This is a genomic window from Streptacidiphilus sp. MAP5-3, from assembly GCF_041262505.1.
In the GTDB taxonomy this organism is placed as follows: Bacteria; Actinomycetota; Actinomycetes; order Streptomycetales; family Streptomycetaceae; genus Streptacidiphilus.
This window is the reverse complement of record NZ_JBGCCL010000004.1, coordinates 57,180-112,830: the sequence shown is the minus strand read 5'-3', so window position 1 is coordinate 112,830 and position 55,651 is coordinate 57,180. Positions and strand designations below refer to the sequence as shown.

Genomic DNA, 55,651 nt, shown 5'->3' with positions numbered 1-55,651 from the left:
AAGAGCGAGCCGTTCATCGCGAAGGCCGCGCACAGGCCGCCGACGAAGGTGGGCTTGCGGAACAGGCTCATGTCGAACATCGGGTGGGCGACTCTGAGTTCGGTGAGGACGAAGGCGACCAGCAGCGCACCACCCAGGGCCAGCGCCGTGATCGCCCCGGCGTCGCCCCAACCGGACTCACCGGCCCGGATCAGGCCGTAGACCAGGCCCACCAGGCCCGCCGTCAGCAGGGCGAAACCCGCCAGGTCCAGCCTGCCGGGGTGCGGTGCGCGCGACTCGTCCAGCCGCCACCGGGTCACCGCCCAGGCGGCGACGCCGATGGGGACGTTGACCAGGAAGATCCCGCGCCAGCTGATACCCGTGGTGATCAGGCCGCCGAGGATCGGCCCCAGCGAGACGGCGAGTCCGGTGATCGCGCCCCACACCCCGAACGCGATCCCGCGGTCCCGGCCCCGGAAGCTGTGGCCGAGTAGCGCCAACGAGGTGGCGAACATGATCGCCCCGCCGACGCCCTGCCCGGCACGCGAAAGGATCAGCATCACCGGTGACTGCGCCAGCCCGCACAGCAGCGACCCGGCGGTGAAGATCACCAGCCCGATCCCGAACAGCCGCCTGCGCCCGTAGCGGTCGGCCAGCACCCCGGAGGTCAGCAGGAACGAGGCGAGCGCGAGCGCGTAGGCGTCGACCACCCACTGCACGTCGCTGAAGCCCGCGTGCAGCGCGCGCTGGATGTCGGGCAGCGCGACCACGACGATGGTGACGTCGAGCAGCAGCATGAACGTGCCGACGCAGACCGCCAGCAGGGTCCACCACTTCTTCTCCATACGCTTCGCCTCCCGGCGCCGCTTCCCCGGATCCGACTCCCCTCCAGCGTTGCCCGCAGCGGGGCTTCTGTCGCGTCGGGAGTGTTCGGAGCGTCCGGAAGCCCTATGCGGCCCCGGGGTGGCCGCGGTGGTGGTGCCACTCGGGGGCCAGCACGGCCATGTGGTGGTCGTCGACCCAGGCGTCGCCGAAGCGCAGCGCCTGGCGTGAGGTGCCCTCCAGGACGAAGCCGACCTTCTCGTAGGCGCGGCGTGCCCTCGGGTTGTGGTCGAAGACGGACAGCGAGATGCGGTGGAGGCGCAGCCGCTCGAAGCCGTGACCGACGATCAGCCGGGTGGCCTCGGTGCCGAGGCCGCGGTCGCGGCCCCTGGAGCCCAGCAGGATGCGGAAGTTGCAGCTCTGGTTGGCGGGATCCCATTCGTTGAGCACGACCTCGCCGACGCAGCGGCCGCCGGCCCGGTCGACCACGGCCAGGTCGAGCCGGTCGGTCTGCTCGTGCCGGGTGCCGTACCAGGCACGCATGCCCTGCTCCGACTCCTCGCTCCAGGGTCGGCGCTCGGTCTCCGGCAGGCCGTCGGTGAAGCGGATCACCTCCGGGTCGGAGAGGAAGTCGCGGATCACATCGGCGTCCTCGTCGAGCCGGAACGGCCGGAGCACGACCCTGTCGCCGGTGAGGACGGGCTTGTGGGAGAAGTCGGCGTGTGCGTCGTCGCTCATGCCGGGAGTGTGGAGGGCGCGGCGCGGGGTGGGCAAGGCGATATCGGCCGGTGCCGGTCAGCCGTTTCGGTCACCGCTGCCGGTCACGGCTCCGGGCAGAACCACTGGGAGGGGTGCCACCCCGGCCCTTTCCCTGGCCTGACCTGCGGCTATATGGTTCTCAGGCTGGTCTTGAGCGGCTGGCTAGCCCCGGCATGTTCCCCCCGTGCATGCCGGGGCTTCTGCGCGCCGCCATTCCTTCCGCGCCGCCATTCCTCGGTGCCGTCAGTCCTCGGCGTCGCGCGCGGAGCCGTAGCGGTGGGCCAGGCGCGGGTCGGTCTCCCACCACGGGCGTGAGGTCTCCGGCAGCTCCGGGACCTGTGTGGCTGCGACCTTGTCGGCTGCGGACGCGACCGCGGCCGCGGTCCCGACGGGGGGCGCCGACGCGGACGCCGACGCGGCCTCCTGCTCGATCCGGTCGAGTTCCTCGTCCACGACCCGGGTGCGGAGGCGTTCCTCCTTCACCACGCGGATGATCAGGGCGACCATGAACGGCACGCCCGCGATGTCGCCGAGCCCCCACAGCACCGCGCCGCCCCACTTCTGGTCCTGCAGCGGGGACCAGCCCCACGGGCGGTGCAGGGAGTCCCAGTAGTGGGAGGCCACCAGGTGCCCGCCGAAGACCAGGACGAAGCCGAGCGCGGCGTCGAAGATGACCTCCGCGATCGTGATCAGCACGCCCAGCAGCGGGTGGTAGTGGTGCGGCACGGGGTCGATCTGCAGCCGCGGCCAGAAGTACGCGAGCCCGAACGCGACGAAGCCGAGATGGAACGCGGTGTTCCAGACCGACGAGGTCAGCGAGTTCTCGTACCAGGACGTGAAGTAGAACAGCCACGGTGGCACGATCAGCAGCACGGTCGACACCAGCGGGAACATCAGCACCCGCGACACCCGACCGGCCAGCGCCGCCTCCAGGTGGGCTCGCAGCCGCTCGGGCGCCGCCTGGACCAGCAGGCTGACCGGCGCGCCGAGCGCCAGCAGCAGCGGGACGACCATGAGCAGCAGCACCGCCTGCAGCGCCCGGTCGGTGAACAGGAACCGCTCGTAGACGCCCAGGCCGGAGCAGCAGACGACGATCCACAGCGCCAGCCCGCCGAAGAACGCGGCGATGCGCTGCAGCGGCCAGAGCCCGCCGCCGCTACGGCGGACACGAATGACGCCGACGAGGTACCCGACGGCGGCCACCAGGGTGATGGCCACGACCGTGGGTTCGAGCTGCCAGCTGCCGACGACCCGGGACAGGGTCCAGGCGGGCGGGCCGGCATAGCCGAGGGCGACGTTCATGTCGCCTCCGTTCGAGGGAGGTGGGCGGGCAGTGCTTCGTTCCGGGCGGTGCTTTGGTTCCGTGCAGTACTTCGGTACGTTCAGGCAGTCTGCCGGAACGGCGCCTCGGCGGTGGTCAGGTCGGGGGTCCGGTCGGCGAAGTCGCGGATCCTGACGACCCGGCCGTCCCTGCGCCGGAAAGCCGGAAAAGCCGGTGGAGCAGGTCAGGACGGACCGCGTCGACGGTCTCCGGCGGTTCGGGCCGGGTGGCCCGAAGGCCGAGGACCACGCTATCCGGGTGGGTGAACAGCTCGTCGACCAGGGTGCGGAAGCCGCGTGCGCGGCGGTCGGAGTACCACGCCGGGGCCGGGGCGGAGCCGGTGATCGTGGCCACGGCGCGCCGCCGCGTCCAGCAGACGGCCTCGGCCTGACTGCCTCGACCTGACGCAGCCCGCATACTCCGGCGCGCGCCCGGGCAGCCTGACGTTCGGAGGCGAACTGTCGGTCGACTGGGGGCAGGGGTGGCGAGCACGCCGGGGTTGGCGGCCCACGCGGTAATCACGGACGACGCGGGGCGCGTGCTGTTGATCCAGCGGGTTGACCCCGCCGGCGGCGAGGCGGCCTGGGACCTGCCCGGCGGGATGCTGGGCGACGAGGGGCCGGTGGACGGGCTACTGCGCTGCCTGCGCGAGGAGTCGGGTCTGCGGGACGTCGAGGTCGGCCGCCTGCTCGCGGTCGACACCGTCCCGGCGTCGGTGCACGGCCGGACCGTGGTCGACCACGTCCACGCCGGGTACGTCCAGGCCGTGCACATCCAAGCCGCTCACCCGGTGGATCCGGGCGCGACGGCGGGCTACTTCGCGCCCGAGAAGGCAGCGGAGCTGGTCCCCGGGCGACTCGCCCGCCGCCTCCTGGCAGCGTTGGCCGCGCAGCGGGGCGCGCACACCGCCGTGCTGGAGGACGGCGTCCCGCGACCGTTGGGCCAGGGCGACTACTACGCGACGCTGCCCGCGCCGATGATGGCTGCGACGGTCGTGGTCACCCGCACCGATGGGCGCGTGCTGATTCTGCAGCCGAGTTACAAGCAGCACGCCGAACTGCCGGGCGGGATGGTCGAGGCGCACGAGTCGCCCGCTGACGGCGCGGCCCGTGAGCTGTGGGAGGAGCTGGGCCTGGAGTGGGAGGTCGGCCGGGTGCTGGCCGTCGACACCTCCTCGGCCCGGCAGTCCAAGCACGGGCGCGCGCTGTCCACGTTCGTCTTCGCGCTCAAGCCGCTCACGCCCGAGCAGTCCGAGGCCATGGTCCTGGGGGACGAGGTCAGTTCGGTGCGCTGGCTCACCCGCGAGCAGGCGCGCGAGGCGTTGCCCTGGCGACTGGCCGCCCGGATGGACGCGGCGCTCGACGCGCGGGCGTCCGGCGCGACGGTCCATCTCAGCCGCGGACGCCCGGACCTGCCCGCGCCGACGGGACCCGAGGCCGATCAGGGCAGGGCCTAACCCGCGGCGGACGCCAGGCCGATGCGGTTCCACGCGTTGGTCGCGGCGATCGTCCAGACCAGGCGGGCCAGCACCGACGGGTCGAAGTGCCGTGCGGCGTCGGCGCGGAGCGCGTCCGGGATCGGGCCGCTGTCCTCGCGGGTGAGGTGGTCCGCGACGGCGAGTGCGGCGCGCTCCTTGGCGGAGAAATGCGTGGCGTCCGACCAGCGGAGGAGGGCGTCGAGCTTGTCCGGGTCCTGCCCGGCGGCCAGCGCCGCGTCGCGGTGGAGCGTGGTGCAGTAGCCGCAGCCGTTCCGCTGCGAGACGTGCAGCCTGAGGAGTTCGGCCAGCGCGACCGTCTCCCTGGGCAGACCGGTGTCGGCCAGCTCGGTGAGGGAGACCATCGCCTGGGCCAGGTCCGGCGCGGAACCGACGGGGTCGAGAACGGGCATGGTGCGCTCCGGTGTTGAGGGGACGAGGGAAGGAGCGGCCAACGGCTTGAAGCTGACCGGCAGTTCGGGCGTGAGGCCGAGGTCCGCGCCGGTGAGCGGCACGGGCGCGTGGATCAGGATGTTGTAGTGGTTGGGGAAGTGGCAGGCGTCAAAACCCAGCACCGTGCCGACGGTCCGCCCGCCGATCCGGACGGTGTCGCCGCGGTCGATGACGCCCGCGTTGTCCAGCTCCACGAACCCGAGGAACCCGACGCGGTCGATCCGGGCCCCGGGTCCGGTCTCCTGGTGGTCGGTGGTGACCAACTCGTGGACCTCGCCCGCGCGGACGCAGCGTGCGGCGTGCGGCTCCAGGGCCATGCCGCGGTCGTCCCTGCGGTGCAGCAGCACCTTCACCAGCCGCCCGTGGACGGCGCGCTTGGGCCCGTTCTCCCGCTGCGACGCCGACGCGGATGCGGACAGGGCCGGTGCTTCGAGGACGGTCATCGTGCGCCCACCGCCTCGCCCGTCCACCCCGCGAGGGCGGGCGCGCGGTCGGGCGCGCCGTCGAGGGCCCGGTCGGACACCCGGTCGGACGCCCGGTAGGCGGCCTCGACCAGGCGCAGCGCCGCCGGACCGCCGTCGTCCACGCGGAACGGCGACCGCAGCCGGGCGAGGAATTCGGCCAGGATCGCCTCGTACTCGTGCCAGAGGGAGGCCTTGAAGCCGTGGTGACCGGCCAGCATGTCGGCGTGGCGGACCGTGCCGTCGGTGAGGGTGACCGTGATGTCCTTGACCTCGCCGGGGTAGGACCAGTCGAGCTCGACCCGGGCGCTCGAACGTTCTCGGGCGCCGCCTGACGCGGTCGACAGCTCGACGACGGCCCGGCGGTCGACGCCGATCGCGTCGTAGCCGACGGTCGCGCTGCTGACGGCCAGTCGGGCCGGCGCGCCGGGCGAGGAGGGCTCGGCGGAGTCGCCGAGCAGCAGGCGGACCAGGTCGAACGCGTTCGGCCCGTTGTCGGCGACACAGCCGCCGCCGCAGCGGGCCGGGTCCAGGTACCAACTGTCGTTGCCCGTGTGCTCCTCGATCTGCTCGAAGTAGCGCACCACCACCGAGGCGATCTCGTCCCGGCACGGCTCCAACTGCCGGGCCAGCTGGCGGACGCGGGCGTTGTAGCGCCGGTGGAAGGCGGTGAACAGCGGCACCCGGGCCGCCTCGGCCGCGGCCGTCAGCCCGGCCGCCTCGGCGGAGGTGAGCGCGAGCGGCTTCTCCACACAGACCGGAACCCCGGCGCGCAGCGCGTCGCCGCAGACGGCGGTGTGGGCGTCGTTGGGGACGGTGACGATCACGCCGTCGAGCCGCTCGTGCGCCAGCAGCTCCCGATGGTCGGTGTAGCAGGGGACCCGGCCCTGCCAGGGTGCGAGGGCGGCGGGGTTGCGGTCGCAGACCGCGACCAGCCCGGCGGCGGGTGAGCGTTCCAGCGCCGCGAGGTAGAACTTCGAGATCACGCCGAGGCCGACGACGGCAAAGGACTGACTCTCCATCAGTTCGCCTCCCTCCTGCGCACCACTGGTGCCTTCACGTCGAACCGCTGTGCCACATCCTGGAGTTCACCGAGCAGCGCTGCCGAGACCGGGACGCCGTCGGCGCGGTGACGCTGCGCGCGCTCGGCCTCCGTCCATCCCGGGTAGCGGACCGGCGCGGCCGGATCCGCCGGAGGGCAGTCGAGCACGGTGCCGAACAGGCTTGCGGCATCGGCGGCCACGTCACCCGCCGGACGGAGCACGCCGGGGGCGACGGCCGCGACGAAGAAGCCGATGTCGTCGTCCCGGCCGGACGGCCTGCCGTCGGCCTCCAGCGCCTCCGGCTCCGGGCCGCGACCGGAGCCGCTGACCAGGGCGGCCAGCACCTCCACGGCCAGACCCAGCCCGAAGCCCTTGTAGCCGCCCGTCTCCGTATCGCCACCCAGCCAGCGCAGATGCGCCTCGCCCCGGTCGAAGGCGGCAGCGTCGGTGACAGTCCGTCCGTTGTCGTCGGCCAGCCAGCCCGCCGGGACCGGCTGCCCTGCCCTGGCCGCGACGCGGACCCGGCTGGTCGGGGCGACCGTGGTGCTCATGTCGAGGACGAACGGGTGGTGCTCGCCCGCAGGCGCGGCGATGCTGAGCGGGTTGGTGCCCAGCAGCGTGCGCAGTCCGCCCGGCGGGCGCGCGATGCGCTGACGCCCGCAGTTGGAGGCGACGATGCCGACCATGCCACGGTGCGCGGCGCGGGCCGCGTGGTAGCCCGCGCAGCCGAGGTGGGTGGCCCCGTGGACCGAGACCAGCCCGATCCCGAACCGCGCGGCCCGCTCGACGGCGAGGTCCATCGCGGCGGCGGCCGACCACAGCCCGAGCGCGCCCCGCGCGTCCTGGCGGACGGCCGCGCCCGCGTCGGTGGTGACGAGCGGCTCGGCGGAGGCGTCGACGCGGCCCTGCTCGAAGAGCGGCAGGTAGAGCCGGGTGAGATTGGTCAGCCCGTGCGAGGACATGCCGGTGAGGTCGCCGTAGCAGAGTGCCTCGGCTGCGGTGGCGGCTCGGTCCCGGGCCACTCCGCAGCGGCGGAAGACGTCGGTGGTGAACCGCAGCAGGTCGTCATGGTCGACGAGCGGACTGTCCTGACGCTGAGTCAGTTGATGGGGGAGGGGCGAGCTCGACAGCGGCATGCGGGATGGTGCTCCTTGCGGATGGTGCAGGCGGTGCCTGATCGGTGAACGGCTTGGCGGTGAACTGCTCTGCGGTGAATTGCTCTGCGGTGAACTGCTCTGCGGCGCGGAAGTGCGTGAGCAGGCGGGCGACGGTGTCGGCGAAGCCGTCCAGGTCGGACAGGTCGGCGAACTCGCCGTCGGCGTGGGCGTGGTTGGCATCGAGGCTGCCGGGGCCGAGCACCACGGTGTGGGCGTCGGGCAGGCCCGCCGTCCAGATCGCGTCGCAGGTGAAGGCCGGTTCCTCGGCGGGCCAGAGCGGCACGTCGGCGCGGGCCAGCAGCGGGAGGAGCCACGCCGGAGCGCCGTGCGCGCCGTGCTCGCCGTACGTGCTGTCCAGTGCGGGCAGGCCGCGCTTGAGCCAGGTGACGCGGGTGACGGTCGGCGCGTCGGCGGCGGTCCGGGCCAGGCGGCTGCTGTCCCGGTGCGCGTCGGTGAAGGCCCGCAGCCCGCTCCGGACCGCGTCCAGGAACCGGCGCTCCAGACGACGCCCGACGGCCGCGCTGCGGTAGGAGAGGTTGACCAGCAGACTGCCGCGCCCGTAGACGCGGTTGTGCAGGGTGCCCGTGTGCAGCCCGGCCACGCAGATCTGGCCGTCGGCCGGGTCGAGCGCGGCGTCGAGGGTGACGGCCAGATGGTGCGCCAGAAAGCCCAGCAGGACCGTCGCGTTGTGGCCCGAGCCCGGACGGTCGTCGACGGCGTCCTCACCGGTGACCTCGATCCGAGCGGTCATCGACGCGGTGCTGCGCAGCAGCGCCCGGCCGCCGGTCGGCTCGCAGAACAGGTTGAGCCGGCCGTAGTGCCCGGCCTCGACCAGCGGACGGGTGCCGAACGTGCCGAGCGCGCCGCCCTCCTCGCCGGATACCGCCTGGATCAGGATCCGGGTGTCACGCGGCAGGTCCGGCTGCGCCGCCACGGCCGCGCGCACCCCCGCGAGCAGCGCGACGGCCGGGCCCTTGGCGTCGATCGCGCCGCGCCCGTGGAAGCGGTGCCCGTCGAAGGAGACAGGCTGCTGCCCGGCGACCGTGTCCAGATGGACGTTGGCCATCACGGTCCGCTCGCGCGCAGCGTCGTCGGGGCCGAGAGAGAGAACCAGGCTCGGTTGGACCGTGAGGAATTCGGGCTGCTCGGCAGCTGCCTGACAGACCGTCAATGGGGTGTCGAGACGCTGTAGGCACCGCGCGTCAGGCGCCGCGTGGTGCACCACCGTGAAGCCGAGCTCGGCCGCCGCTGCGGCATAACGGTGTTGGGCGAACCACAGCTCGGGCGGTGGTGCGTCCGGCCCCTGCTCCAGCGGGCCGACCGTCGGGAGGGAGAGCAGGTCGAGCAGCAGCGTGTGGTCGTCGGGAGTGAGGCGCGGCGTCGCCTGGCGACCGGTCATCGCGCGGCCTCGGCGGGGCGCTGCCCGACCGGACGCGGCAGCACGGAGTCGTCGAGAAGCCGCCGCAGCGCCAGACCGCAGCGGACGAAGGCTGCGTGGCACTCCTCCGGCGCGTCCCGGTGGTTCTCGTGCGGGCGGACGGCCACGTGCGGTTCGAGGGAGAAGGCGCCCGTGTACCCGTGGTCGAGCAGCAGCCGCAGCCCCTCGGCCACGCGCAACTCGCCTGCGCCCGGCTCGCGGTAGGCAGGACGACCGTCCACGCCCAGCACCGCGTCCTTGACGTGCACGTGGTGGATGTTCCGCGTCCACGGGAGGATGCGGCGGAGCAGGGCGTGGTTGTCGTAGCCGTAGGCCGGGCCGTTGCCGGTGTCGAGGAGGAGCCCGAAGCCCGTGCCGCCGGTGACGTCGAGCAGCCGGACCATGCGTTCCGCGTCGGTCCCGGCCCAGCCGGAGCAGTTCTCGTGGAGCAACACCAACCCGGCGTCGGCGGCGCGGTGGGCCAGCACGGCCATGCGGCCCAGGACTTCCGCCTCCCAGGCGGACGGGTTCAGCGGGGCGCGGGAGTCGTTCGGGTAGGACATGACGCGCACGTAACGGGTGCCGAGCCGGGCACAGCGGCGAGCGAGGACGTCGAGCTCGTCCAGGTCGGCCGTGAAGTCGCCGGTCACCGGGCGGGCCCAGCCGCCGATCCGGGCGTCCACCGCGACCACGTCGACGCCCGCGTCAGCGAGCGCGCAGGCCGCGCGGTCGAAGGCGGCTTCGGGCAGGTCGGCCAGCGGGATGCCGTCGACGGTGCGCAGCTCCAGCGTGCGCCAGCCGAGTTCGGCGATCGCGGCGAGCTGGCCGTCGATGCCGAGGGCGGCCTCGTCACCGATCCCGGTCAGCGTCGGGCCTGCTGACCGACAGTCACTTCGCATCCGTCAGCACCTCTTCGATGAGCCGGAGTTCGGCGGTCAGGCCGTTGTCGCAGCGGCGCTTGGCGTCGGCGAGCAGTTCCACCGCGCGAACCTGGCGGGTGAAAGCCTCGGCGGGCGGGCCCTCGCCGTCGAAGTCGGCGTACGCGCGCAGCAGGAAGGCGGTGAGCGCGTCGTCGCGGAAGATCTGCTTGGGTGGGCTCACCGATCCCGGTGTGACCAGCCGGAGTTGGGCGTGGTCGTCGGCGGAGTCGGCCGGGTAGTGGCCGATGACGGTGCCGTGGTCGAACTGCAGCGTAATCCGCCGCTCGCGGACCGGAGAGGTCAGGTCGGAGCGGATCTCGCTGCGCACACCGCCGTGGTGGTGCAGCTGCACCGACCCGCTGCCCAGACGCGGCAGGCGGCGACCGTGCAACACCAGATCGGTGCAGGAGGCGGAGGCGACCTTGGCGTCCCCCGCCAGGTGCAGCAGCACGCCCAGGCCGTGCGGGATCTCGACGTCGAAGGCGGTCGGATGGCCGAGCGTGGTGAGCGAGCGGTGGAACCGCGGCTTGTTCTGCACCACCGAGATCTGCCGCAGCGTGCCCAACTTCGCATCGGTGACCAGGCGGGCCAGACGTTCCGTCAGGGTGCTGGCCGACCACGGTTCGACCACCGCGACCTGCACTCCGGCGCGGCCCACCAGGCGTACCAGCTCGGCGAGTTCGTCCGTGCCCGTGGCGGCTGGCTTCTCCAGCAGCAGCTTGCGGAAGCCGAGTCCGAGCAGGTCGCGGACCACCTCCGGCCGCCCGAGCGGCGGGGTGCAGACATGGACCACCGTGTTGTCGGGCGCCACCAACCGCCGTGCCGCGTTCAGCGACTCGGCCACGCGCAGCGCGCCGTCGAGGGAGGTCTCGCTGTCACCGTCGGGCGGGACGGACGGATCGACGCCGATGACCGGGCCGGGGGCGAAGAGGTGCGGCTGCTGTGCCCGGGCCTTGGCCAGGACGGGGAGATGCAGACCCGCGCCGGCTCGGCCCAGTCCCACGACCAGTGTTCGGAGCATGTGCCTGAGCCTGGTGGGGAAAACGGCCCAAGTCAAAGATTCATTGGCGTGGTGTACCTGATCGGGTGAATCGGCCCAGTGCGACCCAGGTTTCCCTCAGTTCGTGAACGGATGTGGTTTAGCTTCGGGATGTTTTCCGCAGCCGGTGACACGGTAAGGCAATCGTGAAAGGCGGACATGGACCCTCTCAGCTGCTCCGATCGGCGCGAACCCCCGCCCGGCGTACCGTTCTTCACCCAGGCGGAGACCTTCGCCGGACTGCGCGAGGTCATCGACGGGCATCTCGCCGAGCTGCTGGCCCAAGGAAAGTTCTCACACGGCGCCAAGGTAGGTGAGTTCGAGCACGCACTGGCGGCCTACACCGGTGCCCGCCATGTGATCGGCGTCAACAGCGGTACCGACGCGCTGGTGTTGCTGCTGCGCGCGGCCGGGCTGCGACCGGGGGAGGGCGAGGAGGTGGTCGTCCCCGCCTTCAGCTTCGTCGCCTCGGCCTCCTCCGTGGTACTGGCCGGCGGGCGGCCGGTCTTCGCCGACATCGACCCGGTCAGCTACGCGATGGACCCGGCCTCGGTGGAGCGGGTGCTCACCCCGAGCTGCCGGTTCCTGATGCCGGTCCACCTGTTCTGCCAACTCGCCGACATGGCTCGGCTCGGCGAGTTGGCGCGGCTGAACGACCTGGTCGTCGTCGAGGACAGCGCCGAGGCGATCGGCATGCGCCGCGACGGTGTGCACGCCGGTCTCCTCGGCGCGGGCGGCGTGCTGTCGTTCTTCCCGACCAAGACCCTGGGCGCGATCGGTGACGCCGGAGCGGTGCTGACCGACGACGACGAGATCGCCCGCACCGTCGACGCGCTGCGCCACCACGGCCGGTTCGGCCGCACGCTCGGCGACTTCCGCACCATCAACACCAGCAGCGGCGTGCCCGGTTACAACAGCAAGATGGACGACATCCAGGCGTCCGTGCTGCTGGCCAAGCTGACCCGGCTCGACGCCGACATCGCCCGCCGCGCCGAACTCGCCGCCGCCTACACCGAACGGCTCGACGATACGCCCGGCGTGCTGCGTCTGCCGAAGCCGGTCGGCGCGCGCTGCGGTGCCAAGGCCGACCCGGTCTTCTACGTCTACCTGATCGAGGTGGAGCACCGCGACGAACTGGCCGCCCATCTGGCCGCGCACGGCGTGGAGACCGAGACCTACTACCCGACCCCGCTCCATCTCCAGCCCTGCTTCGCCGAGTTGGGCCACCGTCCCGGCGACTTCCCGCACGCCGAGGCGGCCTGTGCGCGCGCCCTCGCGCTGCCGCTCTACCCGGACCTGACCTTCGACGCCGTCGACCGCGTCTGCGACCTGATCCGCACCTTCCGCCCCAGCACGTCCCGTCCCGCCACGCCCTACTCCGACACGTCCCGTCCCGCCACGCCCTACCCCGGCACTCGCGAGGGAGCCCGCGCATGAGGCTGCACTTCTTCCCTCCGGACCTTTTCGAGTCGGACCGGGAGCACCTGGTCCGCCTGGTCCACGAGATCGGGACCGCCCGCCCGGAGGGCGCGAGCCAGCGCTTCATCCTGGGCGAGCACACCGCACGGTTCGAGGAGGCGCTGCGCGAACAGCTCGGCGCCGCCGACGTGGTCGCCTGCGGCAGCGGCACCAGCGCGCTGACCCTGGTGCTGGCCGCGATGGACGTCGGCCCCGGCGACGAGGTGGTGGTCCCCGCACTGGGCTGCGCGCCACTGGCCAGCTCCGTCGTCGCGCTCGGCGCCGTGCCGGTCTTCGCGGACGTCGACCCGTGGACGATGGTCGTCGACCCCGAGGTCATGGAGCGCCGGATCACCCCGCGCACCAAGGCGCTGATGCCCGCGCACATGTTCTCGGTGATGGCCGACATGCCGCGCTTCGCCGCGCTCGCCGACGCGTACGGCCTGCGGTTGGTGGAGGACTCCGCGGTGGCCCAGGGCGGCGTCCGGCGGGGCGTCCCGGCGGGGCTCGCCGGGGAGGCGGGCGTCTACTCCTTCGTCCAGGTCAAGACCTTCGGCACGGCGGGCGAGGGTGGCGTGGTGGTGACGCGCGACGCCGAACTGGGCCGCACCGTGCGGATGCTGCGCAACCACGGTCAGGACGGCCGGACCCGTTTCCTGCACCACCGGATCGGCTGGAACAGCCGCTTCGACGAGATCCAGGCCGCGTTCCTGCTGCACCGCCTGCCCGGGTTCCCGGCCCGCCTGGAGCGGCGCGCCCGGATCGCCGAGCACTACACCGAGCGGTTCGCCGACCTGGCCGACCACGGTGTGCTGGCCCCGCCCCCCGGCCGGGACGGGCGCTGCTACTACGTCTACACCGTCCAGGCCGAACGCCGCGACGCGCTGGCGGCGCACCTCGCGCAACGCGGCATCGACTCGCACGTCTACTACCCGCGCACGCTGCCCCGCCAGCCCGCCTTCGCCCGTTACGCGGGCGTCGGTGTGGACCCGGCGGCGGAGTGGCCCGCCGCCGAGCGTGCGGGGGACCGGATGCTCTCGCTCCCGGTCCACCCACAGCTTTCCGACGCCGAGGTGGAGTACCTCGCCGACGCGGTCCGCGAGTTCGCCCTGGCGGGATGACCCGCTGCTGAGCGCAGGCACCCCCGCTGCTGAGCGGAGGCGCCCCCGCTACGGGCGGACGGCAGCGGGAGGCGCCGTGCCGCTGGCGTGGTGCGCCGACGCGGACGGTGACGGCGTCGTGCACGCGGCCGGTGTGGCCGGGCTCAGGTGTGATCCGGCCCAGAAGCCGACGACCAGACCCGCGCCCAGCAGCCACTTGTGCCGGGTGCGCTTCCAGTCGGACGGCGCCCCGGCCTTCATCAGCCGGAGCTCGGTCAGCTCGTGCGGGGACGGTCGGGTGTCGGTGAAGAGGCCCATGACGGACTTCCTTCCAGGGGAGTGAGAAGTGGGTCCTTGGAGGTTGGCGCAGCCCACCGACATCGGCAGCCGGGTTTTCGGTTCCCTCGACAGGTCTCGGCCATGAGCACCGCCGTTCACGTCGCTGGTCGTACGGCCCGGAACGGACAAACCGCCCGTCCGTGCCGCCGTTCCGGGTTGGCCGAAACTGATCCCCTCGCCGTCAACTCTTGTCACGGACGGTGAACTTGACGCACGCTGGTCAAATGACGGCCGGAACGGCGGGAATCGCGGGGACGTACCACGAGGTCTTCTGGAGCACGCTCGGCGGCATCGCCGCCGTGGTCGCCGCCGGACAGGTGCTGGGAACGGCCGTCGCCCTGCGGGCCTACTGGACCGCCGTCCGCGGACTGCCCGGGTGGTGGCTCTACCGGGCGCTGACCCGGACGGTCGAGATCGTCGTGCCGCCGCTGGAGAAGTACAGCAGCGAGCTGGCCGAGGCGCACCGCAACTACCCGGGCAACCTGCAGCGGCGGGACTTCCAGCGTGACATCCCCGGGGGCCTGCGGGTCCGCTTCGCGGTGGTCTGGCTGCTGGGCAGCTGCTGGTACGTGGCGCAGGGGCTGGTGATGATCCAGTGCCTCAACTCCCTTGCCGACAAGGCCGACGACCTGTCCCCGCACGTCGCCATCTGGCTGGAGGTCTCGGTCGTGGTGACCGCGCCGGTGGTGCTGAGCCTCACCGACACGGTCGGCGGCCGGCTCAAACAGCTCAGCATGGAGCCACACCGTCCGCCCCAGCGCCTCTCCCGCGCCGTGGCCCAGGCCACCCGCCACGACGGCGCGGCCGCCCACGACCCGTCGCCGCCGCACCGGCCGCCCGTCCCACCGGACTGAACCCGTATTGCGCCGCCTTGCGCGGCGTTGCGTCGCTGTGTCGTTCGGCGGTCGAACGCTGCGCGCACCGTCCCTGCTGACGGAGGATGACCGAGGATCACGGAAGATCATCGAAGATCACCCGTCCGGGAGGAGCACCTGTGCCGACGACGTCCGAGCCGCTGCGGAAGCTGGGCTTCCTGACCATCGGCCTCTTCGACCCGGCCGACCCGGGCCCCGGCCATGCGTCGACCCTGGAACTGATCGAACTCGGCGAGCAGCTGGGCTTCGACACCGCCTGGGTACGGCACCGGCACCTCCAGCACGGGATCTCCTCGCCCGTCGCCGTGCTGGCCGCCGCCACGCAGCGGACCCGCCGGATCGAGCTCGGCACCGCGGTGATCCCGCTCGGCTGGGAGAACCCGCTGCGCCTGGCGGAGGACCTGGCCACCGTCGACATCCTCTCCGGCGGACGGCTCAACCCCGGCGTCAGCGTCGGCCCGCCGATGCACTGGGACGACGTCAAGCAGGCCCTATACCCGGACACCGCCGACGCCGAGGACTTCGGGTACGACCGGGTCCGCCGCCTGCTCGGCTTCGTCCGCGGCGAGGCCGCGACGGACTTCCGCGGCGTCGAGGGCATCGAGGTCTTCTCCGACCGCGTCCAGCCGCAGTCCCCGGGCCTGGGACGGCGGTTGTGGTACGGCGGCGCGAGCCTGCGCTCGGCCCGCTGGGCGGGCGAGCAGGGGATGAACCTGCTCACCAGCAGCGTGGTCAAAGCCGAACCGGCTGAACCGGCCGAACTAGCCGAACAGGCCGAGCAGGAGGACGGCGGGACGGACTTCGCCGCGATCCAGCTCGCCCAGATCCTGGAGTTCCGCGCCCACCACCCCGACCGCGAGCGGGCCCGGGTCTCGCAGGGCTTGGTGGTCATCCCGACCGACAGCGCCTCCGCCGAGCAGCAGGCCAAGTACCGCGCCTACGCGGCGTCCCGCCTGCCGCGCACGACCGCGCCGCAGGGACCCGGCCGCCTGCTGTTCGCCCCGGACCTGGTCGGCACCTCGGCCGAGCTCGCCGAGCGGCTCCACGCCCACGCCGCGTTCCAGCAGGTCGACGAGGTCGCCTTCGCCCTGCCGTTCACCTTCGCTCACGAGGACTACGTGCAGATCCTCACTGACATCGCCACCCGTCTCGGCCCGGCACTCGGTTGGCGGCCTGCCGGCTGAGGCTGCGGGTCCACCGGGCGTGTGTCCGGGGGGTGTACCTGGGGGCTCGCGGGACCTGGGATGATCGATGCATGGTCGATCGAATCATCGCTGCGTGTGACGGTGCCGCCAAGGGAAACCCCGGGCCGGCCGCCTGGGCCTACGTCGTCGCGGACGCGACCGGCGTCCCCCAGCGCTGGCGCGCCGGAGCGCTCGGGCACAGCACCAACAACATCGGCGAGCTCACCGCGCTGGAGCAACTGCTGGAGGCCACCGACCCGGCGGTCCCGCTGGAGGTCCGGCTCGACTCGACCTACACCCGCGACGCGGTCACCAAGTGGCTGAACAACTGGAAGCGCAACGGGTGGAAGACGGCGGGAGGCAAGCCCGTCGCCAACCGCGAGCTGATCCAGCACATCGACGAGCTGCTGACCGGCCGGGACGTCACCTTCGTCTACGTCCCCGCGCACCAGGTCGACGGCGACCCGCTCAACGCCATCGCCGACAAGGCGGCCAGCGACGCCGCCCGCGACCAGCGCGACGCCTCCGGCACGGGCGACGACCTCCCCGTCCCCGCCCCGGTCACCGCCGAGGGCCGCGCCCGCCTCAGCCGCCCGGCACGCGGCGGCGCGAAGTCCGCCTCCACCGACTCCACCGGCGCCCCGGCGAAGTCCTCCACCGGCTCCGGCTCCGCCCGCACCCTCGCCGCCCGCTACCCGGGCACCTGCCCCTGCTCCCGCCCCTACGCCAAGGGCGACAAGATCACCAAGGTCGGCTCCAGCTGGGGCCACCCGGAGTGCGCGGGATCGTTCGCCTGATCCGTCACGCTCCCGGCTCCGGCTCCGGCGCTGCCGACGGCTCCGACGGAGCTCCCAGCTCTTCGAACAGGGTCAGCTGGAGCGAGGCCGGGGCGTTCAGGCGGGAGTTGAGGGAGTGCCACGGGGTGCGGGTGGGCTCGGCGAGGACCTGGGCGCCCGCTTCGGCGAGGCGGGCGGTCATCGCGGGGGCGTCGTCGACCCGGAAGGCGACGCGGATGTGGCCCGCGACGCGGCGGCCGACCTCGACGTCGTCGATGTAGTCGGCGTGGCCCGGGTCGGCGATCTCCAGGGTCGCCCGCCCGGCCTCCAGAATGGTCACCCGGCCGTCGGGGGAGGAGAACGCGCCGCGCTCGGGCAGGCCGAGGACGTCGCGGTAGAAGCGCAGCGCAGCGTCGTAGTCGTCGGCGGTCACCACCAGGCGGAGTTCGCGGACGGGAGCATGCGACTGTTCGGACTGGGACACGGCGACCTCTCGGATCGGAGCGGATCAGGTTCGTGCGGATCGGGTTCTGGGGGATCAGGTTCGTGCGGATCGGGTTCTGGGGGATCAGGTTCGTGGGGATCAGGTTCGCGGGGATCTGTTCGCGCAGGTCAACGCGACGGCGATCGTCGGCATTCCCGGCGGCCGAGCATTCCGACGCGTGCCTGACGACCCGTCACCCACGGTGACCGTCCCACCGCTGCGCACTGCGGCGATCGGCGGGTGGGGCAACCCGATCGAGTGAGCCGACGGCGTGGATATCATCCGACAAGCGTCGGGCCTGGCTTGCTGGCGGAATGACGGTCACCCCTGTGCCCCTCCCGCTGTTGCCGACGTCCCGCGCGTCCCAGGGCCGCGCCCGCCGGCCGAGCCGGCGGACGGTGCTCGCCGCCGGCGTCGGCGGCGCGGCGACCGCGCTCGTGCTCGGCGCGGCGGCGCCCGCCGAGCCCAGCGTGTCGGCGGACGCGATCGCCGCCGCTGCCGTCCGCGAGGAGTACCTGCACGGCTGGCGCGGGTACCAGGACGTCGCCTGGGGGCACGACGAGGCGCGGCCGATCAGCCGCACCACCCACGACTTCTTCGCGCCCGGCCACACCTTCGGGCTCTCCATCGTCGAGGCGCTGGACACGCTCTTCCTGATGGGCGAGGACGCCGACGTGATCAGCTGCTGCGACTGGATCGAGCAGCACCTCGACCCGGCGCAGAACGCCGACGTGCAGATCTTCGAGGCGATCATCCGCCTCGTCGGCGGACTGCTGGCGGGCTATCAGGCAACGCAGCGGCCCGCCCTGCTGGACCGCGCCCGCGAGCTCGCCGACCGGCTGCTGCCCGCCTTCACCGCCTCGCCGACCGGCATGCCCTACACCCACGTCAACCTGCGTACGGGCGCGGTGCGCGGCAAGGTCGCCGCGCTCGCCGAGATCGGCAGCAACGCCATGGAGTTCGGCCTGCTCAGCCGCCTCACCGGTGACGCGCGCTACTACGACGCCTCGCTCCGCGCCTACCGGGCCGTCATCTCCCGCCGCAGCGCGCTCGACCTGCTCGGCACGTCGATCGACGTCGAGACCGGCCGCTGGGTCGACTGCACCACCGTCGCGCCGAACGCGCCCGTGGACTCGTTCTACGAGTACCTCTGGACCAGCGGGGCGCTGCTCGCCGACACCCAACTGAAGAGCTGGTACCGGATGTTGACCGCGGCGATCCTGCGCCACCAGTCGGTCCGCGTCGGCGGCCGGCTCTGGTTCCGGTCGGTCGACTTCCACACCGGACGCCCCAGCGGCCCGACCACGCAGCTGGAGCTCGGCGCCTTCTACGCGGGACTGCTGGGCAAGGGCGGCGCGGTCCGCGAGGGCTCGGAGTACTTCGACTCGTGGACGGCCGTGCTGGAGCGCCATCCCGTGCTGCCCGAGTCGATCGACTACACCACGTTGGCCCCTGTCGACCGCTCCGGCCAGCTGCGGCCCGAGTACGCCAACTCCGCCTTCGACCTGTGGCGGATCACCGGCGACGAGCACTACAAGCAGTGCGCCTACCGCTGGTTCCTCGCCATGCGCGACCGCCAGCGCGTCCCCGGTGGCTACACCAACCTCCGCGATGTGACCGCGCCCGCCGGATCGGCGCGCTCCTACGACGACCTGACGCCGGGCTACTGGTTCGCGGAGAACCTCAAGTACCTGTGGCTGATGTTCTCGGCGACCCCGCGCTTCGACTACCGGGCCGGCATGCTCTCGACCGAGGGCAAGGCGCTGGCGGGCCTGCGCCCGCAGTGGCTGTAGCGCGCAGCGGTCAGTGCCCGCCGTGGGCCTGGTGGGCCTGGTGGGCCTCGTGCATCGCGTGCTCGCCGTGCCCGGCGTCCGGGGAGCCGCCCATCATCGCGAGCATCTGCCGCCCGCCCGTGCGCAGGAAGCGGACCACCAGGGCCGCCGCCAGCACCAGGAAGACGATGTTCAGCACGGTCGTGTAGTTCCAGCTGACGCCCTCCATGGGGATCCGCGCCCGCTGCTGGTCCGGCACCAACCCCAGCCCGCCGAAGACGAGTTCGACCACATAGCCGGCCACCACCATCGCCACGTAGAAGGTCCCCAGCAGGTACAGCGTCATCCCGGTGCCGTAGTAGCGGCGGTGGATGACGAGGATCGGCAGGATCAGCAGGTCCGCGAAGATGAAGGCGACCACGCCGCCGAAGCTGATCCCGCCCTTCCAGAGCACCACCGCCAGCGGCACGTTGCCGATCGAGCAGACGAACGACACCACCGCGACCAGCGGACCGACCAGCGGTCCCCAGATCTTCGACGCCAAGGGATGGCCCGAGAAGAAGAAGTGGTTCCAGAAGGAGTCCGGCACCCAGGCCCCGATCGCGCCCGCGATCAACAGCCCGATCACCAGGTCGCGCAGGATCGCCGCCCACTCCATCACGAAGACATGGGAGACCGACGTCAACCCCTCGCCCGAGAACAGCCGTTGCCGGAACGACCCGCTGCGGCGCACCGACATGTCCATCGCCGCGTGCCCCTCCATCGACCCGGCCAGCCCACGGTCCGCCTGTTCGCGTGCGCCGCGCAGCAGCCGCTCGCGCAAGGTGAGACGGAACAGCACGGCCAGCACCACGATCATGATCGGCCCGCCCGCGAACTCGGCCAGCGTGAACTGCCAGCCCATCAACAGCGCCAGGATCACTCCGAGTTCCACGACCAGATTGGTCGACGCGATCTCGAACGCCATCGCCGCCGTGAAGTCGGCGCCCTTGCGGAACAACGACCGGGCCAACGCCACCGCCGCGTACGAGCAGGACGAGGACGCCGCGCCCAGCGCGGAGGCGACCGCCAGCGTGCGCGGACGGTCGTCGCCCAGCAGCCGGACGACGGTCTCCTTGCGCACCACGGCCTGGACGATCGCGGAGAGCAGGAACCCGAGGATCAGCGCCCAGGTGATCTCCCAGGTCATCGACCCGACCAGGGCGAGCGCATGGGCGAGGGCATGAACGGCGCGCGATGCGGTCATGCTGCGACTGTACCCCCCAGGGGTATGTGGCACGGGGATTGACATGTGCTCACTCTGCGCGTATCACAAGTTACGTATCGTCACTTCGCAGTGACGTGGAGTGAAGTGTGGCAAGGGGGTAGCGATGGCGACAGACGCATCCGTTCCGGCAGGCGGGACGACCGAGCAGGATGCCACCACGGTCAAGCGGCTCCGCGTCGGCGTGGGCCTGATCGGCCTCTCGCTGCCGATCGTGCTGCCGCTCGGCAACAGCCTGTTCTCGGCCCATCTGGGCCTGCTGGACTCACTCAGCGGCTCGTACTACACCCACATGCGCAACGTCTTCGTGGGCGGTCTGTGGGCCATCGGGGTGGTGCTGATCTGCTACCGGCACAGCCCGCGCGAGGACCGCTGGAGCTCGATCGCCGGGTTCTTCGCGATCGTCGTCTCGCTCTGCCCGACCTGGCCGCCGTCCTCGCTCGTGCCGCACCCGACCACGGCCACGGACGTCGTGGGCGCGATCCACACCGTCTCCGCGGCGATCGTCTTCTCCTCGCTCGCCTTCTTCTGCCTCCAACTCTTCCGCGACGACGGCGAGCCGGACGGGGAGCGGCGCAAGCGGCTCTACCTGGTCTGCGGCGTGGTCATCCTGGCCGGCATCGTCACGATCCTGGCCACGGCGCTGCTGCACTGGGGTGGGGTGGGCGGACTGACGCCGGTCTTCGCGGGGGAGTCGGTCAGCGTCTTCGCCTTCGGCCTGGCCTGGTTCGTCAAGAGCGACGCCATCGCGGATCTCGCCCACCTGGCGGGTCGCCCGGCGCTTGCCGCTTCCTGGGCATAGCGTCACCGTGTGCGCAGAATCGTGCTCTTCATGTCGATGTCCCTCGACGGCTACTCCGAGCGGCTCGACCGCGACATCAGCTGGCACCGGGTGGACGAGGACCTGCACCGCTACTTGAACGAGCGGCTCCGCCCCACCGCCGCGTTCCTGAGCGGACGGGTCACCCACGAACTGATGGCCGCGTACTGGCCCACCGCCGACGCCGACCCGGACGCAAGCCCGGCGGTGGCGGACTTCGCGGAGATCTGGCGGACCAAGCCCAAGACCGCCTTCTCCTGCACCCTCACCGCCGACCGGCTCGACTGGAACACCACCGTCCGCCACGAGGTCGACCCCGCCGCGACCCGCGCCCTCCAGACCGCGCCGGGCGACGGCGAGTTGGGCGAGGGCGACCTGGTCGTCAGCGGCGCGGTCCTGGCCCGGACCTTCCGGGAGCTGGACCTGATCGACGCCTACCACATCTGCGTCCACCCGGTGATCCTCGGCCGCGGCCGCCCCCTCTTCCAGGAGCTCACCGCGACCCAGGACCTCCGCCTCCTCGACGCCCGCACCTTCGGCAGCGGCGTCGTCGTGTTGCAGTACGCCCGCGACCGCCGCGCCTGACGGGATCTCAGCCCCGCGATCGCCGTCATCGTCGTTACGTCTGGCTTTGACCCCTCTGATCGTAACAGTTACTGTTACTTCCAGAGGAGGCGAGGACCGATGAGCGCCAACAGCAGGATGACCATCGCCGCGCATGCCCTGACCTGGATCGGGCTGTACCAGCGTTACGGCAACGAGGTCGCCACCTCGGAGCAGATCGCCAAGAGCGTGAACACGAACCCCGTGGTCATCCGCCGACTCCTCGCCCAGCTGCAGAAGGCCGGGCTGTGCCAATCCCGGCGGGGCGCGGGCGCGGGCTGGATGCTCAGTCGCGACCTGGCCTCCATCACCCTGCTCGACGTCTACGACGTCGTCGGCCCCAGCCCGCTGTTCGGCATGCACCCCGCGACCCCGGACCCGCAATGCGTGGTGGGATCCGGGATCCAGCCGGCAATGCGCTCCATCTACGACGGGATCGAGGACGCCGTGCGCAACGAACTGGCCAAGGTGACACTGGAGACCGTGCTGCGCGACGTGCTCGCCGCCCCCTAGCGAACGCGGAACGCCGCGACCCATCCGCGAGGCCCGTGCCTCGACCTTCCGTCCCCGATGATGTAACAACTTTGGTTACCTCATCCTGAAAGCCGTGTACCGACCGAGAGGCCGAACCCCCTCGGCGAAGAAAGGGCAGAACATGAGTGAGAACACGCGCAGCGTGGTGGAGGAGCTCCTGAAGCGCGTCGGAGCAGGCGACATCGAAGGGGTTGTGGAGCTGTTCGCGCGCGACGCCGTCTGGGAGATCCCCGGTGACCCGGCCATCGTCCCCTGGGTGGGGCGTCGCTCGGTCGAGAACATCCCGGAGTTCTTCGAGACGATCGGTGCGTACACCGACCGCGAACTGTTCGACGTCGAGCGCGTTGTCGTCGACGGCCCGAACGCGGTCCTGATCGGACGGGCGCGGGTCGTCGTCCGATCGACGGGCAAAGTGATCGACACGCCCTTCGCCATCGACATTGTCGTCAACCACGAGGGCCGCATCAGCCGCTACTACATGTTCGAGGACTCCTGGCGCGTTGCGCAGGGCGTGATCCGCTAGCGAATACCGGGGGAGGGCCCGACCCTGGTCGATCTTCAATCTCGAAGACCAGCAGGAGACCGCGAGCGACCACGCACCGTGACATCCGCAGCCAGCGATCGGAGCCAGCCGGCCGTGGGCTGTGAACCTGCGTTTGTCGTCGGGGCGGAGGTTCCCGGGGGTCAAGTCAGCACCCACCGGCGCCGGGTTCAGCGGAATATCGCGGTCCACCATACGCTTATGCTTGACATGTCACGTAATCTGCGGCGGAGGACGGCGATGAACCAGCTTGAAGGCAAGACGGCCCTGGTGACCGGCGGCACGTCCGGGATCGGGCTCGCGACGGCCCAGCGCTTCGCTGAGGAGGGCGCCCAGGTGTTCGTCACCGGCCGCCGCCAAGCCGAGCTCGATCAGGCGGTCACTGCGATCGGTCACGGCGCGGTCGGCGTCCGCGGCGACGTGTCCGACCTGAGCGATCTCGATGCGGTCTACGCGAAGATCTCTCAACGCGGTCGCGGTTTGGATGTCCTGTTCGCCAATGCCGGTGGTGGGTCGTTCGCGACGCTCGAGGATCTGGACGCCGCGCACTTCGACCAGATCTTCGCCGTCAATGTCCGGGGCACGGTGTTCACCGTGCAGAAGGCTCTGCCGCTGCTGAACGAGGGTGCCTCGGTCATCCTGTCCGGCTCGACTGCCGCCACCAGCGGCACTCCCGCCTTCGGCGTCTACGCCGCGACCAAGGCGGCTATCCGGTCGTTCGGACGGACGTGGGCGGTGGAGCTGGCCGGCCGAAGCGTGCGGGTCAACGTGATCGTGCCCGGCCCAACCGAGACCGCCGGCTTGCGCGGCCTGGCCGGCGACGCAGCCCGGGCCGACGGGCTCATGGCTCAACTGGGTAGCGGAGTGCCGTTGGGACGAGTGGCCCGCCCCCGCGAGATCGCCAACGCCGTGCTGTTTCTCGCCTCCGACCAGAGCAGCTTCGTCACCGGCAGCGAACTCTTCGCCGACGGCGGAGAAGAACAGCAGTAGTCGCACCCCCGGGACGCCCGCGCGCGCTCCGCACCACTCCTACGCGGTTCTGACACGACGTCCCAGAAGGAGGACCTCATGTCAAAGGCAGTCCTGCTCACCGATTTCGGACCCCCCACCGTCAGACCGCTCGCGGACGCCGCGGACGTTCACGCGCTGCTGCAGGACGGGACCCTGCGCAGGAAAGCCGTGCTCGCGGTCTCGTGACCGCTGGCCCCCTCGTCCCTGCCATCGCCACACGGTTGGCGATCAGCCCCCCATTGCGCCCGCGCCAAGGTCGACGCGGACGCAGTCCCAAAGCCGATTCACTCCGGCACGTCCGGACCTCACCGCCGCACCGCCCGCGTGCAGTAACCGGAGACAGGAGAGAACATCCCATGGCACACACACTGCTCACCACGCCGTTCGGAGCAGAGTCGACCGCGCTGGAAGTCGTCAACGGCGTCGACCTGACGGGCAAGCACGCCATCGTCACCGGCGGCTCATCCGGGCTCGGCGTCGAGACGGCACGCGCACTGGCCTCAGTCGGCGCGGACGTCACCCTCGCGGTACGCGACACCGCAGCCGGCGAGAAAGCCAAGAGCGACATCACGGCGACCACGGGCAACCAGAACCTGCACGTCGCACGGCTCGACCTCGCCGACCAGGAGTCCGTCCGGCAGTTCGTGGCCGCATGGCAGGGGCCACTGCACATCCTGGTCAACAACGCCGGCGTCATGGCCATGCCCCTGAACCGCACGGCACAGGGCTGGGAGATGCAGTTCGCCACGAACCACCTCGGGCACTTCGCACTTGCCGTAGGACTGCACGACGCCCTCGCCAGGGCACATGGAGCGCGCATCGTGGCCGTCAGTTCTGTCGGCCACATCGGCGGCAACGTCGACTTCGGCGACATCATGTTCGACCGCCGTCCCTACAACGAGTGGGTCGCCTACGGCCAGTCGAAGACAGCCAACGTTCTCTTTGCCGTCGAGGCGACGAAGCGGTGGGCCGGCGACGGCATCCTCGCCAACGCACTCAACCCCGGCCGTATCCCTTCCACGGGCCTCATGCGGCACATTCCGCAGGTCGACGCCTCCACCGACAGCACCGGCGTCTCCTGGAAGAACGAGGAGCAAGGTGCGGCCACGTCGGCCCTACTGGCCGCCTCTCCCCTCCTCGACGGCATTGGAGGCCGCTACTTCGAGGATTGCAACGAAGCCGGCCCCAACGAGCCCGGTGTTCGCCGCGGAGTCGCCGCGTACGCGCTCGACGAGGACAACGCCGCACGCTTGTGGCAGGTCTCACTCGACCTTATCCGCACCTGATCCTCCGTCTCTTCGCACTCCGCAACCCTGACGAAATCGCAGGACCAACAGCGCTGATCCCGGGTGGCTGCTCCGGCATCGACGTGGAGTGCGACAAATCTCGCGTGGGACTGCCAGCCGAGGCCAGAACTCACCCTGCAACCCGAAGGACCGCCCATGAACAGCCCCGTCGCCGACCTGATGCGCCGCAACCTTCTCGACGTCTTCAACGAACCGGACCCCGAGCGCCGCAACGCGGCCATCGCGCAGACCTACGCCCAGGACGTCGTGTGGCACGAACCCGACCGCGTCCTCCGAGGCCGCGAGGCACTCGCCCAGCGCGCCACAGAACTGCGTGCGCAGACGCCGGACTGGGTCTTCCGGCCCGACGGACCCGTCTCCGTCAACGACGACCTCGGCCACCTCGGCTTCCAGTTCGGCCCCGCCGGTCAACCGCCCGTCGCGACCGGAATGGACATCGCCCGCTGCAAGGACGGTGTCATCGTAGAGCTCTACACCTTCGTCGGCGGGAGCAGCCAACCGTCCTAGTGCGACGGGCCCGAGCGCTTCGCCCCCAGACACGGGCGCACACAGTTCCTCCACGGCGGCGGCACGGGCGTAGCGGCGCACAGAAGTGCTGTGACCGGGAAGGCTCATCGCTGCAGCTCGGACGTGGGTGCCGGTCACATCCGCCGTTCGGGCGGCACTGTCGCGAACTCGGAGACGGTTCAGCAGCGCATGCGTGAAATCCGCGTCCGCGGTGTACGGGAACAGGCCGCTGCGCATCTCCGCGAGCTGACGCAGCGTGATCCGGTCACCGCACGGCACGCCGTGGATGTGGGCGCAGATCGGGTCGTCGAGCCGGATCCTGCCCTCGTCGACGAGCTCGAGCAGCGCGGTGACCGTGAACGTCTTGGTCTCGCTGCCGATCCGCATGAACAGGTCGGTGGCCATCGGTGCGCCGGTGGCGGTGTCGGAGACACCCGTCGCGCGGGTGTAGCTTCCCCTGCGGAGCCTTCCGGTCTGTCGATGTCACTCGCAGAGTCTGACCAGGACCACGGGTCCGTTGGGCCGGGTGGACTCCCGGGGAGGGAGGCCACCCGGCCTGGACGTTGCATGGGACCGGACGGTCAGAAGCCGCTGTCGCCGGGACCGCGGTTGATGGTGTAGTTGCCGGGGTTGTTGAGTCCGCCGGAGGCGGCGCCGCTGACGGTGACGTAGTTGGCCGTCATGCTGCCGGTGACGTCGGAGATGTCGATGCCGTAGGTGCCGGCGCCGCTGACGGTCAGATGATCCAGGGTGAGGTTGCTGATCTGCTTGGCGTAGCTGAGCAGCACGCCCTGGTAGGTGGCGTTGGTGATGGTGTTGCCGGTGACGTCCACGGGTTGGGTGATGTCGTCCTGGTTGGCGTAGATCCAGAGGGCGCCCAGGGACGAGCCCCAGTTGGAGTTGTACGAGCCCGCGCGGATCATCGCGTTGCCGCTGACCGTGGTCGGGCCGCTGAAGCCGGCGCCGAAGGCGGTGCTGACGGTGATGCCGGAGCCGAAGGCGACCGTGTCGGAGACGAGGTTGTTCGCGACCGTGTTGTTCGCGCCGCCGTAGACGCCGATGCCGTTGGCCTGGATCGGGCTGCTGACGGTGTTGTTCGTCAGCGAGCAGCCGGTGACATTCCCGCCTTCGGTGTCGAGTGCGAGCTCGTCGTCGCCGGTGTTGCGCACGACCGTCTGGTCGACCCGGGAGTTGGTGGTGCCGCCGTTGAAGTGGACGCCGTCGGCGAAGACGTCACGGACCCGGTCACCGACCACGTAGAGGCCGTTGGCGGAGTCGGTCCAGATGCCGACCTTGGTGTGCTCGATCCAGACGTCGTAGATCAGCGAGCCGGGGCCGAAGTTGCCTTCGATGCCGGCGGCGCCGGAGTTGTTGTTGCGGAAGGTCTGGTCGCCGTCGACGGTGAGGTCGGCGACCTGGCTGCTGCCGCCGGTGGCGAAGAGGCCGCCGGAGCCGTTGGGGGCGGTGGACTGCAGGGTGGTCCACCACTCGCCCGCGCCGCGGATCGAGACGTTGGCGAAGCTTATCTGTCCGGAGATCAGGTAGGTTCCGGCTGGGAACCACAGGCCGGTGCCGGTCCCGGACAGGGACGCGAGGGCGCTGTTGATCGCGCTGGTGTCGTCCGCCCCGGAGTTGGGCGTCACGCCGTAGTTGGTGACCGGCACGTAGCCGGTCGCGGGCATGGTGGCGGCGGGGTCGACCTGTTCGGCGTCCAGGACGTCGATGGTGTAGGAGGAGGCGGTGTCGGCGGCGTCCTTCTGCAGCTTGAGTACGGTGCCTGCGGGCCAGTTGCCGATCAGGGCGCGGGTCTCGTCGTAGAAGTGGTGGGCGGGCCCGTTGCTCGGGGTGTGGGTGTCGGTGTAGCCGCCGCCGTAGAGCCAGGAGTACTGCGTGGTCAGGCTCAGGTCCTGGACCTTGGTGCCGTTGGCGTAGAGCGCGAGCGGTGCGGTGGCCGTGGAGCCGTCGGAGTTGTCCGGGATCGAGTAGCGCAGCACGATCGCGTTGGCGGGCCGGGTCAGCGTGAACTGGACGTACTGGCCGGTCGCGGTGAGCTGGACGGCCTGGCGGCCGGTCGCCTCGGCCTGGAGGCTGGGGTAGGTCGTGCTGTAGGGCAGCACGGTGCCGTTGGTCTGTGCGGTGGCGGCCTGGTACTCGGTGTACGGGACGGTCGCGCCCTGCGCGGCCGGCGGGTTGCCGCCGGTGACGGCGACGCTGTTGACGGCCACGTTGCCGCTGTCGCCGCTGTCGGTCTGATAGGCGATCAGGTTGAGGCCGGAGCGCAGCGCCACGGTCTGGGAGGAGGTCAGCCAGCCGGACCCGGCCGGCAGGCTGAGCTGTCCGTTCTTGACGCCGTTCAGGTAGAGCGAGAGGGTCTGCGCCGAACCGGACGTGTTGGCGTACGAGAGTGTCACGGGGTAGTTGCCGGCGCTCGGCACGTCGGCGGTGAAGTCGACGACGGAGCCGGTGGCGGTGAAGCCGGTCAGGTAGCCGCTGCCGGTGTAGCCGGACAGGGTGGTGGCCAGTGCCGGGCCGCCGGTCCAGAAGGCGCTCGCCGCCTGGTAGACCTGCGCCGAACCGCCACCGCCCGTGGAGGTGGGCGTGGGCGTCGGCGTCGGCGTGGGTGTGGGCGTCGGGCTGGGGGAGGAGGCGCTGCCGACGGTGATGTTGTCGAGGTTGGCGTTGCCGCTGTCGGTGGTGTCGAACTTGTAGCCGATGGTGTCGCTGCCCGCGGCCAGGGTGAGTGTGTCCGTGACCGTGGTCCAGGTGTTCCAGTCGGCTGTCACCGGCAGTTGGTCCTGCTGGATCTTGGTGCCGTTGACGTAGACCGACAGCGTCATGGTCGAGCCGGTGCCGTTGGCGTACCGCAGCGACACCGGAGTGGCCCCGGCCGCCCCGGCGTTGACGGTGAAGACGGTGTCGGCGGTGCCCTTGTTCGCGTCGGTGTAGCCCTCGACGAAGCCGGTGCCGGTGTAGCCGGTGTGGTCGGTGCCGACGACGGCGCCGCCGGAGAGGGCGGCGTTCTCGGCCTCGTACTGGCCGGGCGGGGCCACCGGAGCCGACGCCAGGGTGATGTTGTCGAGGTTGACGTTGCCGCTGTCGGTGGTGTCGAACTTGTAGCCGATGGTGTCGCTGCCCGCGGTGAGGGTCACCGGGGTCTGCACGGTGCCCCAGGTGTTCCAGTCGGCGGTGGCGGGCAGTGAGATCTGGCTGGTCTTGGTGCCGTTGACGTAGACGGAGAGGGTCATCGTCGCCGTGGTGCCGTTGGCGTAGCGCAGCGTGGAGATGTACGCGCCCGCTGTCGCGGCGTTGACCGTGAAGACGGTGTCGGCGGCGCCCTTGTTCGCGTCGGTGTAGCCCTCGACGAAGCCGGTGCCGGTGTAGCCGGTGTGGTCGGTGCCGACGACCGCGCCGCCGGAGAGGGCGGCGTTCTCGGCCTCGTAGACCGTGGAATCGGCGTGCGCGGCGGGGGCGCTGCCCAGGCCGACCGCGAGGGTGAACAGCAGGGAGAGGAGGGCGAGCACGGCCACAGGGAGAATGCGGCCGTGCCGAAGCCCCGAGGATGAGGCGGGCATGTCGCTCCAGGGGTGGGAGGAGCCGGGGACGACGGCACGGTAGCCCCGCCGACACCACCGCACAATGAATCGCGCACTCGCCGCAAATTCCGGAGGAATTCACGTCAGGTCAGCAGTCAGAGCTTGCAAGCGACTGCTACCTGCGGCAACGCCCTGGAGCGCCGACCCTCGGTCCGTGTACGCCCTGAAAATCGGAGGCGGAATTCGTCCGTTCCTTGCCGCGGATTACGTCGCCTCGCCGCGCCAGGGTCCGGTCGACCCGCGGACCACGAGCTCCGGTTCGTGGAGCAGTTCCTTGGGGGTGGGCGCGCTGCCCTCGATCTGGTTGACCAGGAGCTGGACCGCGGCGCGGGCCATCGCGTCGATCGGCTGACGCAGCGTCGTCAGCGGCGGGTCGGTGTAGTTCATGAACGCCGAGTCGTCGAAGCCGACGGCGGAGAAGTCGCGGGGCACCTCCAGCCCGGCCCGGCGGGCGGCGCGGATCGCGCCGAGGGCGAGGATGTCGCTGCCGCAGATGATCCCCGTGGCCCCGGCCCGGATCAGCTCGCCCGCGGCGGCCTGGCCGCCCTCGAAGGAGAAGAGCGCGTGGCCGACCAGGCCGGTGAGGTCGAGCCCCGCGCGTGCGGCCAGTGCGGCGAAGGCGCGGGCCTTGCGCTCGGAGGGCGTGTGGTCGGCGGGGCCGATCAACAGGCCGATCCGGCGGTGTCCGAGCGCGTGCAGGTGGTTGAAGGCCTGTCCGACGGCGGCGCCGTCGTCGGTGGAGACCTGCGGGAAGCCGGCCCAGTCGACGGCGGCGTTGAGCAGGACCACCGGCACGCCGCGGTCCAGCAGGTTCCGGTGCTCCTCGGAGCTGAGGCCGCCGCAGAAGACCACGCCGGAGACCTGCTGGTCCAGCAGCATGGTGACGTACTCGGCCTCGGTCAGCCCGCCGGCCGAGCGGGTGCACAGCACGGGGGTGAAGCCGAGCTGGACCAGCGCCCCGCCCACCATCTCGGCCAGCGCCGGGAAGATCGGGTTCTGCAGCTCCGGCAGCACCAGGCCGACCAACCGGGCGCGTACGCCTCGCAGTTGGGTGGGGCGCTCGTAGCCGAGCACGTCCAGCGCGGTCAGCACGGCCTGGCGGGTGGCGTCGGAGACGCCCGGCTTGCCGTTGAGCACCCGGCTGACCGTCGCTTCGCTGACGCCGACCTTGTCGGCCACTTCCGCGAGTCTGCGAGTCATGCGGGCACTATGTCATACCGACCGTCAGATCCCTACAGTCGCTTGCGCTGATCCTGCGTCAACTTGCGTCCAGACGTCTGGTTCTTGCGCATATAAGTTTCGGTATTGCATGCCGTCGTGGTCGCCCGTAGCTTGTGCTGCACACCGGGCCGAGACCGCCGCCCTGCACCCGGGGCGCGGCCCTGACCTGCCACTTCCCTGCACGGCCCCGCCCTCGGGCGATCTCCTCCGCATCCTATCCTCACCTTCAGGGACCGAAGATGACCGGTATCAGAGCAGCCAGCAGAGTCCGCACCGCCGCAGCAGTCGCCCTGGCGACCGGTCTGGCCCTGACCGCTTCCGCCTGCGCCAGCTCCAGTTCGGGCTCGGGCGCCGCGAGCGGCAAGGTCACCATCACCGTCGGCTGCGAGCCGCCCACCACCCAGGCGCAGCCGCGTGCCAACTGGCTCGCCGACGTCGCCACGTTCGAGAAGGCCAACCCGAACATCACCGTCAACGGGGACGACGCCAACCCCTGCGACGACCCGGCCACCTTCAACGCCAAACTGGCCGGCGGCAAGATGGACGACGTCTTCTACGCCTACTTCACCGACGGCGCCAACGTGGTGGCGTCCGGTCAGGCCGCCGACATCCAGCAGTACGCGGGCCAGATCCACGGCCTTTCCGACATCCAGCCCGCGTTGACCGACATCTACCGGCAGGGCGGCACCAGCTCCGGCGACCTCTACGGCATCCCCAAGGGCAACTACAGCCTCGGCCTGGTCTACAACAAGGCCCTGTTCCAGAAGGCCGGGCTCGACCCGAACAAGCCGCCGACCACCTGGGACCAGGTCGAGACCGACGCCATCGCGATCAGCAGACTCGGCAACGGCACCGTCGGCTACGCCGACTACAGCGCCGCCAACACCGGAGGCTGGCACTTCACCGCCGAGCTCTACTCACGCGGCGGCACCATGGTCACCCCCGACGGCAAGTCGGCGAACTTCGACAACGCCGACGGCCTCGCGGTGCTCCAGTTCCTGCACAAGCTGCGCTTCACCGACAACGTCATGGGCACCAAGCAGGGGCTCCAGTACAACGACCTGCTGCAGATGATGGCCACGGGCAAGCTCGGCATGTACGTGGGTGACCCGATCACCCTGACCACCATCCACGACCAGTACAACGTGCCCTACGACCAGATGGCCGTCGGCCCGATGCCGGGCCAGCAGGCCACCCTGGTCGGCGGCGACGGCTACATGTTCAACAAGAAGGACACCGCGGCCCAGATCGAGGCCGGCATCAAGTGGATCAACTACGAGTTCCTCACCTCCGGAGTGGGACAGAACTTCAACTACCCGCGCCGCGCCGAGCAGAAGGAGCCCGTCGGCCTGCCCGAGCCGGACCTGTGGACCGGGGCGACGGCCGCGGCCGACGCCGCGGCCATGGCCAAGTACGCCAACATTCCCACCCAGAACTTCGCCACCTACGTCGCCGCGCTGCCGAACATGAAGCTCATCGTCGAGCCGCCGCAGGCCCAGGCGATCTACGCCCAGGGCGACAAGGCGATGGACGCGGTGCTCACCAACCCCAACGCGAACCTGCAGCAGCTGCTGGACACCTTCCGCGACGCCACCGACAGCGTCCTGGCCAACGCCCAGCAGTGACACCGTCACCGGCCCCACGACGACGGTGACGGCGACGACGAGACGAGAGCCCCACCCATGGCGACGATCAACCTGACCCGGGCGGTGGCCCGCGACCTGCGGGCGACCGAGCACTCCCGGCGCGGCTCCCTGGGCCGCAAGCTGCGACGCAACGCCAGTGCGTACCTCTTCCTGGCCGGCGCGATCCTGTGCTTCGCGGTCTTCTCCTGGTGGCCCATGATCCGCGAGGTGATCATGAGCTTCCAGTACACCAACTTCGCGGGCGACACCAAGTGGGTGGGGCTGCACAACTACCATCGGGTGCTGGCCGACCCGGACTTCTGGAGCGCCTGGCGCACCACCGGGCTGTTCACCCTCTTCGCCCTCGTCGTCGGCTACGCCGTGCCGTTCGCCCTGGCCGTCGTGCTCAACGAACTGCGGCACGCCCGCTCGTACTTCCGGCTGCTGGTCTACCTCCCGGTGATGATGCCGCCGGTGGCCGCCGCGTTCCTGTGGAAGTGGTTCTTCACCCCCGACGACTCGGGCCTGTTCAACGCCGTGCTGCACGCGGTCGGCCTGCCGAGCGTCCAGTGGCTCCAGTCCTCGCACGCGCTGGCCGTGCTCTGCCTGGTGCTCTTCTCCACTTGGATCAACATGGGCGGCACCGTCCTGGTCTACCTCGCCGCGCTGCAGGGGATCCCCGGCGAGCTCTACGAGGCCGCCGAACTGGACGGCGCCGGACTGCTGCGCCGTGTCTGGCACGTGACGGTGCCGCAGACCCGGCTGATCCTCTCGATGATGCTGCTGCTCCAGATCGTCGGGACGATGCAGGTCTTCCTGGAGCCCTACGTGATCACCGGGTCTGCCAACGACACCACTTCGGTGGTCTACCTGATCTACCAGTACGCCTTCAACTACAACAACTACGGCAGCGCCGCCGCGCTCGGCGTGCTCCTGCTGCTCGTCCTGATCGCGTTCGCGGGCGGCTACCTGTGGCTCAGCCGCCGCGCCGAGGAGGAGTAGGCCCGATGTCCGCCTTCGACACGCCGACCCGCACCCTGGTCTCGCAGGCCCAACTCGCCCGCCCGCTCGGCCGCGCCGTCTACTGGACCGTCTTCTGGGCCCTGGTCGCGCTCTTCGCGCTGGCCTTCCTCTTCCCGATGTACTGGATGGTCAGCGGCGGCCTGAAGTCCCCGCAGCAGATCATCCAGACCCCGCCGTCGCTGCTGCCCGCATCGCCGGCCGTCAGCAACTACGCCACCGCCTGGCGGGACCTGGACCTGGGCCGGCTGATCCTCAACACCACCGTCTACGCCTTCGGTGCGCTCGCCTTCCAACTGGTCTTCGACGTGGCCGCCGCCTACGCGCTGTCCAAGCTGCGGCCGGTCTTCGGCAACGTGGTCCTGTTCGCGATGCTCGCGACCCTGATGATCCCGACCACGGTCATCGTGCTGCCCGCCTACCTGACCGCCAACGACATCCCCTTCCTCCACTGGAGCCTGCTCAACACGCCCTGGGCGATCTGGCTGCCGTCGGTGGCCAATGCCTTCAACATCTTCCTGCTCAAGCGGTTCTTCGACTCGATCCCGACCGAGTTGCTGGCCGCCGCCGCGATCGACGGCGCCGGACCGCTGCGGACCCTGTGGTCCGTGGTGCTGCCGATGTCCCGGCCGATTCTCGGAGTCGTCTCCATCTTCGCGGTGGTCGCGGTCTGGAAGGACTTCCTCTGGCCGCTGCTGGTGCTCACCGATTCCTCGGCGCAGACCGTCAACGTCGGCATCAACCAACTCCATGTCGGCATACCCGAGAACGTCTTCGTGGCGGCGCTCGCCATCGCCAGCGTGCCGACGATCGTGTTCTTCCTCTTCTTCCAGCGCAACATCATGGCCGGACTCACCGCCGGTTCGATGAAGGGCTGACCGCCCCGCGCGCCTCTGCCCCGTGCACTCAAGCGCCCACCCCCGGAGCCGAATCCATGACCTCCCGCAGCGCCGCGCGTCCGCGGCGCAGAACCGACCTGCCCGCGCTCGCCGCGATCCTGCTTGCCTTCCCGCTGGCGGTCCTCCCCGCGACCGGAGCGAACGCCGCGACGGCTGCTGCCTCCGACGCCGCCGTGCACACCTCGACCACCGCCATGTCCGGTCGGCAGGCGGGGGCCGACGTGCCGTTCACCGAGCAGAACGCGGCGACCAGCCCGTACGCCCGCACCAACGGCACGGTCCTCGGCTCCGACTACCGCTACGGCACCCTCGCTTCCGAGGCCACCGGCCGCACCGCCGTCCAACTCGTCGGCCAGGGCCGCTACGTCAGCTTCACGCTGACCCGTCCCGCCAACGCCGTGGACTTCCACTACGCCCTGCCCGACTCGCTGCACGGCGGCGGCATCGACGCGCCCCTGGAGCTGTACGTCGACGGCAAGGCCACGACCGCGCTGCCGCTCACCTCCCAGTTCAGCTGGCTCTACGGCACCTACCCCTTCAGCAACAACCCCAGCGTCGGCCGGCCCGACGGCCAGGTCCCGCACGACTTCTACAACGACGTCCGCTACCGCTTCGACCGCACCCTCCCCGCGGGCACGGTGGTCAGGCTCCAGGTGGACCCCGGCGACAACGCCCCCTGGTACGTCGTCAACACCGCCGACTTCGAGGAGGTCGCGCCGCCGACCGCCCGACCCGCCGGGTACCTGGACGCCACCGCCGCGCCGTACGGCGTCGACAACACCGGCGCCACCGACACCACCACCGCGCTGCAGAACGCCATCGACGCCGCCTCGGCCTCCGGCCAGGGCCTCTACCTGCCGCCGGGCACCTACACGCTCAGTCGGCCGCTGAACGTGGACAACGTCGCCATCGCCGGGGCGGGGGAGTGGGACACCGTCCTGACCGGCCACAACGTCTCCTTCGCCGGGAAGCAGAACCCGCCCAGCACGCACGTCGACATCTCCGGCCTGGCGATCTTCGGCAACGTCGACGTCCGCGACGACAGCAACAGCGCCGACACCGGCTTCAACGGCGGCTTCAGCGACTCGCGGATCTCCCACGTCTGGATCCAGAACGAGAAGGTGGGCGCCTGGATCATCGGCCCCAGCACCGGCCTGACCCTCGATCATCTGCGGATCCAGGACACCACCGCCGACGGGATCAACCTCAACGCCGCCGACGGCCCGGTCACCCACGCCCTGGTCACTCAGAACTTCCTGCGCAACACCCAGGACGACGGTCTCGCCCTGTGGGCCGAGAACTACGGCGACACCGACGACGCACTGGTCCACAACACCGTCGACTCGCCCGGCCTGGCCAACAACGTCGGCGTCTACGGCTCCGGCGCGCACGACGTCATCAGCGGCAACCTGCTCCAGGACACCGTCACCCGAGGCGGCGGCATCGGCATCGGGCAGCGCTTCGGCTCCGTCCCGATGAGCGGACCGCTGCTGGTCACCGGCAACACCCTGGTGCGCACCGGACAGTGGGACCCGGGCTGGGACTACGGCGTCGGCGCGATCTGGTTCGACCCGCAGCAGGGCGACATGACGGCCCCGGTCGAGATCCGGGACAACGACATCCTCGACAGCCCGTACTCCGCCCTCATGTTCCAGAACTCCAACGCCTACGTCGGATCGGCCGTCACCACCCCGCCCGGCGCCGGATACACCGTCAGCAACGTGACCGTCGACGACAACCGCGTCCGCGGCGTCGGCAGCTACGTCTTCCAGGACCAGGCACCGGGCTCGGTCACCGTCTCCGGCACGCACGCGAGCGGCGTCGGCATCGCCGGAGTGTTCAGCTGCGGCGCCGGCTTCCAGCTCAAGGACGCGGGCGGCAACGCCGGTTGGCGGGACAGTACCGTCTGTGGCCTGCCCGCCCGCTCACCGCTGTGGGCCTACCCGGGAACCACCACCTTCGAGGCGGCCACCGTCGGGCAGGCCACACCCGCGCAGAAGGTGGTCGTGATGAACACCGCGGCCACGGCGGCGGCACTCGGCCAGGTCACCGCCAGTGCGGGCTTCACCGTCAGTGCCGATGCCCAGCACCCCTGCGGAACGGCCCTCGACGCCGCCTCCCCGACGGACCCCGCAGCGTGGTGCGTGCTGGACGTCGTCTTCACCGCGCAGAGCCAGGGCATCACCCGGGGCACACTCACCGTCCCCGGCGGAGCGGGCGGCGGCGCGCCGACCAGCGTCCAACTCGTCGGCAGCACCGACCCGATCGGCGGCGACGGCGGCGTCGCGCCGCCCAGCAACCTGGCGCTGAACGCCACGCTCAGCGCCAGCAGCGCCCTGCCCGGCTTCCCGGCCTCCAACGCCAACGACGGCAATGACGGCTCCTACTGGGAGAGCCAGGACGGCACCGGCTTCCCGCAGACCCTCACCGCCGACCTCGGCACCACCCAGCAGGAACGCACCATCACGCTGACCCTGCCCGCCGGTTGGGGAACGCGCACCGAGACGATCGAAGTCCTCGGTTCGAACGACGGCAGCACCTGGTCCACGCTCCTGCCCTCCACCGGGTACGTCTTCGACCCGAACGCGGGCAACACCGTCACCCTCACGCTCCCGGCGGGGACGGACGAGCGCTTCCTCCAGCTCTCGATCACCGGCAACACCGGCTGGCCCGCGGCCCAGCTGTCCGAGTTCGAGATCTTCGACTGATCGCCCCCTGAGCCGGTGCCCGGGACGCGGACCCTGACCCCGCGTCCCGGGCACCCCGCCCGGAGAACGACCGACACACGCACGCCACCGACGCAAGGAGCACCTCTTCATGACGGTCCGTACACGCATTGCTGGCGATCGCGACGACCGGTGGTGGCGCACCGCCGTGATCTACCAGGTCTATGTCCGCTCCTTCGCCGATGCCGACGGCGACGGCATCGGAGACCTGGCCGGCGTCCGCGCCAAGCTGCCCTACCTCGCCGGGCTCGGCGTCGACGCGCTGTGGTTCAACCCCTGGTACGCCTCGCCGATGGCCGACGCGGGCTACGACGTCGCCGACTACCGCCGGATCGATCCGGCCTTCGGCACGCTGGCGGAGGCCGAGGCGCTGATCACCGAGGCGCACGAGCTGGGCCTGAAGATCATCGTCGACGTCGTCCCCAACCACGTCTCCGACCAGCACGCCTGGTTCAAGGAGGCGCTGGAGGCGGGGCCCGGGTCGGCGGCACGGGAACTGTTCTGGTTCCGGCCGGGTCGCGGCGAGGACGGCGAACTGCCGCCCAACGACTGGAGGTCGGAGTTCGGCGGCCCGGCCTGGACGCGGGTGCCCGACGGGGAGTGGTACCTGCACCTCTTCGCCGCCGAGCAGCCCGACCTCCACTGGAACAACGCCAAGGTGCGTGAGGAACTGGAGTCCGTGCTGCGGTTCTGGTTCGACCGGGGTGTCGACGGCGTCCGGATCGACTCCGCCACCATGCCCGCCAAGGACCCGGCCCTGCCCTCCTTCGGCCCGACCCACGCCCAGTCCGCACCGCCGACCCCCCACCCTTTCGTCGACCGGGACGAGGTGCACGGCATCTACCGCGCCTGGCGGACCGTCGCCGACTCCTACGACGAACCCAGAGCGCTGATCGGGGAGGTGTGGCTCGCGGACCCGCACCGCTTCGCCGCCTACCTGCGCCCCGACGAGATGCACGCGGCGTTCAACTTCGACTACCTCAACTGTCCCTGGGACGCCCAGCGGCTGCGCTCCGTCGTCGACGCGACCCTCGCCGCCCACGCGCCCGTCGGGGCGCCGGCGACCTGGGTCCTCTCCAACCACGACGTCACCCGGCACGTCACCCGCTACGGCCGCGCCGACACCGCGATGGGCCGCAGCCCCGCCCAGCACGGCGCCCCCACCGACCTCGCCCTCGGTACCCGGCGGGCCCGCGCGGCCCTGCTGCTCAACCTGGCCCTGCCCGGCTCCTGCTACCTGTACCAGGGCGAGGAGCTGGGACTCTGGGAGGTCGACGAGATCCCGGACGAGGCCCGTCAGGACCCGTTCTTCTTCCGCAGCGGCGGCGCGGACATCGGCCGTGACGGCTGCCGAGTGCCGCTGCCCTGGTCCGGTGGCCGACCCCCGTTCGGGTTCAGCCCCGACGGTGCGCAGGCGGCCCCATGGCTGCCCCAGCCCGACGCGTGGTCGGCGCTGACCGTCGAGGCGCTGGACGCGGATCCCGCGTCCGTGCTCGAGCTCTACCGGCGCGCGCTCGCCGCGCGCCGGGCCGAACCGGCTTTGCAGGGTGAGGAGTTCGCCTGGCTGGGCGAGCCGGAGGTGACGGGGGTGCTCAACTTCCGCCGGGGCGAAGGGTTCCGGTGCCTGGTGAACCTGTCCGCGCAGGACATCCCCCTGCCGGAAGGGGAGTCTGCGCTCCTGGCCAGTGGCCCACTGGAGGGCGAGGGCGAGGGCGAGGGCGAGGGCCGGGGGGTGGCGCTGCCGCCCGACACGGCGGTGTGGCTGCGCGGCTGACGCGGCCTCCCGGCCGGACCCGGGTCGTTCAGACCCGGGCCAGCCGGGCCTCCGCCGGGGCCGGCGGCGCGGTGGACCCGCGAACCACCAGCTCGGGTTCGTGCAGCAGCTCCTTCGGCGTCGGTGCGCCGCCGCCGATCTGGTTGACCAACAGGGTCACTGCGGCGCGGGCCATCGCGTCGATCGGCTGCCGGAGCGTGGTCAGCGGCGGATCGGTGTAGTTCATGAACGGGGAATCGTCGTAACCGATCACGGAGACGTCCTGCGGCACGTCCAGCCCGCGGCGGCGCGCGGCGCGCACCGCGCCCAGGGCCAGGATGTCGCTGCCGCAGATCACCGCTGTCGCGCCGTCGGCCAGCAGGTCCGCGGCAGCGGCCTGGCCGCCCTCGAAGGAGAAGAGCGCGTGGCCGATCCGCCCTCGGTGATCGGTGCCGGTCCGGTGGCACAGGCGGGCGAACGACTCGGCCTTGCGGCGCGAGGGCATGTGGTCGGCCGGTCCGACCAGCAGGCTGATCCGGCGATGACCCAGTGCCCACAGATGGTTGAAGGCCTGCTCCACCGCGGCCGAGTCGTCGGTGGACACCTGCGGGAACCCCAGCCTGCTCCCGCTCACCGGATCCCTGATCAGGGCGGGCGGCAGGGCCGCGTAGTCGACGGCCGCGTTCAGCAGCACCACCGGCACACCGCGCCCCAGCAGTTGCTGGTACTCCTCGGCGCTCAACCCACCGCTGAACACCACACCGGAGACCTGCTGGTCGAGCAGCATCGTCACGTACTCGGCCTCGGTCAAACCGCCCGCCGTCCGGGTGCAGAGCACGGGGGTGAATCCCAGCTGCACCAGCGCCCCGCCGACCACCTCGGCCAGTGCCGGGAAGATCGGATTCTGCAGCTCGGGCACCACCAGCCCGACCAACCGGGCCCGCACGCCGCGCAGCTGTGTGGGACGCTCGTAGCCGAGCACATCCAGGGCGGTGAGCACGGACCGGCGGGTGGCGTCGGACACGCCGGGCTTGCCGTTGAGCACCCGGCTCACCGTCGCCTCACTGACGCCGACCTTCCTGGCCACTTCCGCGAGTCTGCGAGTCATGAGCAGATCGTCGCCGATCATCGGTGTCTTGCACAGATTTCGGCGATGGTTACTCCAAAAAACCTGGTTCTTGCGTGCAGTATGCGCTGGACATGCAAGATCCGAACAAGGCCGGTCATCTGGGCGAGGGTTCAGAAGGTGGCGACCCACTCGCCCAGGTCACTGGCCGGTCCGGCCGACCCGTTCCAGCCGCTCGCCCAGGAGGCCGCGTCAGTCACGCTGACATGCGAGGCGATCGCCGGGGGGCACCTATCGGCGACGATTTGCCGCGGTGAGCGCCGTGGTCCCGAAGTCCCACTCGGCGGCGACAGCGTTCTCGCGCGGGCTGCTCTTGTCATACCTGATCGGTAGGGTCACGATCATGACGTTGGATCACGGCCTGAACGGCCATATCACCGCGGGGACAGTACTCACGCGCGGTGGCGAGGCGGAGACCTGCGCCGACCCCAGTGCTGTGATGACGCTCTTCGCTGATTCGGCCCAGACCGCGGGCGCGTTCACAAGCTACCGCTCGACCTTCGTCGAGGGTGCCATCGGCGCGCCTGCCCACTTCCACACGCGCGCCTGGGAATTGTTCTTCGTACTGAGCGGCTCGCTCCAGGTGCTGCTCGACGCTGAAGTGACCATCCTGCACCAGGGTGACTTCCTCGCTGTGCCGCCGGGCACCCCGCACGCCTTCCGCGCCGCCCCGGGCTCGGGCGCCGACGTGCTGTGCGTCTTCACGCCAGGCATGGACCGCTTCGACTACTTGCGTCTGCTGGGACAGGTCACCCGCGGTGAGGAGCCCCCGAGCCGGCTCGCCGAGACTTCGGAGCGCTTCGACAATCACTACGTCGACAGCCCAGTCTGGCGCGCAACGCTGGAGGCCTCGGCGTGATCACCCCAGAGACCCGTATCCGGGTCGCCCGCCCCTCCCGGAACCTTGCGGCGGCCGAGCGCTTCTACGTCGAGGGCCTCGGTCTCGACGTTCTGTGGCGCACAACCGAGCGTGTCTCCGGCGAGCATGATCTGGTGATGCTCGGATTCCCGGGCGGCTCCTGGCACTTCGAGCTCACTCACGACCCCGAGCGGCCGCTGGAGCCCACGCCCACAGCGGACGACCTCTTCGTCCTCTATCTCGGTGCCTCGGTCGACGATGCCCTCGTCGACCGCCTGGTCGCCGCAGGCGGAACCCGCACCGCGGCGCACAACCCCTACTGGGACCAGTACGGCGTCACCGTCGTCGATCCGGACGGCTACCGCCTGGTCCTCTGCTCGCGCTCGTGGAACACCTGAAGTTCGCTGCCGTTGACAGGCCGAAACCAGGACGGCCGCTCACTCTCGATGTCGAGGGTGAGGGGCCGTCAGCTGCTCATGGGCCTGATGCCAAGTCAGGTTTCCCGGATGCCGGTGCCAACGGGTGCACAAGCGGACGAGAAACGGATCTAGGAGTTCGAAGTACAGCTCGAACCGCTCACTCGCGCGCCGTCGTCAGAGCTCGAAGGTCACCGTGACCGGCGCGTGGTCCGACCAGCGCTCCGGGTGCGTGGCTGCCCGCTCCACCACGGCTGACACGGCCTTCGCCGCGATCCCCGGGGTTGTGACAACATAATCGATCCGCCACCCGGCGTCGCCGTCGAAGGCGCGACCGCGGTAGGACCACCACGAGTACGGTCCGGCCACGTCCGGGTGGAGCTTGCGGACCGTGTCGACGTAGCCGACCTCGTCGAAGACGCGCGACAGCCAGGCGCGCTCCTCGGGCAGGAAGCCCGCCTTCTGCTGGTTGGCCTTCCAGTTCTTCAGGTCGGCCTCCTGGTGTGCGATGTTCCAGTCGCCGCAGACGACGACCTCGCGGCCCTGCGACGCGGCCCGCTCGCGCAGCGCCTTCAGGTGGTCGAGGAACTCGCCCATGAACCGCTCCTTCTCGTCCTGCCGCTCGGTGCCGACCTCGCCGGAGGGCAGGTAGAGGCTGGCCACGGTCAGGCCGGGCAGGTCGATCTCGGCGTAGCGGCCGGAGCCGTCGAACTCGTCGGAGCCGAAGCCGATCCGGCGCGCCTGCGGTTCGTGCCGGGAGAGCAGTGCCACGCCCGCGCGGCCCTTGGCCGTGGTGGAGGGCGCCCACAGCACGTGCCAGCCGGCCGGTTCGACGACGTGCGCGGCCAGCTGCTTCGGCTCGGCGCGCACCTCCTGCAGGCAGACGACGTCGGCCTCGGTGGCCTCGAGCCACTCGACGTAGCCCTTGCCGGACGCGGCCCGCAGGCCGTTCACATTGACGGTGGTGACGGTGGTCGTGGTCCTGGTCGTGGAGCGCATGGGTCCCTGCTGGTCGTGGGCTGGTCGTGGGCCGGGCGTTTGTGTCGTCCGGCGTCGGTCGGGCCGCCGACCATTCTGCACCCCGCCGCACGCCGGTCGGTTGGGTGCGTCCGGCCGGTCGGTTCAGCGCGCGCTGACGAAGAGGCTCTGCGCGGAACGTCCGATCACCGACTTCTCGTCCAGCAGCAGAGTGTCGGCCAGGCCGATGCCGCCCTGGTCCAGCGACGTGCGGGCGTCCAGGCCGACCCACTCGCCGACCGGCGGACGCCGCAGGTGCACGCTCAGGTCCGCGTTGACGTAGCTGTGGCGGCGGATGTCCAGCTCGCCGGAGATGCCGTTGCCGGAGTCAGCGGCGATCAGCACCCGGCACAGGCCCGACGGCTCCTCGTCCGGCACCAGCGGCACCCGCATCCGGAACCAGGCCGCCGCCGGACCGGGCCTGGCCAGCCCGCCGTGGGCGAACCGCAGCTCCATCGAGGTGTGGTAGCCCTCGTCCCACGGCACCGGGAAGACCTCCGGCTCGGAGTCCTCCGGGCCCGCGACCGGGAGCGGCTGTTCGACCTCGGGCAGCGTCCGGGCCGCGTCGACGCGCATCCGCATGGCGACGGCGCGCATCGCCGTCTTGCCCTCGGCGGTGCGCAGTTCGGCCTCGATCCGCTCGACGTTGCGGCCCGACTCCGCCTCGCGCAGGGCCACCGTCACCTCGCCGACCGGCACGGGACGGAGGATCTCGAAGGTCATCCGGACCACGCGGAAGCCCTCGCGGGCGCCGGGACGGTCCTCGACGGCACGGCCGAGCAGTGCGGCGGGCGGCCCCGCGTGCTGGGCGTCCGGGCTCCACGGGCCTCGGGTGAGCGCGGTGGCGGCGAACCGGTCGTCGGCCAGGGGCAGGAAGAAGGCGGGAGCAGTCACTACTACAAGGTAACCAAGGCCTCGGTTCGGGGGCTCCCTTTTGCCCGCGCCCACGGTCCGCCATGCTGTCCCAGGAAAGCTGTCCGGGGAGTCAGGCAAACACGGCAGCAGTAGCGCAACAGCACAGGCAAAGGGGAGGGCGACGCGATGCTCACGCGGACCCGACTGTTCGGCGGCAGGACCAGGGTGACGTTCCGTCTGGACGGCGCGGCACCCGACGGGATCGTCAGTGTGGTCGGCGACTTCAACGGCTGGCAGCCCGGGGTGGCCGAGCTGGTGCCGCGCCGGGACGGGACGCGCACCGTCAGCGTCTCCTTCCCGCCCGGCGAGCACCGGTTCCGCTACCTGGCGACCGGCGGCGTCTGGTTCGACGACGAGAACGCCGACCGGATCGACCCGCAGGGCAGCCTGATCCGGCTGGACTGACACAGCGGGCTGGACTGACGCGACATCGGCCAGGCGGGCCGGGAGCTCCGGCCCGCCTGCCGCACCGACCTCAGTCGCTGATCGCGCCGCCGGTGGCAGGCGTGCGGCCGTGCCGCATCAGCAGCGCGACGACCAGGCCGGCCGCGCCGCACACCGCGGCCAGCAGCAGGCCGTCGTGGTAGCCGCCCCAGCCGTTGAGCCCCGGAATGGTGTTGAAGCCGTTCCCGGTCAACTTCTCCGGGATTCCCGGGATCTGCACCTCCACCTTGAGCGGGTTGGCGTTGAGGAACGCGGTCAGCGCGCCCGTCCCGACGGCCGTGGCGATGCTGTTGACGACGCCCAGCATGCCCGCGCTGATGCCCTGCTGGCGCGCCGGAACCGCCTCGATCAGCAGGTTCGGACAAGCGGCGTAGAAGGCGCCGAAGCCGATGCCGAAGACCGCCGCGAAGAGCCCGTACTGCCACTTCGAGTGCGGCAGGTACGCGTACAGCACCGTGGAGACGGTGAAGGCGGCCATGGCGATGACCAGCGGCAGTCGCGGCCCGGTCTTGCGGGCGATCTCGCCGAGGCCCGCGCCGGAGAGCATCCCGAACCCGCCGGAGTAGATCGCCGAGTACACCCCGTACATCAGCAGCGTCGCGCCCAGCCCGTACGCCAGCGTGGAGTTGAAGACGGTGTGGAAGAGCGGCGCCATGGCCGGCGGCAGCTTCTGACCACTGGTCCCGGCCAGCGCCTGCTGCAGGATCTGGCCGTGCAGCTGCTGCGCGGTCGGGGTCTGGGTCATGTACGGGATGCTGTAGCCCTGGATCCCGATGACCATGCTGCCGAGCGTCGCCGCGCCCAGCACCATCAGCACCTTGGGGGAGAGGAGCAGCTTCATGTCGATGATGGGGTCCTTGACCACCCGCTCGACCGCCAGGAACACGCCCAGCAGGACCAGCCCGCCCACCAGGTAGGCGAGCGCGCTCCACCGGCCCCAGCCCCAGACCGCGCCGTTGGAGAGGTAGACCAGCACCAGTCCGACGCCGACGCCCAGCAGCAGCGCGCCCGCCACGTCCAGACGCTGGCTGCTGCGCAGCGTGCTCTCCGGCACCACCCAGACCATCAGCGGGATCATCACGCCCACGAAGATCAGCAGGAACCAGAAGAGCGCCCGCCACCCGAAGGCGTCGAGCAGCCAGCCGCCCAGCAGCGGCGCGACCAGCGCCGACATGCCGAGCCCGGTGGCCACCACGCCGATGGCCGCCGGTATGTAGCGTCTGGGGAGGATGTCGCGGAAGAGCCCGTAGGCGACGGTCGGCGCGGAGATGGCGACCGCCTCCAGCGCCCGGCCGACCAGGAAGAGCCACCAGGTGGCCGTCAGCGCGCAGATGAGGGTGCCGACGGCGAAGGAGACGCCGGAGACCAGCATCATCCGCCGTTTGCCCCACAGGTCCGACATCTTCCCGAAGAGCGGCGTGGTGGCCCCGCCGACCAGTCCGAAGATGATGACCATCCAGCTGATGTTGGCCCCGACGCCCGGGAAGGAGGGCGCGATCTGCCGGGCCGCCGAGGCGACCATCGTGTACTGCAGCGCGGCGATCTCGGCGAAGAGCACGACCACCGCGATGACCGCGAAGATGCGCCAACGCGGGGCGCCCTCAAGGCGGTTGGTGGCGTCGTCGCCGCCGGTCGCGGCCGGGTCCGGTTCGGGTGCGGATGCTGGTTCGACGTGGTCCGGTGCGGAGGTCACGGCGGCTCCTCGGTGCCTGGGGTGCGGAGACCCCGGACGGGTCGTCCGCAGGGTGGGAGACGGGGGTGGGGTGATGTATCTAACAGGTCGTCAGAAAGAAGGGAAGGCATGCGTCGCCGCAGCGTGGCGCGGGATTCCGGTGGATCCGGGTGTTCGTGTGCGGCGGTCTTCTGGTTGAATGGGGCCATGGACATCGACGGCGGCGCGCAGCGCGCAGGGGCGGCTCTGCCCGTCCTTGAGCCGTTCTGGCCGTCGCGCCAGCAGTTCCACTTCGACCAGACCTGTTGCCGCTGTACCGGCGCGCAGGCCTGATCCTTCCGGGCTGACCAGGCCTTTCTCCCGGCGCGCAGAAGCAGCACCACGCCCGCGTCCGTCGTCACCCGTCCTCAGTCACGGGTGGCCCACCACGCGCGAATCGAGTCTGCGATGACTGTCTCTGTCCTGACCCCTGTCTCCTCCGCCGGTGCGGCTGCTGCTGCCGCTTCCGCCGCTGCTACGGCTTCCTCCATTGCCGGGCCGCGGCTGCGCTCCGTCCGCCCCGACGAGTCGGCGGCCTCACCGGCAGCGGCGGCCAAGCCGGGTGTCTACCGGCTGCCCGAGCACGTCCTGGCGGGGCTGCGGCTCGGCGAGCAGGAGACCCCGCTGGTCGGCTACCTGCTGCTGGTCCCGGCGGGCACCACCCCGGAACCCGTGCCGGCGCCGGCGCCCGTGTCCGGGCCCACTACCGTGCCGGTGACCGTCACCGTGCCGGTGCCTGCCACCGTGCGTGCGCCCGCCACCGTGCCCACGCGGGAGCCGTCCCTCTCGTCCCGTTCCTCCCACGGCCTGCTGGTCGACCGGGAGTTGCGCACCGCCCACCTCGACGGGGAGCAACTGGAGCTCACCTACCTGGAGTTCGAGCTGCTCTCGCACCTCACCGCCCACCCCCACCGCGTCCACAGCCGCGACCGGCTGGTCGAGGCGGTCTGGGGCTACTACGGCCACGTCGGCGACGGCCGCACCGTCGACGTCCACGTGGCGCGGCTGCGGCGGAAGCTCGGACCCGACTACCGCGCACAGATCGTGACGGTCCGTCGGGTCGGCTACAAGTACGTCCCCACGTCCCGCTGAACGCGGGCCGGAGGGGGCGCGCCGGGCGGCTCAGCTCTCGCTGATCCGTCCGGCCTCGACCGAGATCCGGCGGGTGGTGGCGACCGCGTCCAGCATCCGGCGGTCGTGGGTGACCAGCAGCAGCGTGCCGTTGTAGGAGGCCAGCGCCGACTCCAGCTGCTCGATGGCGACCAGGTCCAGATGGTTCGTCGGCTCGTCCAGCACCAGCAGGTTCACCCCGCGGCCCTGGAGCAGCGCCAGGGCCGCCCGGGTCCGCTCGCCGGGCGAGAGCGTCGCGGCCGGACGCATCACGTGCGCGGCCTTGAGCCCGAACTTCGCCAGCAGCGTCCGCACGTCGGCGGGCGACAGCTCCGGCACGGCCGCGCCGAAGGCCTCCAGCAGCGGCACGTCGCCGTGGAACAGCTTGCGCGCCTGGTCGACCTCGCCGACGACCACGCCCGGCCCGAGCGAGGCCTGGCCCGCGTCCAGCGGCAGCCGTCCGAGCAGCGCGGCCAGCAGCGTCGACTTGCCGGAGCCGTTGGCGCCGGTGATCGTGACCCGGTCCGCCCAGTCGATCTGCAGGTCCACCGGCCCGAACTGGAAGTCCCCGCGCTTGACCTCGGCCCCGCGCAGCGTCGCCACCACCGAGCCGGAACGCGGGGCGGCGGCGATCTCCATGCGCAGCTCCCACTCCTTGCGCGGCTCCTCGACCACGTCCAGCCGCTCGATCAGCCGCTGCGTCTGCCGCGCCTTGGCGGCCTGCTTCTCGGTGGACTCGGTACGGAACGCCTTGCCGACCTTGTCGTTGTCCGAGTTCTTGCGGCGGGCGTTCTTGACGCCCTTCTCCATCCAGGAGCGCTGCATCCGGGCGCGTGACTCCAGGTCGGCCACCGTTCCCGCGTACTCGTCGTATTCGTCCCTCGCATGCCGCCGGGCGCGCTCGCGCTCCTCCAGGTAGGAGGCGTAGCCGCCGCCGTAGCGGCGCACCTGCTGCTGGTGCAGGTCGAGCTCCAGCACGCTGGTCACGGTGCGGGTGAGGAACTCGCGGTCGTGGCTGACCAGGACGGTCCCGGCGCGCAGGCCGGTGACGAAGGCCTCCAGCCGCTCCAGCCCGTCCAGGTCCAGGTCGTTGGTCGGCTCGTCGAGCAGGAAGACGTCGTAGCGGCTGAGCAGCAGCGAGGCCAGCCCGGCGCGGGCGGCCTGGCCGCCGGAGAGCGAGGCCATCTCCTGCTGCAGACCCACCGTCAGACCGAGGCTCGCCGCGACCTCCTCGGCCCGCTCGTCCAGGTCCGCACCGCCCAGGTCCAGCCAGCGGTCCAGCGTCAGCGCGTACGCGTCGTCCGCGCCGGGAGCGCCGTCGACCAGGCCCTGCGTCGCCGCGTCCAGCGCGGCCTGCGCGGCGGCGACGCCGGTACGGCGGGCAAGGAACTCCTGCACCGTCTCACCGGGACGCCGCTCCGGCTCCTGCGGCAGGTAGCCGACGGTGGCGGTCGGCGGGCTGAGGCTCACGGTCCCGTGTTCGGGTGCGGCCCCGAGCTCGGGAACGGCTCCGAACTCCGGAACGGACGCGGAGGCCAGGGTCCGCAGCAGCGTGGACTTCCCGGCTCCGTTGACACCGACCAGCCCGACCACGTCGCCCGGGGCGACGACCAGGTCCAGTCCGGCGAAGAGTGAGCGCTCGCCGTGACCGGCGGCGAGTTCCTTGGCGACGAGTGTGGCAGTCATCAGAACAGTGATCCTACTGGCCCAGGCACAGCTGTCAGGGAACAGTGCGCTCCGGTCGACCGTTGGCCGAAGGTGCGGGCCTTTGAAGCGGGGGCGTCGCGGGGACTCGACTGTGCACGCGAAACGGTGCACGGCGCAACGGTGCACACGGAACGGTGCACGAAGGAAAGGGCCAGGCATGGGACTCAACCGGGCAGGGAAGATCGCGGCCGGGGTCGGTGCCGCCGGTGCGGCGGCCGTGGCGTGGGCGGCACGGGAGATCCCGCTGGCGTTCGGCGGCGACCCGAAGGCCGGTGGCCGGGCCGCCCGCCTGGCGGCGTCCCCGCAATACCGGGACGGGGTCTTCCACAATCCGCCCGGCCCCGACCGCTCCGGTGACCTGGAGCGTCCCGAGGCGCGCGGCGTCGCCGGGGAGCTGCTCTTCGGCAAGCAGCAGCGCAAGCCGTCCCGACCGATCCCACTGGTCCGCGACATCGCGCCGCAGGCCTCGGAGTCGCTGGCGGTGACCTGGTTCGGCCACTCCAGCGCCCTGCTGGAGATCGAGGGCCACCGGGTGCTGATCGACCCGGTCTGGAGCGAGCGCTGTTCGCCCTCCCAGTCGGTCGGCCCGCGCCGGCTGCACAACCCGCCGGTCGAGCTGGAGGCGCTGCCCGAGATCGACGCGGTGCTGATCTCGCACGACCACTACGACCATCTCGACCTGCACACCGTCCAGCAGCTGGCCCGGATCCAGAACATGCCGTTCGTCGTCCCGCTCGGCGTCGGCGCGCACCTGGAGCGCTGGGGAGTGCCGCGCTCGCGCGTGATCGAGCTGGACTGGGACGAGTCGGCGGAGGTGGGCGGCCTGCGCCTGGTCTGCACCTCGGCGTACCACTTCTCCGGGCGCGGCTTCTCGAACAACGGCACGCTGTGGAGCTCCTGGGCGGTGCTGGGCCGGGAGAAGAAGGTCTTCTACAGCGGTGACTCCGGCTTCTTCGACGGCTTCGCCCGCACCGGCGAGCAGTACGGGCCCTTCGATCTGACGCTGATTCAGATCGGCGCCTACAGCGAGCACTGGCCCGACATCCACATGACGCCGGAGGAGGGCCTGCGCACCCATCTCGACGTGCGGGGCGGCCTGCTGGTCCCGGTGCACTGGTGCACCTTCGTGCTCGGCTTGCACGACTGGTCGGAGCCGGTCGAGCGGCTCTGCGACGCGGCGGACGCGGCGGGCGTGCCGGTGGCGGTCCCGCGTCCGGGGGAGCGGGTCCTCGCGGACGCGCCGCCGAAGCTGGACCACTGGTGGCGTGCGGTGGTGTGATGGTGGAGTCCGGCGGTCAGGTGCCCATGCGCGGGCGGGGGATCGGCAGCTGCACCCAGACGATCTTGCCTCCGGTCAGGGTCCGGTCCACGTCGCACGCGCCGCCCGCCTCCGCCGTGATCGCCTTGACGAGCAGCAGTCCGCGCCCGCCGAGGCGGTTGAAGTCCTCCGAGAGTGCCTTCGGCCGGTAGGGGTGGCTGTCCTCCACCGACAGCCGCACCCACCCGGCGGAGAGCACGATCTCCACGACCAGCTGCGGTGAGAGCAGCGCGGCATGCCGGACCGAGTTGGTCACCAGCTCCGACACGATCAGCAGGATCCCGTCCAGCAGCTCCGCGTACCCGGGCCCGGCGAACCCCTGGGCGAGGAGCAGGTCCCGGACCGCGTGCCGCGCCTGCGACACCGACACGTCCACCGCGGGCGCGGCGAAGCGCCACACGCCCTCCACGCCGGGAGGTGCTCCACATCCACGCTGGGTGCCCGGTGGCTCGCAGGGCTGGTCTCCGCGGACATGCATCGTTCGTTCCGCCATCCTCGGGTCGGTGGCGCGCTGCTCGCGCGCGTGGCTGCCGGTGACCGGACAAGGTCGTCCCATCACAGCCGTGCACCCGGGTGCGGGCGGCATGAGCGCGCAAAGTGACCCTATTTGCACGGCGAGTGACATCCTGCTTGCGGAACCGACCGCTTCCGACCGGCCGGGAGGGCGGTCAGGAGCACTCTGTTTTCTTGGTATTGTTGACCACGTCAGCGCGGGTCACCGCGGTGGTCACCTGCGCGGGTGGCGGAATGGCAGACGCGCTAGCTTGAGGTGCTAGTGCCCTTCGGGGCGTGGGGGTTCAAGTCCCCCCTCGCGCACGCAGAAGGACCCTACCGGTTTCGACCGGGAGGGTCCTTTGCTGTTTTCTGACGGCTTGTCGGTGCCCGCGATCGCCCGGCGTGCCGACCGTCTGGATCGCGTCAGATCCGTGCACGGACCGATGCCCCGCCGGGGTCGGTGTCCGGCGAGACCCGTTGCGGGTTCCACTGCGTCTGCCGAGCTCAAGCCCCACGCCACGGTTTGTCTGGAACATGACCCTGACGGAGGCTAATAATTGCGAACTACACCCAATCGACCTAGCGTGATCATGTCCGCTCCCACCGGCGGACTGCCGACGCCCCGCCCATCCGGGGTGGAACGTCGACCCTTGCAGAAGGGCAACCGAGCCATATGTGCGGGATCACGGGATGGGTCTCCTACGACCGGGACCTGACGAACGAACACGCCACCCTCGCCGCCATGAACGCCACCATGAACGACCGCGGCCCCGACGCCGGCGGCGTGTGGCTGGACACCCACGCGGCCCTCGGGCACCGCCGCCTGGCCGTCATCGACCTCGAAGGCGGCGCCCAGCCGATGACCGTCACCCACGACGGTCGCACCCTGCTCGCCACCACCTACAGCGGCGAGATCTACAACTACCGTGAGCTGCGCGCCGAGCTCGCCGCCCGCGGCCACGCCTTCACCACCGTCAGCGACACCGAGGTGGCGCTGCACGCCTACCTGGAGTGGGGCGAGAGCTTCACCGAGCGCCTGAACGGCATGTACGCCTTCGCGCTGTGGGACCCGCGCAGCGAGGAGCTGCTGCTGGTCCGCGACCGGATGGGCATCAAGCCGCTGTACTACTACCCGACTCCGGACGGCGTCCTCTTCGGGTCCGAGCCCAAGGCCATCCTCGCCCACCCGCTCGCCCGTGCCGTCGTCGACGCCGAGGGCCTGGCCGAGCTGCTCACCGTCGTGAAGACCCCCGGCCACGCCGTCTACCGCGGCATGCGCGAACTGCGCCCCGGCCACACCCTGCGGGTGCGTCGCGGCGGCCTGACCGAGCGTCGGTACTGGGCGCTGACGGCGCAGGAGCACGCCGACGACGTCGACACCACCGTCCACCACGTGCGCGAGCTCCTCGACGACATCGTGGCACGGCAGTTGATCGCGGACGTGCCGCTGTGCACGCTGCTCTCCGGCGGTCTCGACTCCTCCGCCATCACCGCTCTCGCCGCCAAGGCGCTGCGGGAGAACGGGAACGGGCCGATCAGGTCCTTCGCGGTCGACTTCGTCGGCCAGACGGAGAACTTCCGCCCCGACGCGATGCGCGCCACGCCCGACGGCCCCTACGCCCACGCCCTTGCCGAGCACGTGGCCGCCGACCACCGCGACATCGTCCTCGACACCGCCACCCTGACGCACCGGGACCACCGCGACGCGGTCCTGCTCGCCCGCGACCTGCCGATCGGGATGGGGGAGGGCGACACCTCGCTCTACCTGCTCTTCAAGGCCATCCGCGAGCAGACGACGGTGGCGCTGTCCGGCGAGTCGGCGGACGAGATCTTCGGCGGCTACGCGTGGTTCCACGACCCCGAGGCCGTCGCTGCCGACACGTTCCCCTGGCTCTGGGCCATCCAGCGGGGCTTCGCCGCCCAGCCGACCCGGCTCAGCCGTGACGCGCTGCTCGCCCCCGGGCTGCTCGGCAAGGTCGACATCCCCGGTTACCAGCAGGCCCGTTACCAGGAGGCCCTCGCCGAGGTGCCGCGGCTGGCGGGGGAGACCGGCCTGGAGCGCCGGATGCGGGAGATCAGCTACCTCCACCTCACCCGCTTCGTCCAGTTCCTACTCGACCGCAAGGACCGCGCCTCCATGGCCACCGGCCTCGAGGTCCGCGTCCCGTTCTGCGACCACCGACTGGTCGAGTACGTCTTCAACGCCCCCTGGGCGATGAAGACCTTCGACGGCCGGGAGAAGTCCCTGCTCCGTGCCGCGACCCGCGACGTCCTGCCGGACGTGGTCGCCGAACGCGTCAAGAGCCCCTACCCGTCCACCCAGGACCCCTCGTACGCCGAGGTGCTCCGCGACGACCTGCGGGACGTGCTCGCCGACCGCAACGCGCCGGTCCGCGACCTGCTCGACCTCGGCGCGGTCAGCGACGCCGTCGCCACCGCCCCGGGCCCGGACCTGCGCAACTCCGCCGAGGTCGTGCTGGCCATGGACACCTGGCTGCGCAACTACGACGTCACCCTTGAGGTCTGACGGCGCGGTGACCAGACGCAGCTGACGGCCTCCCGGTCCTGGACCGGGAGGCCGTCTCTGTCGAGCAGTTGGAAAGAGGGTCGGGCACTGGGAAAGACCCTGGGAAAGGCTCGGTAAACACTCAGGTGTGAACGCGCGGTTGGCCGTCGCGTCGGCAGGGTGACGACTACGCTCAACCGGAGTCAGTCCCTCCACCAACCGGACCTCCGCAATCCGCGGCAGGGCCGACACACAGAAGGGCGGTCCACCCATGAGCGCTTTCGGTGACATCGCGCGCGACGCCGAGGACTTCGCCAAGCAGGACCCGTCGCTGGTCGACGAGGGTGTCCAGCAGGCCGAGAACTTCGCCGACCAGGAGACCGGCAACCACTTCGACAGCGAGATCAACCAGGGCTTCGACCAGCTCGAGCAGACCTACGGCGGCGGCCAGGACCAGCAGGGCCAGCAGAACCAGTAAGTCCGGTGCTGTCGAGCACAGCACCGCAGTGACCCACGCGCCGGGTCACGGCTCCTGACGTCCGGTCAACGCTGCGTCGCGGTCGGACTCGGGCAGCCAGTCCCGGCCGGGCTGGTACTCCAGCCAGCGACGACTGCGACCGGCGTCCGCGAACGCACGGAGCAGACGGGGGAGGCCCGGGACCGGACGGTCCCGGTGCCACACCAACGACCAGGCGTAGAGCGGCGTCGGGTCGACCAGCGGCACCGTGACGAGACCCGCCGGACCCGCGGGAACCGTGAGTCCTGCGGGACCGCCGGGAGTTGGGCTGCCCAGGTCCAGCGGCAGTTCCGACGGCAGCAGTGTGCAGCCGTTCGGCGTCGCGCGGACCCGCGCCAGCAGGTGGTCGAGGCCCAGGTTGGCCTCACCCGCCAGCAGCGGGACTCCGAACCGCTCCGCGAACCGCCCCAGGAAGTCCAGTCGACCGGCCGCCGCGGGTGGCACCAGCGTCAACTCCGCGAGCTGCGACGGCCGTAGCTCCGCGCAGCGGGCCAGCGGGTGGTCGGCGGCGAGCACCACGTCCACCGGCTCCAGCCGCACCAGCCGGTGCGCCAGCACGCGCTCCGCGCCGTCGTCCAGTGGGTGGAAGCGCCCGAACCCCACGCCCGTCTCCCCGCGCGTCAACGCGGCGGCCACGCCCGGCAGATCGCGCCCCGGGCCCACCTCCACCTGCGGGGCCCCCTCTCCCGCCAGCGCCTCGCGGACCGTGCGCAGCGGCTCGAAGAGGTGCCCCCACACGTCCAACCGGATCGGCCGCATGCCGCCCCGCACGGCGTCGACCGCCGCGTCCCCGGCCGCCAGCGCCGTCCGCGCGGGTTCCAGGAGGCGCTCCCCGTCCCCGGTCAGCCGGACACCCGTCCGTTCGCGGTCGAAGAGGCGGGCGCCCAGCGCCTCCTCCAGTCGGGCGATCCGCTTGGACAGCCCCTGCTGCGTCAGCGCGAGCGACTCCGCGGCGCGGCTGAAGCTCAACTGCTCGGCGACGGCGACGAAGGCGCGCACCTGGGCCAGGTCAAGATCGACTGCGGTCATGGTCCGTCATTCTCGCCCACAAACATCGGTTGTCGTGCCCGCGTTCCGGTTGTTGGAGCGGTAGCCGCCGGCGAGGTTTGCTGGTTCCCGTCGGGAGAACGCGGGAGAACCCGGGAGATCCCGGCGGCAACCCAGGCGAAAGCAACTCAGGAGAAGGGGACGCACCATGAAGGGCTTCATCGCGACGGGACGAGCGGACCGCACCGTCGAACTCGCCGAACTGCCGCAGCCCGAGCCCAAGGCCGACGAACTGCTGCTGAAGGTCGACGCCTACTCCGTCAACCGCGGCGAGACCTTCCTGCTGGAGAGCCCGCCGCCCGGCTGGCGGCCCGGCAAGGACGTCGCCGGACTCGTCGTCCAGTCTGCGGCGGACGGCAGCGGCCCCGCCGTCGGCGAGCGCGTCGTCGCCCACCCGCCGGCCTCCGGCTGGGCCGAGTACGTGGCCGTGCCGACCGCGTCGGTGGCCAGCCTGCCGGAGCGGGTGACGACCCGTCAGGCCGCAGCGCTCCCGCTGGCCGGGCTCACCGCCCTGCGCCTGCTGCGCGCCACGGGTGGGGTCCTGGGCAAGCGGGTGCTGCTGACCGGCGCGTCCGGCGGCGTCGGCCACTACTTCGTCGAACTCGCGGTCGCCTCAGGCGCGGTGGTGACCGCCGTCAGCTCCTCGCCCGAACGCGGGGCCCGGCTGGGCGAGTTCGGCGCGACCGTGGTGCCCACAGTTGAGGCGGTGACCGGACCGTTCGACCTGGCGCTGGAGTCGACCGGCGGCAGCAACCTCCCGGCCGCCCTCGACCGCCTGGTCCCGAGCGGGACGCTGATCTGGTTCGGCCAGGCCAGCCGCGAGCCCGTGACGCTGAGCTTCTTCGACCTGCTGCGCGGCGCAGCAGGAGTGACGATCCGTCACTTCAGCTACGCCGCAGCCGCCCCCGGCGAGGCCTACTGCGACGACCTGGCCACCCTGGTCCGCATGGTCGCCGAGGACCGGCTGCACCCCGAGATCGGCCTGGTCGCCGACTGGACCCGCACCGCAGACGTCCTGACCGACCTCAGCGAACGCCGCATCCGCGGCAACGCCGTACTGACCGTCGCCTGAATCGAATTCCTGCCTGACCCGCATCTGAGGAGCTTCTGCCATGACCGTCGCCACCACCGATCCCCGCGCCGTCGTCGCCGCCTACGTCGAGGCCGTCGCCAAGGGCGACCTGGACACCATCGTCGCCAGCTTCGCCGAGGACGCCACCTGGACCTACCCGGGCACCACCCTCCCGCTCAGCCGCGTCTGGCAGGGCCGCGACGCCATCGTCAACGACTTCCTCGTCGGCGCCGGCGCCCTCTTCGCCCCCGACGGAACCCCCGAGGTCGTCCTCACCAATCTCATCGCCGACGGTGACCAGGTCGTCGCCGAATGGACCTCGACCGGCACCACCGCCCACGGCCACCGCTACGACAACCGCTGCGTCGGCGTCTTCACGGTCCGGGACGGCCTGATCACCTCGGTCCGCGAGTACGCCGACACCCTCCATGTCGCGCAGACGCTCTTCGCCGAGTGAGCCTGGGTGTGCAGTCTGACGGTACGTCAGGATGCTGCCGACGAAGCCCGTGCGGCGACGGCCGCGCGGGCCTCGGCGGCGACCAGGTCGGCGTTGATGCGCGCACCGGCCGTCGCGCCCGCCGCGACGGAGTGGCTGACCTGGGCGGTGGGGTCGGTGATGTTGCCCGCGACCCAGATACCGGGGATCGAGGTCTGACCGGTCGGGTCGGCCGGGATGTGCTCGGCGACGCCCGACGGGTGTACCACCGGCCGCAGGCCGAGCGGGGCCAGGAAGTCGGCGCGGGCCACCATCCGGGTCGCCACCGCCAGGGCCTCGCGCGGGACGACCGTCCCGTCGGCCAGCCGGACGCCCGTCAGCCGGTCCCGCTCGGCGCCGGACCCCAGGGTCCCGGTCTCGACCGCTGCCACCGCGCCCGTCACGACCCGGATCCCGCGCGCGGCCAGTTGCCCGGCCTCCTCTCCGGTCGGCGCGGGGCGGCTGTGGGCGAAGAAGACCACGTCGTCGCTCAACTGCCGGAACAGCAACGCCTGGTGGACCGAGAACGGCCCCGTCGCCAGCACGCCGATCGCCTGGTCGCGGACCTCCCAGCCGTGGCAGTACGGGCAGTGGACCACGTCCTTGCCCCACCGCCCGCGCAGGCCCGGTATGTCGGGCAGCTGGTCGACGAGCCCCGT

The 55,651-nt window shown here is 71.2% G+C and carries 53 protein-coding genes, 1 tRNA gene and 1 pseudogene (2 of these 55 only partly in view); 31 read left to right on the top strand and 24 right to left on the bottom strand.

Going from position 1 to position 55,651, the window contains the following annotated elements; all coding sequences use genetic code 11:
• The 4 genes from ABH928_RS09065 to ABH928_RS09050 form a co-directional block, all read right to left on the bottom strand.
• Positions 1-824 carry the 5' portion of an MFS transporter gene (locus ABH928_RS09065; RefSeq protein WP_370064016.1) on the bottom strand. It extends 736 nt beyond the left edge of the window, so 824 of the gene's 1,560 nt are visible here — the first part of the coding sequence; its start codon is at positions 822-824; its stop codon lies off the left edge, out of view.
• 103 nt (positions 825-927) lie between these two features.
• On the bottom strand, positions 928-1,539 hold the full coding sequence (locus ABH928_RS09060; RefSeq protein ID WP_370064014.1) for a GNAT family N-acetyltransferase: 612 nt from the start codon (positions 1,537-1,539) through the stop codon (positions 928-930).
• 264 nt (positions 1,540-1,803) lie between these two features.
• Entirely contained in the window at positions 1,804-2,862 is a 1,059-nt protein-coding gene (locus ABH928_RS09055; protein WP_370064012.1) for a cytochrome c oxidase assembly protein, read from the bottom strand.
• A gap of 115 nt (positions 2,863-2,977) precedes the next feature.
• Entirely contained in the window at positions 2,978-3,235 is a 258-nt protein-coding gene (locus ABH928_RS09050; protein WP_370064010.1) for a hypothetical protein, read from the bottom strand.
• A gap of 127 nt (positions 3,236-3,362) precedes the next feature.
• Here ABH928_RS09050 and ABH928_RS09045 point away from each other — a divergent pair, with 127 nt between their 5' ends.
• Positions 3,363-4,337 (top strand): NUDIX domain-containing protein, encoded by a 975-nt coding sequence (locus ABH928_RS09045; protein WP_370064008.1) that lies wholly within the window; start codon positions 3,363-3,365, stop codon positions 4,335-4,337.
• Here the strand turns inward: ABH928_RS09045 and ABH928_RS09040 are convergent.
• The 6 genes from ABH928_RS09040 to ABH928_RS09015 are packed head-to-tail and all read right to left on the bottom strand — an operon-like array spanning position 4,334 to position 10,827.
• A complete protein-coding gene (locus ABH928_RS09040; protein ID WP_370064006.1) occupies positions 4,334-5,251 on the bottom strand; it encodes a carboxymuconolactone decarboxylase family protein in 918 nt (305 codons plus the stop codon). The two genes, ABH928_RS09045 and ABH928_RS09040, sit on opposite strands and share 4 nt — an antisense overlap.
• Positions 5,248-6,291 carry a Gfo/Idh/MocA family protein gene (locus tag ABH928_RS09035; protein WP_370064004.1) on the bottom strand — a complete coding sequence of 348 codons (1,044 nt, stop codon included), beginning with the start codon at positions 6,289-6,291 and terminating at the stop codon, positions 5,248-5,250. Before ABH928_RS09035 ends, ABH928_RS09040 begins: the two co-directional genes overlap by 4 nt.
• A complete protein-coding gene (locus tag ABH928_RS09030) occupies positions 6,291-7,448 on the bottom strand; it encodes an Ldh family oxidoreductase (RefSeq protein ID WP_370064002.1) in 1,158 nt (385 codons plus the stop codon). Before ABH928_RS09030 ends, ABH928_RS09035 begins: the two co-directional genes overlap by 1 nt.
• Positions 7,378-8,868, bottom strand: coding sequence for a M20/M25/M40 family metallo-hydrolase (locus ABH928_RS09025; RefSeq protein WP_370064000.1), 1,491 nt, complete (start codon positions 8,866-8,868; stop codon positions 7,378-7,380). The genes ABH928_RS09030 and ABH928_RS09025 overlap by 71 nt, the downstream gene beginning before the upstream one ends.
• Positions 8,865-9,785 (bottom strand): sugar phosphate isomerase/epimerase family protein, encoded by a 921-nt coding sequence (locus ABH928_RS09020; RefSeq protein WP_370063998.1) that lies wholly within the window; start codon positions 9,783-9,785, stop codon positions 8,865-8,867. Before ABH928_RS09020 ends, ABH928_RS09025 begins: the two co-directional genes overlap by 4 nt.
• Positions 9,775-10,827 (bottom strand): Gfo/Idh/MocA family oxidoreductase, encoded by a 1,053-nt coding sequence (locus ABH928_RS09015; protein ID WP_370063996.1) that lies wholly within the window; start codon positions 10,825-10,827, stop codon positions 9,775-9,777. Before ABH928_RS09015 ends, ABH928_RS09020 begins: the two co-directional genes overlap by 11 nt.
• A gap of 177 nt (positions 10,828-11,004) precedes the next feature.
• Here ABH928_RS09015 and ABH928_RS09010 point away from each other — a divergent pair, with 177 nt between their 5' ends.
• Together ABH928_RS09010 and ABH928_RS09005 are read left to right on the top strand one after the other, a co-directional pair.
• Positions 11,005-12,282, top strand: a complete 1,278-nt coding sequence (locus ABH928_RS09010) for a DegT/DnrJ/EryC1/StrS family aminotransferase (protein WP_370063994.1) — start codon at positions 11,005-11,007, stop codon at positions 12,280-12,282.
• A complete protein-coding gene (locus tag ABH928_RS09005; RefSeq protein ID WP_370063992.1) occupies positions 12,279-13,424 on the top strand; it encodes a DegT/DnrJ/EryC1/StrS family aminotransferase in 1,146 nt (381 codons plus the stop codon). The genes ABH928_RS09010 and ABH928_RS09005 overlap by 4 nt, the downstream gene beginning before the upstream one ends.
• Before the next feature lie 48 nt (positions 13,425-13,472).
• Here ABH928_RS09005 and ABH928_RS09000 read toward each other — a convergent pair whose 3' ends face one another.
• A complete protein-coding gene (locus ABH928_RS09000) occupies positions 13,473-13,721 on the bottom strand; it encodes a hypothetical protein (RefSeq protein WP_370063990.1) in 249 nt (82 codons plus the stop codon).
• A gap of 245 nt (positions 13,722-13,966) precedes the next feature.
• Here ABH928_RS09000 and ABH928_RS08995 point away from each other — a divergent pair, with 245 nt between their 5' ends.
• The 3 genes from ABH928_RS08995 to ABH928_RS08985 all read left to right on the top strand — a co-directional run bounded on the left by ABH928_RS08995 (position 13,967) and on the right by ABH928_RS08985 (position 16,598).
• Positions 13,967-14,596, top strand: a complete 630-nt coding sequence (locus ABH928_RS08995) for a hypothetical protein (protein ID WP_370063988.1) — start codon at positions 13,967-13,969, stop codon at positions 14,594-14,596.
• A 140-nt stretch (positions 14,597-14,736) separates the two neighbouring features.
• Complete coding sequence (locus tag ABH928_RS08990; protein WP_370063986.1) at positions 14,737-15,801, top strand: LLM class flavin-dependent oxidoreductase; 1,065 nt, start codon at positions 14,737-14,739, stop codon at positions 15,799-15,801.
• A gap of 71 nt (positions 15,802-15,872) precedes the next feature.
• Positions 15,873-16,598: a ribonuclease H gene (locus tag ABH928_RS08985; protein ID WP_370063985.1), complete on the top strand. Its 726-nt coding sequence runs from the start codon at positions 15,873-15,875 to the stop codon at positions 16,596-16,598.
• A gap of 4 nt (positions 16,599-16,602) precedes the next feature.
• Here ABH928_RS08985 and ABH928_RS08980 read toward each other — a convergent pair whose 3' ends face one another.
• Complete coding sequence (locus ABH928_RS08980) at positions 16,603-17,061, bottom strand: VOC family protein (RefSeq protein WP_370063984.1); 459 nt, start codon at positions 17,059-17,061, stop codon at positions 16,603-16,605.
• 314 nt (positions 17,062-17,375) lie between these two features.
• On the opposite strand from ABH928_RS08980, the gene ABH928_RS08975 reads away from it, so the two are divergent.
• Positions 17,376-18,854, top strand: a complete 1,479-nt coding sequence (locus ABH928_RS08975; protein WP_370063982.1) for a glycoside hydrolase family 47 protein — start codon at positions 17,376-17,378, stop codon at positions 18,852-18,854.
• 10 nt (positions 18,855-18,864) lie between these two features.
• Here the strand turns inward: ABH928_RS08975 and ABH928_RS08970 are convergent, their stop codons facing one another.
• The gene (locus tag ABH928_RS08970; RefSeq protein WP_370063980.1) at positions 18,865-20,079 is read right to left on the bottom strand and encodes a permease; all 1,215 of its coding nucleotides are present in this window, start codon (positions 20,077-20,079) and stop codon (positions 18,865-18,867) included.
• A 124-nt stretch (positions 20,080-20,203) separates the two neighbouring features.
• Between ABH928_RS08970 and ABH928_RS08965 the strand changes: the two genes are divergently transcribed.
• From ABH928_RS08965 to ABH928_RS08930, 8 genes are all read left to right on the top strand, one after another.
• Positions 20,204-20,899 carry a DUF998 domain-containing protein gene (locus ABH928_RS08965; protein WP_370063978.1) on the top strand — a complete coding sequence of 232 codons (696 nt, stop codon included), beginning with the start codon at positions 20,204-20,206 and terminating at the stop codon, positions 20,897-20,899.
• Between the two features lie 9 nt (positions 20,900-20,908).
• The gene (locus ABH928_RS08960; RefSeq protein WP_370063976.1) at positions 20,909-21,502 is read left to right on the top strand and encodes a dihydrofolate reductase family protein; all 594 of its coding nucleotides are present in this window, start codon (positions 20,909-20,911) and stop codon (positions 21,500-21,502) included.
• Between the two features lie 99 nt (positions 21,503-21,601).
• Positions 21,602-22,033, top strand: a complete 432-nt coding sequence (locus tag ABH928_RS08955) for an Rrf2 family transcriptional regulator (RefSeq protein WP_370063974.1) — start codon at positions 21,602-21,604, stop codon at positions 22,031-22,033.
• A 142-nt stretch (positions 22,034-22,175) separates the two neighbouring features.
• A complete protein-coding gene (locus ABH928_RS08950) occupies positions 22,176-22,577 on the top strand; it encodes a nuclear transport factor 2 family protein (RefSeq protein ID WP_370063972.1) in 402 nt (133 codons plus the stop codon).
• A gap of 258 nt (positions 22,578-22,835) precedes the next feature.
• Entirely contained in the window at positions 22,836-23,585 is a 750-nt protein-coding gene (locus tag ABH928_RS08945) for an SDR family oxidoreductase (protein ID WP_370063970.1), read from the top strand.
• A gap of 78 nt (positions 23,586-23,663) precedes the next feature.
• Positions 23,664-23,792, top strand: coding sequence for a hypothetical protein (locus ABH928_RS08940; protein WP_370063968.1), 129 nt, complete (start codon positions 23,664-23,666; stop codon positions 23,790-23,792).
• Positions 23,793-23,962: 170 nt separating this feature from the next.
• Positions 23,963-24,892, top strand: coding sequence for an SDR family NAD(P)-dependent oxidoreductase (locus ABH928_RS08935; RefSeq protein WP_370063966.1), 930 nt, complete (start codon positions 23,963-23,965; stop codon positions 24,890-24,892).
• A 156-nt stretch (positions 24,893-25,048) separates the two neighbouring features.
• Positions 25,049-25,420 (top strand): nuclear transport factor 2 family protein, encoded by a 372-nt coding sequence (locus ABH928_RS08930; RefSeq protein WP_370063964.1) that lies wholly within the window; start codon positions 25,049-25,051, stop codon positions 25,418-25,420.
• 177 nt (positions 25,421-25,597) lie between these two features.
• Here the strand turns inward: ABH928_RS08930 and ABH928_RS08925 are convergent.
• From ABH928_RS08925 to ABH928_RS08915, 3 genes and pseudogenes are all read right to left on the bottom strand, one after another.
• Positions 25,598-25,879 (bottom strand): annotated as a pseudogene (locus ABH928_RS08925) (serine hydrolase domain-containing protein); the annotation flags it as partial.
• Between the two features lie 122 nt (positions 25,880-26,001).
• On the bottom strand, positions 26,002-28,947 hold the full coding sequence (locus tag ABH928_RS08920) for a CBM35 domain-containing protein (protein WP_370063962.1): 2,946 nt from the start codon (positions 28,945-28,947) through the stop codon (positions 26,002-26,004).
• A 270-nt stretch (positions 28,948-29,217) separates the two neighbouring features.
• Positions 29,218-30,213 (bottom strand): LacI family DNA-binding transcriptional regulator, encoded by a 996-nt coding sequence (locus tag ABH928_RS08915; protein ID WP_370063960.1) that lies wholly within the window; start codon positions 30,211-30,213, stop codon positions 29,218-29,220.
• Between the two features lie 260 nt (positions 30,214-30,473).
• On the opposite strand from ABH928_RS08915, the gene ABH928_RS08910 reads away from it, so the two are divergent.
• The 5 genes from ABH928_RS08910 (at position 30,474) to ABH928_RS08890 (ending at position 38,278) form a co-directional block, all read left to right on the top strand.
• Positions 30,474-31,859, top strand: coding sequence for an ABC transporter substrate-binding protein (locus ABH928_RS08910; RefSeq protein WP_370063958.1), 1,386 nt, complete (start codon positions 30,474-30,476; stop codon positions 31,857-31,859).
• Between the two features lie 57 nt (positions 31,860-31,916).
• A complete protein-coding gene (locus ABH928_RS08905) occupies positions 31,917-32,861 on the top strand; it encodes a carbohydrate ABC transporter permease (RefSeq protein ID WP_370063956.1) in 945 nt (314 codons plus the stop codon).
• Positions 32,862-32,866: 5 nt separating this feature from the next.
• Positions 32,867-33,757 (top strand): carbohydrate ABC transporter permease, encoded by an 891-nt coding sequence (locus ABH928_RS08900; protein WP_370063954.1) that lies wholly within the window; start codon positions 32,867-32,869, stop codon positions 33,755-33,757.
• 56 nt (positions 33,758-33,813) lie between these two features.
• On the top strand, positions 33,814-36,486 hold the full coding sequence (locus ABH928_RS08895) for a discoidin domain-containing protein (protein ID WP_370063951.1): 2,673 nt from the start codon (positions 33,814-33,816) through the stop codon (positions 36,484-36,486).
• Between the two features lie 109 nt (positions 36,487-36,595).
• Positions 36,596-38,278 (top strand): glycoside hydrolase family 13 protein, encoded by a 1,683-nt coding sequence (locus tag ABH928_RS08890; RefSeq protein WP_370063949.1) that lies wholly within the window; start codon positions 36,596-36,598, stop codon positions 38,276-38,278.
• Between the two features lie 28 nt (positions 38,279-38,306).
• Here the strand turns inward: ABH928_RS08890 and ABH928_RS08885 are convergent, their stop codons facing one another.
• On the bottom strand, positions 38,307-39,365 hold the full coding sequence (locus tag ABH928_RS08885) for a LacI family DNA-binding transcriptional regulator (protein WP_370063947.1): 1,059 nt from the start codon (positions 39,363-39,365) through the stop codon (positions 38,307-38,309).
• Between the two features lie 361 nt (positions 39,366-39,726).
• Between ABH928_RS08885 and ABH928_RS08880 the strand changes: the two genes are divergently transcribed.
• Both ABH928_RS08880 and ABH928_RS08875 read left to right on the top strand, forming a co-directional pair.
• Positions 39,727-40,242 (top strand): cupin domain-containing protein, encoded by a 516-nt coding sequence (locus tag ABH928_RS08880; RefSeq protein WP_370064421.1) that lies wholly within the window; start codon positions 39,727-39,729, stop codon positions 40,240-40,242.
• Positions 40,239-40,640, top strand: a complete 402-nt coding sequence (locus tag ABH928_RS08875) for a VOC family protein (protein WP_370063945.1) — start codon at positions 40,239-40,241, stop codon at positions 40,638-40,640. The genes ABH928_RS08880 and ABH928_RS08875 overlap by 4 nt, the downstream gene beginning before the upstream one ends.
• 195 nt (positions 40,641-40,835) lie before the next feature.
• Here ABH928_RS08875 and ABH928_RS08870 read toward each other — a convergent pair whose 3' ends face one another.
• Both ABH928_RS08870 and ABH928_RS08865 read right to left on the bottom strand, forming a co-directional pair.
• Entirely contained in the window at positions 40,836-41,657 is an 822-nt protein-coding gene (locus ABH928_RS08870; RefSeq protein ID WP_370063943.1) for an exodeoxyribonuclease III, read from the bottom strand.
• Positions 41,658-41,780: 123 nt separating this feature from the next.
• On the bottom strand, positions 41,781-42,569 hold the full coding sequence (locus ABH928_RS08865) for a thioesterase family protein (RefSeq protein ID WP_370063941.1): 789 nt from the start codon (positions 42,567-42,569) through the stop codon (positions 41,781-41,783).
• A 147-nt stretch (positions 42,570-42,716) separates the two neighbouring features.
• On the opposite strand from ABH928_RS08865, the gene ABH928_RS08860 reads away from it, so the two are divergent.
• Positions 42,717-42,995, top strand: coding sequence for an isoamylase early set domain-containing protein (locus ABH928_RS08860; protein ID WP_370063939.1), 279 nt, complete (start codon positions 42,717-42,719; stop codon positions 42,993-42,995).
• A gap of 70 nt (positions 42,996-43,065) precedes the next feature.
• On the opposite strand, the gene ABH928_RS08855 is transcribed toward ABH928_RS08860, so the two are convergent.
• Positions 43,066-44,727 carry an MFS transporter gene (locus ABH928_RS08855; protein WP_370063937.1) on the bottom strand — a complete coding sequence of 554 codons (1,662 nt, stop codon included), beginning with the start codon at positions 44,725-44,727 and terminating at the stop codon, positions 43,066-43,068.
• A 186-nt stretch (positions 44,728-44,913) separates the two neighbouring features.
• Between ABH928_RS08855 and ABH928_RS08850 the strand changes: the two genes are divergently transcribed.
• Both ABH928_RS08850 and ABH928_RS08845 read left to right on the top strand, forming a co-directional pair.
• The gene (locus ABH928_RS08850; protein WP_370063935.1) at positions 44,914-45,039 is read left to right on the top strand and encodes a hypothetical protein; all 126 of its coding nucleotides are present in this window, start codon (positions 44,914-44,916) and stop codon (positions 45,037-45,039) included.
• A gap of 114 nt (positions 45,040-45,153) precedes the next feature.
• On the top strand, positions 45,154-45,837 hold the full coding sequence (locus ABH928_RS08845) for a winged helix-turn-helix domain-containing protein (RefSeq protein ID WP_370063933.1): 684 nt from the start codon (positions 45,154-45,156) through the stop codon (positions 45,835-45,837).
• A 30-nt stretch (positions 45,838-45,867) separates the two neighbouring features.
• Here ABH928_RS08845 and ABH928_RS08840 read toward each other — a convergent pair whose 3' ends face one another.
• Positions 45,868-47,541, bottom strand: a complete 1,674-nt coding sequence (locus tag ABH928_RS08840; protein ID WP_370063931.1) for an ABC-F family ATP-binding cassette domain-containing protein — start codon at positions 47,539-47,541, stop codon at positions 45,868-45,870.
• Between the two features lie 178 nt (positions 47,542-47,719).
• On the opposite strand from ABH928_RS08840, the gene ABH928_RS08835 reads away from it, so the two are divergent.
• A complete protein-coding gene (locus ABH928_RS08835) occupies positions 47,720-48,841 on the top strand; it encodes an MBL fold metallo-hydrolase (protein ID WP_370063929.1) in 1,122 nt (373 codons plus the stop codon).
• A 16-nt stretch (positions 48,842-48,857) separates the two neighbouring features.
• On the opposite strand, the gene ABH928_RS08830 is transcribed toward ABH928_RS08835, so the two are convergent.
• Entirely contained in the window at positions 48,858-49,358 is a 501-nt protein-coding gene (locus tag ABH928_RS08830) for an ATP-binding protein (protein ID WP_370063927.1), read from the bottom strand.
• Positions 49,359-49,613: 255 nt separating this feature from the next.
• Here ABH928_RS08830 and ABH928_RS08825 point away from each other — a divergent pair.
• From ABH928_RS08825 to ABH928_RS08815, 3 genes are all read left to right on the top strand, one after another.
• Positions 49,614-49,696 (top strand) — tRNA-Leu (locus ABH928_RS08825).
• A gap of 352 nt (positions 49,697-50,048) precedes the next feature.
• Positions 50,049-51,902 (top strand): asparagine synthase (glutamine-hydrolyzing), encoded by a 1,854-nt coding sequence (gene asnB, locus ABH928_RS08820; RefSeq protein ID WP_370063925.1) that lies wholly within the window; start codon positions 50,049-50,051, stop codon positions 51,900-51,902.
• Between the two features lie 250 nt (positions 51,903-52,152).
• Complete coding sequence (locus ABH928_RS08815; protein WP_370063923.1) at positions 52,153-52,359, top strand: Rv0909 family putative TA system antitoxin; 207 nt, start codon at positions 52,153-52,155, stop codon at positions 52,357-52,359.
• Positions 52,360-52,404: 45 nt separating this feature from the next.
• On the opposite strand, the gene ABH928_RS08810 is transcribed toward ABH928_RS08815, so the two are convergent.
• Positions 52,405-53,427, bottom strand: a complete 1,023-nt coding sequence (locus ABH928_RS08810; protein WP_370063921.1) for a LysR family transcriptional regulator — start codon at positions 53,425-53,427, stop codon at positions 52,405-52,407.
• A 166-nt stretch (positions 53,428-53,593) separates the two neighbouring features.
• Between ABH928_RS08810 and ABH928_RS08805 the strand changes: the two genes are divergently transcribed.
• Together ABH928_RS08805 and ABH928_RS08800 are read left to right on the top strand one after the other, a co-directional pair.
• Positions 53,594-54,517: a zinc-binding dehydrogenase gene (locus tag ABH928_RS08805; protein ID WP_370063919.1), complete on the top strand. Its 924-nt coding sequence runs from the start codon at positions 53,594-53,596 to the stop codon at positions 54,515-54,517.
• 40 nt (positions 54,518-54,557) lie between these two features.
• Positions 54,558-54,974 carry a nuclear transport factor 2 family protein gene (locus ABH928_RS08800; protein WP_370063917.1) on the top strand — a complete coding sequence of 139 codons (417 nt, stop codon included), beginning with the start codon at positions 54,558-54,560 and terminating at the stop codon, positions 54,972-54,974.
• Between the two features lie 26 nt (positions 54,975-55,000).
• Here the strand turns inward: ABH928_RS08800 and ABH928_RS08795 are convergent, their stop codons facing one another.
• Positions 55,001-55,651: the 3' portion of an NAD(P)/FAD-dependent oxidoreductase gene (locus tag ABH928_RS08795; RefSeq protein ID WP_370063915.1), read on the bottom strand. It continues 387 nt past the right edge of the window; the window shows 651 of its 1,038 coding nt (coding positions 388-1,038); its start codon lies off the right edge, out of view; the stop codon is at positions 55,001-55,003.

Coding starts and splice junctions, on each gene's coding strand:
- ABH928_RS08800 (WP_370063917.1), top strand. CDS start 54,558: ATGACCGTCGCCACCACCGATCCCCGCGCCGTCGTCGCCGCCTACGTC.
- ABH928_RS08840 (WP_370063931.1), bottom strand. CDS start 47,541: ATGACTGCCACACTCGTCGCCAAGGAACTCGCCGCCGGTCACGGCGAG.
- ABH928_RS08945 (WP_370063970.1), top strand. CDS start 22,836: ATGAACCAGCTTGAAGGCAAGACGGCCCTGGTGACCGGCGGCACGTCC.
- ABH928_RS09030 (WP_370064002.1), bottom strand. CDS start 7,448: ATGCCGCTGTCGAGCTCGCCCCTCCCCCATCAACTGACTCAGCGTCAG.
- ABH928_RS09035 (WP_370064004.1), bottom strand. CDS start 6,291: ATGGAGAGTCAGTCCTTTGCCGTCGTCGGCCTCGGCGTGATCTCGAAG.
- ABH928_RS08940 (WP_370063968.1), top strand. CDS start 23,664: ATGTCAAAGGCAGTCCTGCTCACCGATTTCGGACCCCCCACCGTCAGA.
- ABH928_RS08835 (WP_370063929.1), top strand. CDS start 47,720: ATGGGACTCAACCGGGCAGGGAAGATCGCGGCCGGGGTCGGTGCCGCC.
- ABH928_RS09015 (WP_370063996.1), bottom strand. CDS start 10,827: ATGCTCCGAACACTGGTCGTGGGACTGGGCCGAGCCGGCGCGGGTCTG.
- ABH928_RS08880 (WP_370064421.1), top strand. CDS start 39,727: ATGACGTTGGATCACGGCCTGAACGGCCATATCACCGCGGGGACAGTA.
- ABH928_RS08965 (WP_370063978.1), top strand. CDS start 20,204: ATGGCGACAGACGCATCCGTTCCGGCAGGCGGGACGACCGAGCAGGAT.
- ABH928_RS08885 (WP_370063947.1), bottom strand. CDS start 39,365: ATGACTCGCAGACTCGCGGAAGTGGCCAGGAAGGTCGGCGTCAGTGAG.
- ABH928_RS08895 (WP_370063951.1), top strand. CDS start 33,814: ATGACCTCCCGCAGCGCCGCGCGTCCGCGGCGCAGAACCGACCTGCCC.
- ABH928_RS08900 (WP_370063954.1), top strand. CDS start 32,867: ATGTCCGCCTTCGACACGCCGACCCGCACCCTGGTCTCGCAGGCCCAA.
- ABH928_RS08815 (WP_370063923.1), top strand. CDS start 52,153: ATGAGCGCTTTCGGTGACATCGCGCGCGACGCCGAGGACTTCGCCAAG.
- ABH928_RS08995 (WP_370063988.1), top strand. CDS start 13,967: ATGACGGCCGGAACGGCGGGAATCGCGGGGACGTACCACGAGGTCTTC.
- ABH928_RS09055 (WP_370064012.1), bottom strand. CDS start 2,862: ATGAACGTCGCCCTCGGCTATGCCGGCCCGCCCGCCTGGACCCTGTCC.
- ABH928_RS08870 (WP_370063943.1), bottom strand. CDS start 41,657: ATGCGCTCCACGACCAGGACCACGACCACCGTCACCACCGTCAATGTG.
- ABH928_RS08985 (WP_370063985.1), top strand. CDS start 15,873: ATGGTCGATCGAATCATCGCTGCGTGTGACGGTGCCGCCAAGGGAAAC.
- ABH928_RS08890 (WP_370063949.1), top strand. CDS start 36,596: ATGACGGTCCGTACACGCATTGCTGGCGATCGCGACGACCGGTGGTGG.
- ABH928_RS08935 (WP_370063966.1), top strand. CDS start 23,963: ATGGCACACACACTGCTCACCACGCCGTTCGGAGCAGAGTCGACCGCG.
- ABH928_RS08970 (WP_370063980.1), bottom strand. CDS start 20,079: ATGACCGCATCGCGCGCCGTTCATGCCCTCGCCCATGCGCTCGCCCTG.
- ABH928_RS09040 (WP_370064006.1), bottom strand. CDS start 5,251: ATGACCGTCCTCGAAGCACCGGCCCTGTCCGCATCCGCGTCGGCGTCG.
- ABH928_RS08915 (WP_370063960.1), bottom strand. CDS start 30,213: ATGACTCGCAGACTCGCGGAAGTGGCCGACAAGGTCGGCGTCAGCGAA.
- ABH928_RS08950 (WP_370063972.1), top strand. CDS start 22,176: ATGAGTGAGAACACGCGCAGCGTGGTGGAGGAGCTCCTGAAGCGCGTC.
- ABH928_RS08830 (WP_370063927.1), bottom strand. CDS start 49,358: ATGCATGTCCGCGGAGACCAGCCCTGCGAGCCACCGGGCACCCAGCGT.
- ABH928_RS08930 (WP_370063964.1), top strand. CDS start 25,049: ATGAACAGCCCCGTCGCCGACCTGATGCGCCGCAACCTTCTCGACGTC.
- ABH928_RS08860 (WP_370063939.1), top strand. CDS start 42,717: ATGCTCACGCGGACCCGACTGTTCGGCGGCAGGACCAGGGTGACGTTC.
- ABH928_RS09025 (WP_370064000.1), bottom strand. CDS start 8,868: ATGACCGGTCGCCAGGCGACGCCGCGCCTCACTCCCGACGACCACACG.
- ABH928_RS08975 (WP_370063982.1), top strand. CDS start 17,376: ATGACGGTCACCCCTGTGCCCCTCCCGCTGTTGCCGACGTCCCGCGCG.
- ABH928_RS09010 (WP_370063994.1), top strand. CDS start 11,005: ATGGACCCTCTCAGCTGCTCCGATCGGCGCGAACCCCCGCCCGGCGTA.
- ABH928_RS08850 (WP_370063935.1), top strand. CDS start 44,914: ATGGACATCGACGGCGGCGCGCAGCGCGCAGGGGCGGCTCTGCCCGTC.
- ABH928_RS08955 (WP_370063974.1), top strand. CDS start 21,602: ATGAGCGCCAACAGCAGGATGACCATCGCCGCGCATGCCCTGACCTGG.
- ABH928_RS09020 (WP_370063998.1), bottom strand. CDS start 9,785: ATGCGAAGTGACTGTCGGTCAGCAGGCCCGACGCTGACCGGGATCGGT.
- ABH928_RS09060 (WP_370064014.1), bottom strand. CDS start 1,539: ATGAGCGACGACGCACACGCCGACTTCTCCCACAAGCCCGTCCTCACC.
- ABH928_RS09000 (WP_370063990.1), bottom strand. CDS start 13,721: ATGGGCCTCTTCACCGACACCCGACCGTCCCCGCACGAGCTGACCGAG.
- ABH928_RS08805 (WP_370063919.1), top strand. CDS start 53,594: ATGAAGGGCTTCATCGCGACGGGACGAGCGGACCGCACCGTCGAACTC.
- ABH928_RS08810 (WP_370063921.1), bottom strand. CDS start 53,427: ATGACCGCAGTCGATCTTGACCTGGCCCAGGTGCGCGCCTTCGTCGCC.
- ABH928_RS08845 (WP_370063933.1), top strand. CDS start 45,154: ATGACTGTCTCTGTCCTGACCCCTGTCTCCTCCGCCGGTGCGGCTGCT.
- asnB (WP_370063925.1), top strand. CDS start 50,049: ATGTGCGGGATCACGGGATGGGTCTCCTACGACCGGGACCTGACGAAC.
- ABH928_RS09005 (WP_370063992.1), top strand. CDS start 12,279: ATGAGGCTGCACTTCTTCCCTCCGGACCTTTTCGAGTCGGACCGGGAG.
- ABH928_RS08910 (WP_370063958.1), top strand. CDS start 30,474: ATGACCGGTATCAGAGCAGCCAGCAGAGTCCGCACCGCCGCAGCAGTC.
- ABH928_RS08905 (WP_370063956.1), top strand. CDS start 31,917: ATGGCGACGATCAACCTGACCCGGGCGGTGGCCCGCGACCTGCGGGCG.